57 protein-coding genes and 1 pseudogene (1 of these 58 only partly in view) are annotated in these 56,221 nt (G+C 66.9%); 29 read left to right on the forward strand and 29 right to left on the reverse strand.

Annotated elements, in window-relative coordinates; all coding sequences use genetic code 11:
* Positions 1–246: pseudogene (locus EH231_RS34065) on the reverse strand (hypothetical protein); the annotation flags it as partial.
* A gap of 100 nt (positions 247–346) precedes the next feature.
* On the opposite strand from EH231_RS34065, the gene EH231_RS33295 reads away from it, so the two are divergent.
* From EH231_RS33295 to EH231_RS33310, 4 genes are read left to right on the forward strand one after another with little or no spacing between them, the layout of a single operon-like run.
* A complete protein-coding gene (locus tag EH231_RS33295; RefSeq protein WP_090429733.1) occupies positions 347–1,483 on the forward strand; it encodes an ABC transporter substrate-binding protein in 1,137 nt (378 codons plus the stop codon).
* A gap of 8 nt (positions 1,484–1,491) precedes the next feature.
* Positions 1,492–2,376: an ABC transporter permease gene (locus EH231_RS33300; RefSeq protein WP_090429735.1), complete on the forward strand. Its 885-nt coding sequence runs from the start codon at positions 1,492–1,494 to the stop codon at positions 2,374–2,376.
* Positions 2,373–3,146, forward strand: coding sequence for an ABC transporter permease (locus EH231_RS33305; protein WP_090429737.1), 774 nt, complete (start codon positions 2,373–2,375; stop codon positions 3,144–3,146). The genes EH231_RS33300 and EH231_RS33305 overlap by 4 nt, the downstream gene beginning before the upstream one ends.
* Positions 3,143–4,183, forward strand: a complete 1,041-nt coding sequence (locus EH231_RS33310) for an ABC transporter ATP-binding protein (RefSeq protein ID WP_090429739.1) — start codon at positions 3,143–3,145, stop codon at positions 4,181–4,183. The genes EH231_RS33305 and EH231_RS33310 overlap by 4 nt, the downstream gene beginning before the upstream one ends.
* Positions 4,184–4,197: 14 nt before the next feature.
* Here the strand turns inward: EH231_RS33310 and pyrE are convergent, their stop codons facing one another.
* The 3 genes from pyrE to EH231_RS33325 are packed head-to-tail and all read right to left on the reverse strand — an operon-like array spanning position 4,198 to position 6,019.
* A complete protein-coding gene (gene pyrE, locus EH231_RS33315; protein WP_055118848.1) occupies positions 4,198–4,767 on the reverse strand; it encodes an orotate phosphoribosyltransferase in 570 nt (189 codons plus the stop codon).
* A gap of 33 nt (positions 4,768–4,800) precedes the next feature.
* Positions 4,801–5,598: a HugZ family pyridoxamine 5'-phosphate oxidase gene (locus EH231_RS33320; protein ID WP_124714108.1), complete on the reverse strand. Its 798-nt coding sequence runs from the start codon at positions 5,596–5,598 to the stop codon at positions 4,801–4,803.
* A gap of 31 nt (positions 5,599–5,629) precedes the next feature.
* Complete coding sequence (locus EH231_RS33325; RefSeq protein ID WP_090430734.1) at positions 5,630–6,019, reverse strand: hypothetical protein; 390 nt, start codon at positions 6,017–6,019, stop codon at positions 5,630–5,632.
* 284 nt (positions 6,020–6,303) lie between these two features.
* Between EH231_RS33325 and treS the strand changes: the two genes are divergently transcribed.
* From treS to EH231_RS33340, 3 genes are read left to right on the forward strand one after another with little or no spacing between them, the layout of a single operon-like run.
* Entirely contained in the window at positions 6,304–8,052 is a 1,749-nt protein-coding gene (gene treS / locus EH231_RS33330; protein ID WP_090429743.1) for a maltose alpha-D-glucosyltransferase, read from the forward strand.
* Positions 8,049–9,371: a maltokinase N-terminal cap-like domain-containing protein gene (locus EH231_RS33335; protein WP_124714109.1), complete on the forward strand. Its 1,323-nt coding sequence runs from the start codon at positions 8,049–8,051 to the stop codon at positions 9,369–9,371. Before treS ends, EH231_RS33335 begins: the two co-directional genes overlap by 4 nt.
* A gap of 18 nt (positions 9,372–9,389) precedes the next feature.
* The gene (locus EH231_RS33340) at positions 9,390–10,853 is read left to right on the forward strand and encodes an MFS transporter (protein WP_090429748.1); all 1,464 of its coding nucleotides are present in this window, start codon (positions 9,390–9,392) and stop codon (positions 10,851–10,853) included.
* On the opposite strand, the gene EH231_RS33345 is transcribed toward EH231_RS33340, so the two are convergent.
* The 6 genes from EH231_RS33345 to glgX all read right to left on the reverse strand — a co-directional run bounded on the left by EH231_RS33345 (position 10,832) and on the right by glgX (position 17,713).
* A complete protein-coding gene (locus tag EH231_RS33345) occupies positions 10,832–11,944 on the reverse strand; it encodes an acyl-CoA dehydrogenase family protein (RefSeq protein ID WP_124714110.1) in 1,113 nt (370 codons plus the stop codon). The two genes, EH231_RS33340 and EH231_RS33345, sit on opposite strands and share 22 nt — an antisense overlap.
* Positions 11,945–11,952: 8 nt before the next feature.
* On the reverse strand, positions 11,953–13,110 hold the full coding sequence (locus tag EH231_RS33350; protein ID WP_090429752.1) for an acyl-CoA dehydrogenase family protein: 1,158 nt from the start codon (positions 13,108–13,110) through the stop codon (positions 11,953–11,955).
* Between the two features lie 71 nt (positions 13,111–13,181).
* Positions 13,182–13,967: an ABC transporter permease gene (locus tag EH231_RS33355; protein ID WP_170856375.1), complete on the reverse strand. Its 786-nt coding sequence runs from the start codon at positions 13,965–13,967 to the stop codon at positions 13,182–13,184.
* A gap of 10 nt (positions 13,968–13,977) precedes the next feature.
* On the reverse strand, positions 13,978–14,805 hold the full coding sequence (locus EH231_RS33360; RefSeq protein WP_090429756.1) for an ATP-binding cassette domain-containing protein: 828 nt from the start codon (positions 14,803–14,805) through the stop codon (positions 13,978–13,980).
* Entirely contained in the window at positions 14,802–15,263 is a 462-nt protein-coding gene (locus EH231_RS33365; protein WP_090429757.1) for a MarR family winged helix-turn-helix transcriptional regulator, read from the reverse strand. The genes EH231_RS33360 and EH231_RS33365 overlap by 4 nt, the downstream gene beginning before the upstream one ends.
* 299 nt (positions 15,264–15,562) lie before the next feature.
* Complete coding sequence (gene glgX / locus EH231_RS33370; protein ID WP_420891947.1) at positions 15,563–17,713, reverse strand: glycogen debranching protein GlgX; 2,151 nt, start codon at positions 17,711–17,713, stop codon at positions 15,563–15,565.
* Between the two features lie 94 nt (positions 17,714–17,807).
* Here glgX and EH231_RS33375 point away from each other — a divergent pair, with 94 nt between their 5' ends.
* Entirely contained in the window at positions 17,808–18,623 is an 816-nt protein-coding gene (locus EH231_RS33375) for an enoyl-CoA hydratase/isomerase family protein (protein WP_124714111.1), read from the forward strand.
* Here the strand turns inward: EH231_RS33375 and EH231_RS33380 are convergent.
* From EH231_RS33380 to EH231_RS33410, 7 genes are all read right to left on the reverse strand, one after another.
* Positions 18,616–19,185, reverse strand: coding sequence for an isochorismatase family protein (locus EH231_RS33380; RefSeq protein ID WP_090429761.1), 570 nt, complete (start codon positions 19,183–19,185; stop codon positions 18,616–18,618). The genes EH231_RS33375 and EH231_RS33380 overlap by 8 nt on opposite strands.
* A gap of 10 nt (positions 19,186–19,195) precedes the next feature.
* On the reverse strand, positions 19,196–20,482 hold the full coding sequence (locus EH231_RS33385) for a hypothetical protein (protein ID WP_124714112.1): 1,287 nt from the start codon (positions 20,480–20,482) through the stop codon (positions 19,196–19,198).
* The gene (locus EH231_RS33390) at positions 20,479–20,919 is read right to left on the reverse strand and encodes a hypothetical protein (RefSeq protein WP_124714113.1); all 441 of its coding nucleotides are present in this window, start codon (positions 20,917–20,919) and stop codon (positions 20,479–20,481) included. The genes EH231_RS33385 and EH231_RS33390 overlap by 4 nt, the downstream gene beginning before the upstream one ends.
* Positions 20,916–21,113: a hypothetical protein gene (locus tag EH231_RS33395; protein WP_090429766.1), complete on the reverse strand. Its 198-nt coding sequence runs from the start codon at positions 21,111–21,113 to the stop codon at positions 20,916–20,918. The genes EH231_RS33390 and EH231_RS33395 overlap by 4 nt, the downstream gene beginning before the upstream one ends.
* Positions 21,110–22,939, reverse strand: a complete 1,830-nt coding sequence (locus EH231_RS33400; RefSeq protein ID WP_164481124.1) for a hypothetical protein — start codon at positions 22,937–22,939, stop codon at positions 21,110–21,112. The genes EH231_RS33395 and EH231_RS33400 overlap by 4 nt, the downstream gene beginning before the upstream one ends.
* Before the next feature lie 77 nt (positions 22,940–23,016).
* On the reverse strand, positions 23,017–23,811 hold the full coding sequence (locus tag EH231_RS33405) for a DUF427 domain-containing protein (RefSeq protein WP_090429770.1): 795 nt from the start codon (positions 23,809–23,811) through the stop codon (positions 23,017–23,019).
* A gap of 36 nt (positions 23,812–23,847) precedes the next feature.
* Positions 23,848–24,126 (reverse strand): hypothetical protein, encoded by a 279-nt coding sequence (locus EH231_RS33410; protein ID WP_090430738.1) that lies wholly within the window; start codon positions 24,124–24,126, stop codon positions 23,848–23,850.
* 136 nt (positions 24,127–24,262) lie between these two features.
* Between EH231_RS33410 and EH231_RS33415 the strand changes: the two genes are divergently transcribed.
* The 5 genes from EH231_RS33415 (at position 24,263) to EH231_RS33435 (ending at position 28,499) form a co-directional block, all read left to right on the forward strand.
* On the forward strand, positions 24,263–24,802 hold the full coding sequence (locus EH231_RS33415; RefSeq protein WP_090430740.1) for a cysteine peptidase family C39 domain-containing protein: 540 nt from the start codon (positions 24,263–24,265) through the stop codon (positions 24,800–24,802).
* Between the two features lie 43 nt (positions 24,803–24,845).
* Entirely contained in the window at positions 24,846–25,301 is a 456-nt protein-coding gene (locus EH231_RS33420; protein WP_090429772.1) for a PPOX class F420-dependent oxidoreductase, read from the forward strand.
* A 130-nt stretch (positions 25,302–25,431) separates the two neighbouring features.
* A complete protein-coding gene (locus tag EH231_RS33425) occupies positions 25,432–26,676 on the forward strand; it encodes an MMP alpha-(1->4)-mannosyltransferase (RefSeq protein ID WP_124714114.1) in 1,245 nt (414 codons plus the stop codon).
* Entirely contained in the window at positions 26,670–27,407 is a 738-nt protein-coding gene (locus EH231_RS33430; RefSeq protein ID WP_090429775.1) for a class I SAM-dependent methyltransferase, read from the forward strand. Before EH231_RS33425 ends, EH231_RS33430 begins: the two co-directional genes overlap by 7 nt.
* 9 nt (positions 27,408–27,416) lie before the next feature.
* Positions 27,417–28,499, forward strand: a complete 1,083-nt coding sequence (locus EH231_RS33435; protein WP_164481125.1) for an MMP endo-(1,4)-3-O-methyl-alpha-D-mannosidase — start codon at positions 27,417–27,419, stop codon at positions 28,497–28,499.
* Here EH231_RS33435 and EH231_RS33440 read toward each other — a convergent pair.
* Positions 28,496–29,167: a class I SAM-dependent methyltransferase gene (locus EH231_RS33440; RefSeq protein WP_090429777.1), complete on the reverse strand. Its 672-nt coding sequence runs from the start codon at positions 29,165–29,167 to the stop codon at positions 28,496–28,498. The two genes, EH231_RS33435 and EH231_RS33440, sit on opposite strands and share 4 nt — an antisense overlap.
* Positions 29,168–29,221: 54 nt before the next feature.
* Between EH231_RS33440 and EH231_RS33445 the strand changes: the two genes are divergently transcribed.
* The gene (locus EH231_RS33445; RefSeq protein WP_090429779.1) at positions 29,222–29,791 is read left to right on the forward strand and encodes a TetR/AcrR family transcriptional regulator; all 570 of its coding nucleotides are present in this window, start codon (positions 29,222–29,224) and stop codon (positions 29,789–29,791) included.
* Here the strand turns inward: EH231_RS33445 and EH231_RS33450 are convergent.
* The gene (locus EH231_RS33450; protein ID WP_090429781.1) at positions 29,768–30,385 is read right to left on the reverse strand and encodes a TetR/AcrR family transcriptional regulator; all 618 of its coding nucleotides are present in this window, start codon (positions 30,383–30,385) and stop codon (positions 29,768–29,770) included. The two genes, EH231_RS33445 and EH231_RS33450, sit on opposite strands and share 24 nt — an antisense overlap.
* Positions 30,386–30,477: 92 nt before the next feature.
* Between EH231_RS33450 and EH231_RS33455 the strand changes: the two genes are divergently transcribed.
* Positions 30,478–31,839, forward strand: coding sequence for a cytochrome P450 (locus tag EH231_RS33455; RefSeq protein ID WP_124714115.1), 1,362 nt, complete (start codon positions 30,478–30,480; stop codon positions 31,837–31,839).
* 6 nt (positions 31,840–31,845) lie between these two features.
* Here the strand turns inward: EH231_RS33455 and msrA are convergent, their stop codons facing one another.
* Positions 31,846–32,361 carry a peptide-methionine (S)-S-oxide reductase MsrA gene (msrA, locus tag EH231_RS33460; RefSeq protein ID WP_090429785.1) on the reverse strand — a complete coding sequence of 172 codons (516 nt, stop codon included), beginning with the start codon at positions 32,359–32,361 and terminating at the stop codon, positions 31,846–31,848.
* 35 nt (positions 32,362–32,396) lie between these two features.
* On the opposite strand from msrA, the gene EH231_RS33465 reads away from it, so the two are divergent.
* From EH231_RS33465 to EH231_RS33480, 4 genes are all read left to right on the forward strand, one after another.
* Entirely contained in the window at positions 32,397–32,801 is a 405-nt protein-coding gene (locus tag EH231_RS33465; protein ID WP_241177849.1) for a hypothetical protein, read from the forward strand.
* Positions 32,802–32,843: 42 nt separating this feature from the next.
* Positions 32,844–33,350 carry a nuclear transport factor 2 family protein gene (locus EH231_RS33470; protein ID WP_090429787.1) on the forward strand — a complete coding sequence of 169 codons (507 nt, stop codon included), beginning with the start codon at positions 32,844–32,846 and terminating at the stop codon, positions 33,348–33,350.
* Entirely contained in the window at positions 33,347–34,363 is a 1,017-nt protein-coding gene (locus EH231_RS33475; protein ID WP_090429789.1) for an NAD-dependent epimerase/dehydratase family protein, read from the forward strand. The genes EH231_RS33470 and EH231_RS33475 overlap by 4 nt, the downstream gene beginning before the upstream one ends.
* Before the next feature lie 62 nt (positions 34,364–34,425).
* A complete protein-coding gene (locus EH231_RS33480; protein ID WP_124714116.1) occupies positions 34,426–35,244 on the forward strand; it encodes a class I SAM-dependent methyltransferase in 819 nt (272 codons plus the stop codon).
* 63 nt (positions 35,245–35,307) lie between these two features.
* Here the strand turns inward: EH231_RS33480 and EH231_RS33485 are convergent, their stop codons facing one another.
* Together EH231_RS33485 and EH231_RS33490 are read right to left on the reverse strand one after the other, a co-directional pair.
* Positions 35,308–35,526 carry a hypothetical protein gene (locus EH231_RS33485; protein WP_090429793.1) on the reverse strand — a complete coding sequence of 73 codons (219 nt, stop codon included), beginning with the start codon at positions 35,524–35,526 and terminating at the stop codon, positions 35,308–35,310.
* A 136-nt stretch (positions 35,527–35,662) separates the two neighbouring features.
* On the reverse strand, positions 35,663–36,169 hold the full coding sequence (locus EH231_RS33490) for a DUF4262 domain-containing protein (protein ID WP_234927333.1): 507 nt from the start codon (positions 36,167–36,169) through the stop codon (positions 35,663–35,665).
* Between the two features lie 70 nt (positions 36,170–36,239).
* On the opposite strand from EH231_RS33490, the gene EH231_RS33495 reads away from it, so the two are divergent.
* Both EH231_RS33495 and EH231_RS34755 read left to right on the forward strand, forming a co-directional pair.
* On the forward strand, positions 36,240–37,520 hold the full coding sequence (locus tag EH231_RS33495) for an HNH endonuclease signature motif containing protein (protein WP_338134349.1): 1,281 nt from the start codon (positions 36,240–36,242) through the stop codon (positions 37,518–37,520).
* Positions 37,517–37,669, forward strand: coding sequence for a hypothetical protein (locus tag EH231_RS34755; RefSeq protein WP_338134350.1), 153 nt, complete (start codon positions 37,517–37,519; stop codon positions 37,667–37,669). Before EH231_RS33495 ends, EH231_RS34755 begins: the two co-directional genes overlap by 4 nt.
* 22 nt (positions 37,670–37,691) lie before the next feature.
* On the opposite strand, the gene EH231_RS33500 is transcribed toward EH231_RS34755, so the two are convergent.
* Both EH231_RS33500 and EH231_RS33505 read right to left on the reverse strand, forming a co-directional pair.
* The gene (locus tag EH231_RS33500) at positions 37,692–38,147 is read right to left on the reverse strand and encodes an SRPBCC family protein (RefSeq protein WP_124714117.1); all 456 of its coding nucleotides are present in this window, start codon (positions 38,145–38,147) and stop codon (positions 37,692–37,694) included.
* 20 nt (positions 38,148–38,167) lie between these two features.
* Positions 38,168–39,148, reverse strand: a complete 981-nt coding sequence (locus tag EH231_RS33505) for an aldo/keto reductase (protein WP_420891948.1) — start codon at positions 39,146–39,148, stop codon at positions 38,168–38,170.
* A 51-nt stretch (positions 39,149–39,199) separates the two neighbouring features.
* On the opposite strand from EH231_RS33505, the gene EH231_RS33510 reads away from it, so the two are divergent.
* The 4 genes from EH231_RS33510 to EH231_RS33525 all read left to right on the forward strand — a co-directional run bounded on the left by EH231_RS33510 (position 39,200) and on the right by EH231_RS33525 (position 41,949).
* Positions 39,200–39,559, forward strand: a complete 360-nt coding sequence (locus tag EH231_RS33510; RefSeq protein ID WP_090429797.1) for a DUF427 domain-containing protein — start codon at positions 39,200–39,202, stop codon at positions 39,557–39,559.
* Positions 39,560–39,568: 9 nt separating this feature from the next.
* Positions 39,569–40,468, forward strand: a complete 900-nt coding sequence (locus tag EH231_RS33515; RefSeq protein ID WP_124714118.1) for a DNA-3-methyladenine glycosylase family protein — start codon at positions 39,569–39,571, stop codon at positions 40,466–40,468.
* 70 nt (positions 40,469–40,538) lie between these two features.
* The gene (locus tag EH231_RS33520; protein ID WP_090429801.1) at positions 40,539–41,090 is read left to right on the forward strand and encodes a Dps family protein; all 552 of its coding nucleotides are present in this window, start codon (positions 40,539–40,541) and stop codon (positions 41,088–41,090) included.
* Between the two features lie 34 nt (positions 41,091–41,124).
* Positions 41,125–41,949, forward strand: coding sequence for an MBL fold metallo-hydrolase (locus tag EH231_RS33525; RefSeq protein ID WP_241177850.1), 825 nt, complete (start codon positions 41,125–41,127; stop codon positions 41,947–41,949).
* Positions 41,950–41,958: 9 nt separating this feature from the next.
* Here EH231_RS33525 and aqpZ read toward each other — a convergent pair whose 3' ends face one another.
* The gene (gene aqpZ, locus EH231_RS33530) at positions 41,959–42,720 is read right to left on the reverse strand and encodes an aquaporin Z (RefSeq protein ID WP_090429803.1); all 762 of its coding nucleotides are present in this window, start codon (positions 42,718–42,720) and stop codon (positions 41,959–41,961) included.
* Positions 42,721–42,834: 114 nt separating this feature from the next.
* Complete coding sequence (locus tag EH231_RS33535) at positions 42,835–43,635, reverse strand: PaaI family thioesterase (protein WP_124714119.1); 801 nt, start codon at positions 43,633–43,635, stop codon at positions 42,835–42,837.
* Between the two features lie 62 nt (positions 43,636–43,697).
* On the opposite strand from EH231_RS33535, the gene EH231_RS33540 reads away from it, so the two are divergent.
* The 3 genes from EH231_RS33540 to EH231_RS33550 all read left to right on the forward strand — a co-directional run bounded on the left by EH231_RS33540 (position 43,698) and on the right by EH231_RS33550 (position 52,199).
* The gene (locus tag EH231_RS33540) at positions 43,698–45,755 is read left to right on the forward strand and encodes a heavy metal translocating P-type ATPase (RefSeq protein WP_124714120.1); all 2,058 of its coding nucleotides are present in this window, start codon (positions 43,698–43,700) and stop codon (positions 45,753–45,755) included.
* A 395-nt stretch (positions 45,756–46,150) separates the two neighbouring features.
* Positions 46,151–50,740 carry a glutamate synthase large subunit gene (gene gltB, locus EH231_RS33545; protein WP_124714121.1) on the forward strand — a complete coding sequence of 1,530 codons (4,590 nt, stop codon included), beginning with the start codon at positions 46,151–46,153 and terminating at the stop codon, positions 50,738–50,740.
* The gene (locus tag EH231_RS33550; protein WP_090429811.1) at positions 50,733–52,199 is read left to right on the forward strand and encodes a glutamate synthase subunit beta; all 1,467 of its coding nucleotides are present in this window, start codon (positions 50,733–50,735) and stop codon (positions 52,197–52,199) included. The genes gltB and EH231_RS33550 overlap by 8 nt, the downstream gene beginning before the upstream one ends.
* Here the strand turns inward: EH231_RS33550 and EH231_RS33555 are convergent.
* Positions 52,196–52,756 carry a helix-turn-helix transcriptional regulator gene (locus EH231_RS33555; protein ID WP_090429813.1) on the reverse strand — a complete coding sequence of 187 codons (561 nt, stop codon included), beginning with the start codon at positions 52,754–52,756 and terminating at the stop codon, positions 52,196–52,198. The two genes, EH231_RS33550 and EH231_RS33555, sit on opposite strands and share 4 nt — an antisense overlap.
* 570 nt (positions 52,757–53,326) lie before the next feature.
* Positions 53,327–54,178, reverse strand: coding sequence for an LLM class F420-dependent oxidoreductase (locus tag EH231_RS33565; protein WP_124714122.1), 852 nt, complete (start codon positions 54,176–54,178; stop codon positions 53,327–53,329).
* Between the two features lie 187 nt (positions 54,179–54,365).
* On the opposite strand from EH231_RS33565, the gene EH231_RS33570 reads away from it, so the two are divergent.
* Positions 54,366–55,712 carry an NAD-dependent succinate-semialdehyde dehydrogenase gene (locus tag EH231_RS33570; protein WP_090429817.1) on the forward strand — a complete coding sequence of 449 codons (1,347 nt, stop codon included), beginning with the start codon at positions 54,366–54,368 and terminating at the stop codon, positions 55,710–55,712.
* Here the strand turns inward: EH231_RS33570 and EH231_RS33575 are convergent.
* A protein-coding gene (locus EH231_RS33575; RefSeq protein WP_124714123.1) for a SulP family inorganic anion transporter crosses the window boundary here: on the reverse strand, positions 55,705–56,221 show its 3' portion. 1,118 nt of this gene lie beyond the right edge of the window; only the last 517 of its 1,635 coding nucleotides appear in the window; the start codon falls outside the window, past its right edge; it ends in the stop codon at positions 55,705–55,707. The genes EH231_RS33570 and EH231_RS33575 overlap by 8 nt on opposite strands.

The following is a 56,221-nucleotide window of genomic DNA, read 5'->3' on the forward strand; positions in this document are numbered from 1 at the left end:
CCGCAGCGACGGCGAGGGTGCGGGAGCCGTGGCCGATGGCGAGGGTGGCGGTGTCGTCGCCGGCTCGTGGGCGGCCGGTGAATCCCGCAGCAGCAAAAGCACACCCGAGACCACGATGGCACCCGCGGCCACGGCGGCGGCGAGCATCGCGATCATCGCCCGGCGGGTGCGGTACCAGGGCACCGCTGCCGGCTTGAAGCTCCAGCCGTCGAGGTCGAAGCCGCCTCCGAGACCGGGTACTGACATCACGTGATGCTAACGCCCGGGCCCCGGCGATGCGTCTCACGTTCGGCGAGGTCGCGATAGGGTGCCGGTGCGCGCTTGGAGACCATCGGAGGAATTGGCAATGATCGCATCCCGGATCGCGACGGTATCCGCCCTCGCCGCGTCGGCACTCGTCGTGGTGGGCCTGGCGGCGTGCGCGCCGCCGGAGAAGGGCGCCGCCGGCGGCAACACCGACACCGGGGTCAAGGTCGCCGAAGCCAAGTCGGCAGCCGATTTCGGCGGGATGGACAAGCTCGTCGAGGCGGCCAAGGCCGAAGGTGAACTCAATGTGATTGCGTTGCCCCCGGATTGGGCGAACTACGGCGAGATCATCAAGGCCTTCTCGGACAAGTACGGCATCAAGGTCAACTCGGCGCAGCCCGATGGTTCCAGCCAGGAGGAGATCAACGCCGCCAACCAGCAGAAGGGCAAGAGCACCGCGCCCGACGTGTTCGATCTGGGACAGTCGGTCGCGCTCGCGAACACGTCGATGTTCGCTCCCTACAAGGTGGCCACGTTCGACGACATCCCGGAGAAGCTGAAGGACCCCGATGGCACCTGGGTCAACGACTACGGCGGCTTCATGTCCATCGGGTTCGACTCGACCAAGGTTCCGCCGATCACCTCCGTCGAGGACCTGCTCAAGCCCGAGTACCACGGCAAGGTCGCTCTCAACGGCGACCCGACCCAGGCCGGCGCCGCGTTCGCCGGGGTTCTGATGGCAGCGGTGGCCCAGGGTGGGTCGGCCGATGACATCGCGCCAGGCGTCGAGTTCTTCGCGAAGCTCAACGAGGCGGGCAACTTCCTGCCGCTTGACCCGACCCCGGCCACCATCGCATCGGGACAGACTCCGGTGGTGATCGACTGGAACTACCTCAACGGCACGGAAAGTCAGAAGGTCCCCGGCTGGCAGGTGATCGTTCCCCATGAGGCGCTGGTCGCCGGCTACTACTACCAGGCGATCAACAAGGATGCGCCGCATCCGGCGGCAGCCCGGTTGTGGCAGGAGTTCCTGTTCAGCGACGAGGGGCAGAACCTGTACGCGCAGGGCGGCGTTCGCCCGGTCCGCGCCGACAAGATGATCCTGGCAGGCACCGCCGACCGCGCGGCGTTCGGCCAGTTGCCCCCGATCGACGGCCCGGTGACCGTCGCGAGCCAGGCCCAAACCGACACCGCCAACAAGTATCTGGCCGACAACTGGGCCAAGGCGATCGGCTGAGTTCCTCTATGCCGGGTAGTACTTCTCGACGGGATCTGCGGACGGACATCCGCGGGAGTGTCCGGGATGCCGTGCCGCTGCTGCCGTTCGTGGCGGTGGTGACGGTGTTCCTGATCGTGCCCACGGTGACGGTCATCGTCATGGCGTTCTTCGCCGACGGATCCTTCTCTTTTGCCCGGATCGCTGCGCTGTTCTCCGGAACCGCCTTGGCGGCACTGGCCAAGAGCATCGTGCTGTCTGCCAGTACGGCACTGATCGGGGCGGTGCTGGGTGCGGTGCTGGCCTGGTTGATCGTCAGCAGCCCGCCGGCGTCGATGCTTCGGCGCGCGGTGCTGGCCCTGTGCAGTGTGCTGGCCCAGTTCGGCGGCGTGGCACTGGCATTCGCGTTCCTGGCCACCATCGGGCTCAACGGCGTGCTGACACTGTGGGTCAAGGAGAACCTCGGCTGGGACCTGGCCGGCTCCGGCTGGTTGTACGGACTGCCCGGGCTGATCCTGGTCTACACCTACTTTCAGATCCCGCTGATGGTGATCGTGTTCCTGCCCGCCCTCGAGGGATTGCGCGACCAGTGGCACGAGGCCGCGGTGAGTCTCGGCGCGTCGCAGTGGCAATACCTGCGGGAGGTCGCCGTGCCCTTGCTGAGCCCGGCCTTCCTCGGTTCGGCACTGTTGTTGTTCGCCAATGCCTTTGCCGCCTATGCCACCGCGGCCGCGCTGGTCAGCCAGGGCAGTCCGATCGTGCCGCTGCTGATCCGCGCCGCACTCACCAGCGAGGTCGTGCTGGGTCAGTCCGGCTTCGCCTACGCACTGGCGTGCGAGATGATCGTGGTGGTGGCCGCGGTGATGATCGCCTACAACGCGCTGGTGCGCCGGACGGCGAGGTGGCTCAAATGAACCGGGCGTACCGGCCGGTCCTATGGGTGCTCTTCGGGCTGTTCTTCCTGTTTCCCCTGTACGCCATGGCAGATTTCTCCACCCGCAACCTCATCGCCGGTGGGCGCACCGCCGCGGCCTGGCGCAACCTGGTTGCCGATGAGGCGCTCTATCACGCCATCCTGATCTCGCTGCTGCTCGCGGTGTTCACCGTCATCGCGATGCTGGTGCTGCTGGTGCCGACGATGATCTGGGTACGCCTGCGGGCTCGCTGGGCCAGCCGGTTCGTGGAGTTTCTCTGCCTGCTGCCGTTGACCATCCCGGCCCTGGTGATCGTGGTGGGCCTGCGCAACGTGTACCTCTGGGTCACTTACCTTCTCGGCGAGTCGGCGCTCACCCTGACGTTCGTGTACGTGGTGCTGGTGCTGCCGTTCGCCTACCGGTCCATCGATTCCGCGCTGGCCGCCATCGACCTGCAGACGTTGTCGGAGGCCGCCCGGTCGCTGGGCGCCGGGTGGTGGTCGACGATCGGTCGGGTGATCGTGCCCAACATCTGGTCCGGGATCCTGTCCGCGGCCTTCATCTCCACCGCGGTGGTGCTCGGCGAGTACACCGTCGCGTCGCTGATCGGGTTCGAGACGCTGCCGGTTCAGATCGTCGCGATCGGTAAGAGCGACGGCCCGACTTCGGTGGCGGCCTCGCTGGCCACCCTGCTGCTCGGATTCGCGTTGTTGTTGGTTCTGGCGGCCCTCACCCGGGGCCGTCGAAGAAGGTCAGGAGTCCAGGCGTGAGTGGCAGTGTCGGTGTGCGGGTTGAACTTCGTGACCTCACCCGAACTTATGGCAACGTCAACGCGCTCGACGGGCTGAGCCTGTCCATCGAGCCGGGGGAGCTGGTGGCGCTGCTCGGGCCATCGGGCTGCGGCAAGACCACGGCGCTGCGAATCCTGGCCGGACTGGAGGAGGCCAGCTCCGGCGCCGTGCTGGTCGACGGGCGCGACATCAGCTCCGTGCCGGCCAACAGACGAGATATGGGGATGGTGTTCCAGGCCTACAGCCTGTTCCCGCACCTGACCGTGTTGGACAACGTCGCCTTCGGTTTGAAGATGCGCGGAAAATCCAAGCGGGACAGGCTGTCCCGGGCCGCGGACATGCTCGACCTGGTCGGCCTGGCGGCGCACAAGGGCAAGTTCGCCAGCGAGTTGTCCGGGGGTGAGCAGCAGCGCGTGGCGCTGGCCCGGGCCTTGGCGATCGAGCCGAGGGTGCTGCTGCTCGACGAGCCGCTGTCGGCTCTGGATGCGAAGGTGCGCTCCCAATTGCGCGACGAGATCCGCCGGGTGCAACTGGAGGTCGGCACCACGACCTTGTTCGTCACGCACGACCAGGAGGAGGCGATGGCCGTTGCGGACCGGGTCGGCGTGATGAGCCACGGCAAACTCGAGCAACTCGCGGCCCCCGCCGTGCTCTATGCCCGCCCGTCGACCCGCTTCGTCGCCGAGTTCATCGGGTTGCACAACAAGGTGCGCGCGCGGGTTTCGGGCGACCGCGCCCGGTTGTTGGGGACGGTGGTGCCGACCCTGCCCGGGTCGGTGACCGCAGGGGCGGGGACGGCGATGGTGCGTCCGGAATCGTTCCGGGTGCGCGCAGATCCGGACGGACACGCGGTGGTGGAATCGGTGGCGTTCCTGGGCCCGATATCCCACGTCTACCTGTCACTGCCGGACGGGTCGGTGATCCACGCGCAGCTGCCGAGTTCACGGGCACGGGCCTTCAGGCCAGGTCTGGTGGTCAGCCTCGCGCTGGAGCGTTCGCCGGTGCTGGTGGTCTAGCTCAGACGTCGGCCCTAAACATCTTTGACCGGTTCGATGCCCAGATCGCGGTAGGTGACCAGCGCCGCGAACGGCACGCCGCGCTTGGCGAACCGGCCGGTGGCGACGTCGCCACGGTCGACCATCGGGATGACGCCGGTGACGACGGCCCCGACGGCGGTCACGCGTTCGTAGGCGATCTCGGTGGAGCCGCCGGTGCTGATCACGTCGTCGACCAGCAGCACGCGGGTGCCGGGCTCGAGGCGGGTCCCTTCGATCCACTGCTCGCGGCCGCGTGACTTCTGTTCCTTGCGCACCGAGAACCAGGCCTTGCCGGTCACCATCGCGACACCGTGGGCCAGCGGGTCGGCGCCCATGGTCAGCCCGCCGACGGCGTCGAACTCGATGCCGCTCGCGGCCGCCAGATCGGCGACCGCCCGGCTGACGATGGCCATCCGTTCGCCGGTGTCGATGGCGAACTTGCCGTCGATGTAGTCGTGGCTCAGCTGCCCGCTGGCCAGCCGGAACGGTTCCTCGCGGTGTTCGTAACCGCGGGTGCGGATCAGGTCGAAGGCGGCTTGCCAGGTCTCCGGGCGCTCAGGCATACCCGCGATCGTATTGCACGGGTCGACGAGGTCTCAGCCCTGCCTGGCGCGCTGGGCCAACTCGACTGTGGCCGCCCGCAACTCGCGGTACGAGCTGATGGGCGCGGCGTAGCCGACGCGGGTGTAGGCCATCCCGCGCTCGGTGGTGACCCGGAGATCCAGGCCGTAGCGGTCAGCGCCGGTGCACACCGCACCGCTTGCGTCGGGATAGCCGCCGAGGGTGCGGGCCATGTCGGCCAGCGAATCGGCGTGGTCGGCGTTGAGATGGTCGATCGCGCCCGCGGCGTGGGGTGCGACCGGATCGGGTTCGGCTCGGGAGTAGGCCTCGCCGGTGGTGGAGTCCATCCGGCCGTATCCGCCGACCCAGCGCACCCGGTGCACGCGCAGCACCCAGAGCGAGAAGTCGCTGAAGTCGATGTAGTAGCGGGCCGCGGCCACCGCATCCAGGTGGGCCTGGCGGGCCGCGGCGAGTTCGTCGCCGGTAGGTCGTTCGGCGACCCCGGCCAGCGTGATCCGGCTGCTGGCCAACGGATCCGACCCGGCGCTCGGGGCCACGACGGAGATGCTGGCGCGAGGGTCACCGGCGAGATTGCGGCCGTGCTCGGCCATGTTCGACACGCACAGCACCGGTGCGCCGGCCAACAGCCCGTAGGTGATGAAGGACGCCCACGGGTCGCCGTCGGCGGTGAGGGAGGCCAGGGTGCCCTCGTTGGTCGACGCGGCGACCGTGCGGGCTTCCTCGGCCGCAGACGGACGAGCCCCCTCGACCACCTCCGTCAACGGGGGAGGAACCGAGGGGGCATCACCTGGGTCGCCATGATCTCTTGTCACGCGGCGACCCTACCGCTCGTGCGTTGCGCGGCTAGCCGCCGAGGGCGGCGATCAGATCCTTGATCTGAGCGGTTTCGGCCTCGGTCGCGGGCTCTTCGGCCTCGACGGCCTCGATGAGGTCCTTGCGCAGGCCGACGCCGTTGGCGGCTTCCTGGGTGGACAGCTTCGCGCGGCCGCGTGCGACATAGAGACGCTGACCGAGTGTGGCGGCGGGGCCCTCGGCCGCCGTCGTCATCAGCTCGTCATAGCGGTGCCGCACACCGCTGAGCGCGACGATGACGGACGGGGTGACGCGGCTGCGTCCCGCCGCCTCCGACAGCGACGTCTGCAGCTTGCGCAGACCGCTGAGGACAACCGCAGCGCGGTCGGCGTACTCCGGGTCGCCGACCGGCGGTAGCGCGTCGATCGCTGCGATGTACATGTGCATCGCCGCATCAGACAGTCCAACGATTACTGGTGCTTCACCGTCATTTGGTGCGGACTCACCCACAGGCCATCCCTCGTCGAATGTTCGTGATCGCCGGCCCATAGCCGACGAGGAGATCAAATGCGGGAAAAACGTAACCCGTCGCCGTCTCTTATTCAACCGTTAGTTTTTCCGCAAACACGCCCGTGCCGGCGAAAAACGTTGCTGCAGGATCATTTCGGGATGCCACCGTCCGTCCGGGTGTCGAGTGCGGACGAAGTGGGTACGTTGGGAAGCTGATGGACAACGTTCAGGACGATCAGCCACTGGTCGAGCATCCGACCGCTGAGGACTTCAGCCATGCCAGAACGCTGCCGACCGACCGGGACTGGTTCAAGCGGGCGGTGTTCTACGAGGTTCTGGTCCGCGCGTTCTACGACTCCAACGCCGACGGTGTGGGCGATCTGCGGGGCCTGACCCAGCAGCTCGACTACCTGAAGTGGCTGGGCGTGGACTGTCTCTGGCTGCCGCCGTTCTACGATTCGCCGCTGCGCGACGGTGGCTACGACATCCGCGACTTCTACAAGGTGCTGCCGGAGTTCGGCACCGTGGAGGACTTCGTCACGCTGCTCGACGGCGCGCACCGCAGGGGCATTCGCGTGATCACCGATCTGGTGATGAACCACACCTCCGATTCCCATGCCTGGTTCCAGGAGTCGCGGCACAACCCCGACGGTCCGTACGGCGACTTCTATGTGTGGAGCGACAGCAGCGACAAGTACGCCGACGCGCGCATCATCTTCGTCGACACCGAGGAGTCGAACTGGACGTTCGACCCGGTGCGCCGGCAGTTCTACTGGCACCGGTTCTTCTCGCACCAGCCCGATCTGAACTACGAGAACCCGGCCGTGCAGGAAGCGATGATCGACGTCCTGCGGTTCTGGCTGGATCTGGGTATCGACGGGTTCCGGTTGGACGCGGTGCCCTATCTGTTCGAGCGCGAGGGCACCAATTGCGAGAACCTGCCCGAGACCCACGCGTTCCTCAAGCGCTGCCGCAAGGTGGTCGACGACGAGTTTCCCGGCCGGGTGCTGCTCGCCGAGGCCAACCAGTGGCCGGCCGACGTCGTGGAGTACTTCGGCGATCCGAACACCGGCGGCGACGAGTGCCACATGGCTTTCCACTTCCCGCTGATGCCGCGCATCTTCATGGCGGTGCGGCGCGAGTCGCGGTTCCCGATCTCGGAGATCCTGGCCCAGACGCCGGCGATCCCGGACATGGCGCAGTGGGGGATCTTCCTGCGCAACCACGACGAGCTGACCCTGGAGATGGTCACCGACGACGAGCGCGACTACATGTACGCCGAGTACGCCAAGGATCCGCGCATGAAGGCCAACGTCGGTATCCGCCGCAGGCTGGCCCCGCTGCTGGAGAACGACCGCAACCAGATCGAGCTGTTCACCGCGCTGCTGTTGTCGCTGCCCGGGTCTCCGGTGCTGTACTACGGCGACGAGATCGGCATGGGCGACATCATCTGGCTGGGCGACCGCGACAGCGTGCGCACCCCGATGCAATGGACGCCGGACCGCAACACCGGGTTCTCCACCGCCAACCCGGGGCGGCTGTACCTGCCGCCGAACCAGGACGCGGTCTACGGGTACCAGTCGGTCAATGTCGAAGCCCAGCGGGACAGCTCGACGTCGCTGCTGAACTGGACCCGAAGCATGCTGGCCATGCGGGGGCGCCACGATGCATTCGCGATCGGGGAGTTCCGCGAGCTCGGCGGTTCCAATCCGTCGGTGCTGGCGTATGTGCGTCAGATCGAGAGCGACGGGGATGCGGTGTTGTGCGTCAACAACCTGTCCCGGTTCCCGCAGCCCATCGAACTGAATCTGCAGGAGTGGAACGGGTATACCCCCATCGAGATGTCCGGCTACGTGGAGTTCCCCAGCATCGGCCAGCTGCCGTACCTGCTGACCCTGCCAGGGCACGGGTTCTACTGGTTCCAGCTCCGCGAGCCCGAGCAAGACCCTGGAGTGCAGCAATGAGCCTCGAATTCGGTGACTGGCTCGGCCAGCAACGATGGTATGCCGGCCGCGGTCGCGAGTTGGTCTCCGCGACAACGGGTTTGGTGGTCGAGCTCGGACCCGGCCTCGACCTCACGTTGCTGAAGGTGTCCTACGCCGACGGCGGCACCGAGCGGTACCAGGTGCTGGTGAAGTGGGATGCCGAACCGATGGACGAGTACAGCTCCGTGGCCACGATCGGCAGTGCCGACGGGCGGACCGCCTATGACGCCCTCTATGACCAGGACGCGGCACGGTATCTGCTGCAGTTGATCGACCGTTCTGCCACGGTGGCCGGGCTGAGATGCGGCAAGGAGCCCGGGGCCGTCCTGCCCCTGGACGCCCCGCCCCGGGTGTCTGCGGCCGAACAGAGCAACACCAGCGTGGTGTTCGGGCAGGATGCCGTGCTCAAGGTGTTCCGCCGGATCACCCCGGGCGTCAACCCCGACATCGAACTCAACCGGGCGCTGGCCAGGGCCGGCAACCCGCACGTGGCGACGCTGCTCGGATCGATGGATATCGACTGGGACGGTGAGCCTTTCGCGTTGGGGATGGTGACGGAATTCGCCGCCAACTCCGCTGAGGGCTGGGATATGGCCACCGCGAGCACCCGGGATCTGTTCGCCGAGGGGGACCTCTACGCGGACGAGGTGGGTGGTGACTTCGCCGCCGAGTCCTACCGCCTGGGCGAGGCGGTCGCCTCGGTGCACGCCTGTCTGGCCGAGCAACTCGGCACCGCGTCGCTGCCGTTCCCCGCGGACCTCATGTCCGCCCGCCTGGCCACCGCCGCAGATGCGGTACCCGAACTGCACCAACATGTTTCATTGATCGAGGACCGCTACCGCAAACTGGCCGACGAGCAGGTGAGCGTGCAGCGGATCCACGGGGATCTGCATCTGGGCCAGGTGCTGCGGACCCCGGAGCGGTGGCTGCTGATCGACTTCGAAGGGGAACCCGGCCAGCCGCTGGAGCTGCGCCGCGGCCCGGATTCCCCGCTGCGTGACGTCGCGGGCATGGTGAGGTCGTTCGAGTACGCGGCGTACGCACGGCTGGTGGAGCTGGCAGGAGACGATGACCAGGCCCGGCAGGTGGCTGCCAGGGCGCGGGAATGGGCCGACCGCAACAGTGCGGCGTTCTGTGACGGGTATGCCGCGGTGGCCGGCGCCGATCCGCGCGAGCATGCCGCCCTGCTGGCGGCCTATGAACTGGACAAGGCGGTGTACGAGGCGGCCTATGAGGCCCGGTACCGGCCGAGTTGGTTGCCCATCCCGCTGGGGTCGGTGGCGCGCCTGCTCAGCTAGTCACCTATCTTCATTAGTATGCCTAATCAGCCCACGCGCCGATCGGCGTCCGGTGGGCTGCTGATCGCGGTGCTCGCGGCCGCGGGCATCAGCGTCTCGCTCATGCAGACCCTGATGATCCCGCTCATCCCGCAACTGCCCGCGCTGCTCGACACCAGCCCGGCCAACGCGTCGTGGGCGATCACCGCGACCCTGCTGACCGGTGCCGTCGCCACGCCCGTGCTGGGTCGGCTCGGAGACATGTACGGCCCCAAGCGGATCCTGGTGCTCTGCGCCGTGATGCTGTTCGCCGGATCGCTCATCGCGGCCACCACCACGTCGCTCATCCCGCTGGTCATCGGGCGCGGCCTGCAGGGATTCGGCGCTCCGGTGATCCCGCTGGGCATCAGCGTGCTGCGCTCCGCCCTGCCGGCCGAGCGGGTGGCCTCGGCGATGGGTCTGATGAGTGCGTCGCTGGGCGTCGGTGGTGCGATGGGTCTGCCGCTGTCGGCGGTGATCGCCGAACACTTCAACTGGCATGCCCTGTTCTGGTGTTCGGCCTTCCTCGGCCTGGCTTCGGGCATCCTGTTCGTCCTGCTGGTGCCCGACCTGGAACCGGTGTCGTCGGATCACCGCTTCGATCCGATCGGTGCGCTGGCGCTGGGGGCCGGTCTGGTGATGCTGTTGCTGCCGATCTCCAAGGGCGGGATGTGGGGCTGGGGCAGTGTCACCACGCTGGGCCTGTTCGCTGCGGCGGCGGTGACATTCGGGGTGTTCACCTGGTGGCAGTACCGCGCGCCCTCGCCGATCGTGGACATGCGGACCACGCTGAAACGTCCGGTGCTGCTGACGAATCTGTCGTCCATCGCGGTGGGCTTCGGCATGTTCGCGCTGTCGCTCGTGGGGCCTCAGCTGCTGGAGATGCCCCGAGAAACGGGATTCGGGTTGGGGCAGAGCATGATCGCCACCGGCTTGTGGATGGCGCCCGGCGGGCTGGCGATGATGGCGGCCGCACCGGTGGCCGCCCGGGTCGTGGCCGCGCGCGGACCGAAGATCGTATTGGTGATCGGCAGCGTCATCATCGCCGCGGGTTACCTGGCCGGCATCGTCCTGCTCGGCACCCCGGTCGGGGTGATGGTGCTCGGTCTGATCGTCAGCTTCGGCGTCGGCTTCGCCTTCGCGGCCCTGCCCGCCCTGATCAATGCCGCGGTTCCGGTGTCGGAAACCGCATCGGCCAACAGCATCAACTCACTGGCCCGCTCGCTGGGCACCTCGACGTCGAGTGCGGTCATGACCGCTGTGCTGGCCCAGATGACCATCACGGTCGCCGGGCATGCGCTGCCGTCGTTGGGTGGGTTCCGCGTCGCCCTGTTGATCGCCGCGGTCGCGGCGGCCGGTGCCGCCCTCATCGCCATGGCGATTCCGAAAGCGCCCGACCGGCCGGATTCAGAAGAACCAGTCGGGGCGCCTTTCGGGAGGCCTCAGAGGGTGGCGATCTCGTAGCTGTCGAGCTGGCCCACCAGCGTCCGTAGCTGATCGGCCGACGAGCCCAGGGTGTGCTCGATCGCGGTCAGCCGGGCGGCGTAGTGACCCACGGGGTACTCGGCGGTGACACCGATGCCGCCGTGCAGCTGGATCGATTCCTGCGAGATGTGCCGGCCCGACCGTCCGATCTGCAGTTTGGCGCGTGCCGCGATCACCGCGTCGAGCTCACCGTCGGCGATGGACATCGCGGCGTAGGTGCCCATGCTGCGCGCCAGCTCCAGCGACATGTACATGTCGGCGGCGCGCTGGGTCAGGGTCTGGAACTTGCTCAGCGTGACCCCGAACTGCTTGCGCTGCTTGAGGTAGTCGGTGGTCAGGCGCAGCGATTCGTCCATCACGCCGACGGCCTCGGCGCACAGCCCCGCCGAGATCCGCACCAGTGCGTTGGTGATCGCGCCGCCGGCATCGGCGGCCTCGCCGAGCGGCTCGGCGGGTGTGGCGTCGAGGGTGACCTGGGCGCCTCGCTGGCCGTCGAAGGTGCGGTAGCCCTGACGCGTGACATCGGCGGCGTCGACCAGGAACAGTCCGGTGCCGGCCTCAGCACTTTGGCCGGGCAGGGCCGCACTGACGATCAGCGTGTCAGCGACGTCGCCGGCCAGCACCGGATTCTTGATGCCGCTCAGGGTCCACCCGTCGCCGCTGCGCGTCGCGGTGGTCGTCACGCCGGCCGTTCCGCGCACACCCGGCTCGGCGTGGGCGAACGCCAGAATCCGTTCGCCGGAAGCGACTTCGTCGAGAAGTGCGCGCTGGGCATCGGTGCCGGCCTCGGCGATGATCGCGCCGGGGCCGATCGCGCCGTGCAGCACCGGCTCGGGTGCCAGCCGGCGCCCGAGCTCGTTGAGCACCACCATGATCTCGATCTGGCCACCGGAGTCCTCGTCGAAACCCAGGCCCAGAACGCCGACCTCGGCGAGTTGTCCCCAGATCTGGCGGTCGAACCCGGGCTCGGACTCCACCACCTTGTTCCGCTTTTCGGTGTCGTAACCCGACAGCAGGTCACGGGTGGTGTCGGCCAGCAGGGTCTGTTCGTCAGTCAGCTGAAAGTCCATGGCTCAACTCACAATCCGAGAATGGTGGACGAGATGATGGTGCGCTGCACCTCGTTGCTACCGCCGTAGATCGAGGTCTTGCGGTAGTTGAGGTAGTGCGGGGCGGCGTGCTGGGCCCATTCGGGTGAGGCGATATCGCCGGCCTCGTAGGGCAGCGCGTCGGCGCCGGCGACCTCGACCAGCAGTTCGGTGGCGGTCTGCTGCAGCTGGCTGCCGCGCAGCTTCAGCACCGACGAGGCCGGGCTCGGCTTGCCGTCGGCAGAATCGGAGGTCACCCGCATCTGGGTGAGTTCCAGTGCCAGCACGTCGTTTTCGGCCTCGGCCAGACGTGCGGCGAACAGCGGATCGCTCAGCAGGCCGTTGGCCGCGGCGCGTTCCTTGACCTCGGCGAGACGCACCTTGGTCCGGGCCACCTGGGCGATGCCGGTGCGCTCGTTGCCGAGCAGGAACTTCGCGTAGGTCCAGCCCTGGTTCTCCTCGCCGACGAGCTGGTCGGCGGGCACCCGGACGTCCTCGAAGAACACCTCGTTGACCTCGTAGCTGCCGTCGATCAGCTTGATCGGGCGCAGCGTGACACCGGGGGTGTCCATTTCGAACAGCAGGAACGAGATGCCTGCCTGCTTCTTGGGGGCCTGCGGATCGGTTCGGACCAGGCAGAAGATCCAGTCGGCGTGCTGGCCCAGCGTGGTCCAGGTCTTCTGGCCGTTGACCACGTAGCTGTCGCCGTCACGCACCGCGGTGGTGCGCAGCGAAGCCAGGTCGGAGCCGGCCTCGGGCTCGGAGAAGCCCTGGCACCACCAGATGTCCAGCGCCGCGGTCGGCGGCAGGAAGCGCTCCTTGACCTCCTGCGAGCCGAACTCGGCGATCACCGGTCCGACCATCCGGGCGTTGAAGGTCAACGGCTCGGGGACGCTGGCCAGCTGCATCTCGTCGAGCCAGATCTGGTGCTGGTTGGGGGTCCAGTCCTTGCCACCCCACTCGACGGGCCAGTTGGGCACCGCAAGTCCGTGTTCATGGAGGATTTTGTGCGCCGTGACGATGCCCTCTTTGCCGAGTGGCAACCCGAGCCGATTTCGTTCGCGAATCTCGGCGGGAATCTTCGTCGTGTAGAAGGTGCGCAGCTCATCGCGGAAAGCTGCTTCCTCCGGTGTGAGCGCCAGTTGCATGACCGTCTCCCTGTCGGTGGATCTGTCTGCACACTAAACCACCCGGTTGGTCGGGCGTATCGGGGTTGCTCCTAGCGAACCAGCCGGCGCAACAACAACGAGGCGACGGCCACGCCCAGCACTGCCGACGCGACCAGCACACCGATGTCCAGCACCCAATTGGTCGGTGTTCCGATCAGCAGCCCCCGCAGCGCGTTGACCTCATAACTGAGCGGGTTGACTGTGGACAGCCAGCGCAGCCAGGTCGGCATGATGTCGACGGGATACAGCGCGTTGGACGCGAAGAACAACGGCATGGTGATCGCCTGGCCGATTCCCATCAGCCGGTCCCGCTTGCGCACCAGCCCGGCCAGCGTCATCGACAGGCAGGCGAAGAAGGCCGCGCCCAGTGCCACCACGGCCATCGCCGCCAGGATGCGCAGCGGATTGACCGTCATCGCGATCCCCATCAGATATGCCAGGAGCGCGACGCCGAGGACCTGCACCACCGAGCGCACCCCGGCCGCGAACGCCTTGCCCGCCACCAGTGCCGAGGCCGGCGCCGGGGTGACCATCAGCTTGGCCAGGATGCCGGCGTCGCGGTCCCAGATGATCTGGATGCCGTAGAAGATCGAGATGAACAGGGCCGACTGGGCGATGATGCCGGGCGCCAGAAAGGCCAGGTAGGGCACGCCGCCGGTGTCGACGAGGTGCAACCGGCTGAAGGTCTGGCCGAAGATCAGCAGCCACAGCGCAGGCTGCACCATGCGGGTGAACAGCTCGGTGCGGTCGTGGCGCAGCTTCTGTAGTTCGACGAGGGCGAAGGCCGACATCCGCCGGGCCATCGCGCGGACCCGGGCAATTCCGCGCGGGGCCATGACCAGAACATCAGCTGACACGGCGGGCCGTCCTCCGGGTCGCGCGCACCTCGCGCATGGCGCCGGGCTGTTGCCCGTCGTCGGTCAGGTCGGAACCGGCGTAATGGCGGAAGACGTCCTCCAGCGTGGCGTCCTCGGATGCGGTTGCCTTCAACACCCTGGCCTTCAGCTCGGCGGGAGTTCCCAGCGCCTGCAACCGGCCGTGGTGCATCAGGGCCACCCGATCGCACAGCGCGTCGGCCTCACCCATGTAGTGCGTGGTGAGCAGAACCGTCATCCCGAACTCGTCCTGCATCCGGCCGACCTGGGTCCAGACGCTGTCGCGGGCGATGGGATCCAGCCCGACCGTGGGCTCGTCGAGGATCAGCAGCAGCGGACGGTTGACCAGTGCCTGGGCCAGCTCGAGGCGTCGGACCATGCCGCCGGAGTAGGTGCCGGCCGCGGCGTCGGCGACATCGAGCAGTTGCATCGATTCCAGCGCCTGGTCCACCCGCTCTCTGCGTTCGGCGCGGGGCACGTCGTACAGGCGCGCGAACAACTCGACGTTCTGTCGGCCGGTCAGTGCTGCCTCGATCGAGAGTTGTTGCGGCACATAGCCGATGTTGTGCCGGATATCCATGGTGTGCCGGTCGGTGTCGAGGCCGAAGATCCGCACCTCGCCCTGCTGCACCGGAGTCAGGGTGGTCAGCACCCGCACGGCGGTGGTCTTGCCGGCCCCGTTCGGGCCGAGCAGGCCCAGGGTCTCACCGCGATGGACCTGAAGGGTCAGATCGTCGACGGCGGTGAACGTCCCGTAGCGGTGGGTCAGGTGCCTGCAGTCGATGGCCGGGGTGGTCACTCTTCCCCCTTTTCGCCGTCATGCAGTAGCCGGGTGAGTTCGGTCATTACGTCCAATCCGTTTGCCAGGTCCGTGATCTGGCTGTCGTCGAGCCGGGTCAGCGCGGCCGCCAGTGCTGCCCGGCGGGCGGCCCGGGACTCGTCGGCGATCGCCTGTGCGGGCGGGGTGAGTCGCAGGCGGACCACCCGGCGATCCGCGTCGTCGGTGGTTCTGGTCAGCAGTCCGTCGGCGACCAGCCGTGACACCAGCGTGGACGCGGTGTTGGGTACCAGGCTGAGCTCGGCGGCCGATTCCCGCACCGAGATGTCCGGTCTGCGCCCGACCAGGCGTAACAGTTCGCCCTGGGACTGGGTCAATCCGGTGGCGTCGAAACCGCCCCCGGTGGACCGGCGCAGCTGTCTGCGGAACCGGCCGACGACCGAGAACAGCTCGCTGACGAGATCACGCTGTTCCTGCATGTATCCCACGATACCTCTGTAGCAGAGGTATTTGAAGCGAGAGACTGCCCGGTGAACATCGGATGAACCGATCGGGCTGAGAATTGGGTGTCGCGGCAAAGCCGCTCAGAGGCCGCAGCCGTGGCCGCAGGGTAGTTGCCGCCGCTCTTCGGCTCGTACCCCCCAGCCCGCCCGGCCGGTGACATCGAACAAGCGCTCAATGTCTACTTAGGCGGCCACGGCTGCTACATGCTCAAGGTACCAGATTTCCTGGTTAGGACAGGGACATCCGTCCGATGAGCAACTCTTTGAATTGACGTTCAATCTGATTCTGACTGCAGTACGAGGACGGCTCGGGCATCCACTTTCACCGCGTTCCCGGCGGTGGCCGCATCGCGTGTGGAGTTTGCCGAAGTGCTGATCGCCGGAATCCAGCGGGCGGCGAATTGTGCCGGGGGTAAAACGAACTCGATCGGTTCGTAGTGCGCGTTGAAGCACAGCAGGAACGAGTCGTCCACCACGCGTTGTCCCCGGACATCCGGGTCGGCGATGCCCTGTCCGTTCAGGTACATCGCCACCGACTTGGCGTACCCGGTCTCCCAGTCCTCAGCGGTCATGTCGGAGCCGTCGGGTGCGAACCAGGCGATGTCGGGCAATCCGGCGCTGCCGGCCTCGCGTACCGGACGGCCGTCGAAGAACCTGCGGCGCCGGAACACCGGGTGTGCCGCGCGCAGCGCCGACACCGAGCGGGTGAACTCGATGAGATCGGAATCGGCAGTGGCCCAGTCGATCCAGGAGATGTCGTTGTCCTGGCAGTAGACGTTGTTGTTCCCGCGCTGGGTACGCCCCAGCTCATCGCCGTGCGAAAGCATCGGAACGCCTTGCGAAAGAAGCAGAGTGGCAAGGAAGTTGCGCTGCTGGCGGGCGCGCAGTGCAGTGACGGCCGGATCGTCCGACGGACCTTCGGCGCCACAGTTCCACGACTTGTTGTTGCCCTCCCCGTCGCGGTTGTCCTCGCCGTTGGCCTGATTGTGTTTCTCGTTGTAGGACACCAGGTCACGCAGGGTGAATCCGTCATGCGCGGTGACGAAGTTGATGGAGGCGAACGGGCGCCGGCCGGTCTGCTCATACAGATCGGCCGAACCGGTCAGACGGTAGGCGAACTCGTCGAGCGTGGCCGGTTCGCCGCGCCAGTAGTCGCGCACGGTGTCGCGGAACTTGCCGTTCCACTCGGTCCACTGCGGCGGGAAGTTGCCCACCTGGTAGCCGCCGGGGCCGACGTCCCACGGCTCGGCGATCAACTTCACCTGGCTGACGATCGGATCCTGTTGCACCAGTTCGAAAAACGCGCTCAGCCGGTCCACGTCGTAGAACTCGCGGGCCAGCGTGGCGGCCAGGTCGAAGCGGAACCCGTCGACGTGCATCTCGGTGACCCAGTACCGCAACGAGTCCATGATCAGTTGCAGTGAATGGGGATGGCCGACGTTGAGACTGTTGCCGGTGCCGGTGTAGTCCATGTAGTACTGCTTGTCGTCGTCGACCAACCGGTAGTAGGCCGCGTTGTCGATACCGCGCATCGACAGCGTCGGCCCGAGGTGGTTGCCCTCGGCCGTGTGGTTGTAGACGACGTCGAGGATCACCTCGATGTCGTTGGCGTGCAGTTCGCGCACCATGGCCTTGAATTCCTGGACGTGACCGCCGGGGGTGCCTGCCGAACTGTAGCGGGGGTCGGGTGCGAGGAACCCGATCGTGTTGTAGCCCCAGTAGTTCGACAAGCCCTTCTCGACGAGCGTGGAGTCGTCGACGAAATGGTGCACCGGCATCAGCTCGATGGCGTTGACCCTCAACGCTTTCAGATGCTCGATGATCACCGGGTGGGCGACGGCGGCATAGGTTCCGCGCAACTGTTCGGGGATGTCCGGGTGGGTCTGGGTGAGCCCCTTGACGTGAGCCTCGTAGATGACGGTGTCGGCGTACTCGTGACTGGGCGGGTGGTCGACGCCCCAGTCGAAATACGGGTTGATCACTACTGCTTTCGGCATGCTGGCCGCCGAATCGTCGTCGTTGCGGCTGCCCGGGTCGTCGAAGTTGTACGAGAACAGCGGCTGACCCCACTCGAAGGCGCCTTCGATGGCCTTGGCGTACGGGTCCAGCACGAGCTTGTTCGGATTGCAGCGCTGACCGGACGCCGGGTCGTACGGGCCGTGCACCCGGTAGCCGTAGCGCTGGCCGGGTTCGATCCCGGGAACGAAACCGTGCCAGACGAATCCATCCACCTCGGGAAGCGTCACCCTGGTCTCGCGCAGCGTCCCGGATTCGTCGGGATCGAACAGGCACAACTCGACCCGGTCGGCGACCTCACTGAACAACGCGAAGTTGGTGCCCGAACCGTCGTAGGTGGCACCGAGTGGGTAGGCCTTGCCCCGCCACGTTTCCAGCCCGCTTTGGTCAGCTTGATCCGTGGAAGTCACAAATCGACCATACGGCGCTCGGGCGACTGCGGCCGGTCGAACGGACGGCGGTACGTTACGCACACCGGGTTCACGCACTGGATGGGAGTCAGCCGTGACCACACGTTCTGAGCTGCCGGAGTACAAGACCCTGCGGATCACAGTCGACGAGTCCGTGGCGATCATCACGTTGGACCGCCCGCAGCAACGCAATGCCTTCGGTGGCGGGATGCGCGAGGAACTGGCCGACGCCTACCTGCGTTGCGACGGCGACGACGCCATCCGGGTGATCGTGCTGACCGGCGCCCCGCCCGCGTTCTGCGCGGGCGCGGACCTCGGTGCCGGGGAGCAGACCTTCACCGAGCCGGGTCAGGAATTCAGCGCCGCGGGCCTGGCCGTGCCGGCCTGGACTCTCGGCAAGCCGGTGATCGCCGCGGTAAACGGACATGCCATCGGCATCGGCCTGACTCTCGCATTGCAGTGCGACATCCGGTTTTTCGCCGCGGATGCGCGTTATGGCGTGGTGCAGGCCCGTCGCGGTATGGTCGGCGACGCGTACTCGCACTGGATCCTGCCTCGGCTGGTGGGGCTTGCCAACGCCGCGGAGATCTTGCTGACCGGAGCCACTTTCGACGGGCACCGCGCCGTCGAACTCGGCCTCGGCAGCCGGGTACTGCCGGCCGATCAGGTGCTGCCCGCCGCAGTGGAACTCGCACACGACATCGCGGTCAACACCGCACCTATGTCGGTCGCCGCCAGCAAGCGGCTGCTGTGGGACTCGTATGACCTCGACCGTGCCGGCGTCGGTGCCCGGGAGACAGAGATCCACCTGCGCTTGATGGAGCACGACGACGCGCGCGAAGGGGTGCGTGCCTACGTCGATCGTCGGGACCCGCGCTGGACAGGGCGGCCCGTGGACCCGACTAGCTGATTTCCACTCCGGCGCTGCGAAGTTCATCGATTGCCGTCCTGGAGGTCTCGGGCGCGACACCGGCGGTCAGGCCGGTCAGCACCCGTGTGCGCAGTCCGGCCCTGACCGCGTCGGCCGCGGTGGCCGCCACGCAGTAGTCGGTGGCGATGCCCACCACGTCCACCGCCTCGACGCCCCGCCGGCCAAGCCAGTCCGCCAGCGTCGTCCCCGAGTCGTCGACGCCCTCGAATCCGCTGTAGGCCGCCGAATGGTGGCCCTTCTCGAACACCGCCTCGACCGCGGCCGGATCGAACTCGGGATGAAAAGCGGCACCAGGAGTATCGGCCACGCAGTGCCGCGGCCATGAGGTCTTGTAGTCGGGGGTGTCGGAGAAATGCTCACCGGGGTCGATGTGAAAATCCTTGGTGGCCACGACATGGTCGTAGCCGTGGTCGGTGGCCAGGAGTGCGGTGATGTCCCGCGCCACCGCAGCGCCGCCGGCGACCGCCAGCGAGCCGCCTTCGCAGAAATCGTTCTGCACATCGACGACGATGAGTGCCCGAGTCTGCTTGGACCTCCGCATGATCCCGACGCTACCCGCCGAACAGCAGGTACAGCCCGGTAAAGGTGTAGCCGACCATCACCAGCATCGTCGCGAGCTGGCCGGTGAGCTGGTGTTGCTTCGGCAGCAGGCGCAGTGCCCGGTCGTGTGCCGCGATCACGCCGGCGACGTGACCGGCCAGCACGAATCCGACCTTCAGGCTGGCCAGAAGCGTTGGGTGAACGGACAAGAAGTAGCTGACCTGCACATCGTGGAGCCCGAACAGCAGGATCACCGTCTGCTGGCCCCGCTCCACCAGGTAGGACAGGTAGTGGGCGAACACGTAGCCGATGACGATGGGGATCAGGGAATGCGCCATCAGCCCCGGCAATTCGCGGCGCAGCCGGCGATCGACCCCGCCGGTGGTGCGGGTGGCGGCCCAGAACGTGACCGCCACCGTGGTGGCGAACACCAGTAGACCCGTGGTGCGGATCAGGCTGGAGGCCAGCGGGGATCCGGCGTGCGCGTCGACGAAGTTGCGCCACTGGGGCATGGCCGAGAAGCTGTCGAACGCCGTGGATCCCAACAGGACTGCCAGCACGGCGACGAGCCCCGGTCGCACGGGCATCGAGGGCAGGTGATCGAAAGGGTTGCCGAGCACGATCTGACCGTCGTGGCGGCGCAACGGCGACACCCGCGAAGCAACCGTGCTGTACACCTCGAACGGGTCGGCGCTCTCCAGCCAGCGCTGCCCGCAGCACAGTGCACCGGCCAGCGTCACCGCAAGATAGATCAACAGCCAGGTGCGAATGGCCGCAACCGATCCCGGGTCCGGGCCGGCCAGCTCCAGCCACACGAAGGCGAACAGCCCCGCGGCAGCCGGCCAGTAGCCGAGCCGTTCCGGGTAGCGCCGGCGGTCAGGACCGGGCAGGAACTGGTACAGCGCGCGGACGGGAGAGATCAGCCGCCAGACCGGGCCGAACAACACCGAGGCCGCGACCAGTCCCACCCACAGCAGGACATAGAAGACACCCGGCAGCGGATTGGCGCCCGCCGGCCGGGTGACTGCGGTGTACGCCACCCACCCGGTGAGGGCGAGTGAGAGCAGGCCCACCACCCAGCGCGTCACGGCGGAGTCCACGGTCGTCGTCACCCAGGACGGCAGTGGCAGGCCCGGCTTCTCCGGATCGAACCTCGGCCGTCGCCAGGCCAGTGCCACCACCGCAAAGGTGAACGTCAGCGTCCATGCCGCGCCGATCAGCGCGTAGGTGTAGGGGATCGGGAGATCGGTCGAACCGCCCAGACCATGGGCCAGGACCGCGGTCGACCGGGGCGTCACTGCTGCACTTGCACGCTGGCGATCGTGCGGTTCAGCTGATGCAGCTCGATGTCGACGGTGCCGGGCACGTCGACGGTGAACTGGAACTGCTGACCGTTACGCGGCTCGATCTTGAAGCTGTGCTCGGGATTGGAGTGCACGTGCAGCTCGTCGGCGGCGTCGCTGTTTACGCGCACCACGATCGGCTCGCCGACCTTGCCCTTCAGCGGCTGGTTGGTCGGGGTGACCTCGCCGCCCTTGATGGTGACGTCGATCAGCAGCCTGGTCGGCGCCTGCTGCTGGTTGGTCATGTCCGACGGATTGACCGTGGTGGCCGAAGGAGTGGCGGAACCGGCTGAGCCGTCGGTCTTCTGAGTCTCGCCGGAGCCGCCACAACCGGCCGTCACCAGGGCGAGAACGGACGCCAGGACGATGACACTGCATTTGAGGTTGATCACGGTGAACCATCTTCGCCTGAGAGGTCGACACCTTCATCTTGAGTATTGTCATCCGGCTCGCGGCTGTCGTCATTACGCGGCTCGCCGCGGCGGTCCCGCATGGCGATGTACACCACGACACCCACCACGACGAGGGCCGGAGCGAAGGCGGGCAACGCCAGCAGCAACGTGTGGTCGGCCTGGTACTGGATCATGCGAGCTCGGCGGGTTCACGCCCCGCGGCCAGCTCCCTGGCATTGATCCGGCCGGCACCCCAGGTCAGCCCCGCGATCAGGATCAGCGTGCACACCAGGACCACCAGCGAAGCCACGTTGTACAGCCAGGTCGGGTGATCGAGGTTGCGTTCGCGCTGCAGGATCGTGATCTCCTGCACGAACTCCCGGGTGTTCGACGACAGCGCAGGCGTCTCGGCGGCACCGATACCCGGGTCGGCGGGCAGGAAGATCGGCACACCGGCCATGGTGGTTCCGTCCTGCACGCGCAGCAGGGTCTTCCAACTGCCCGAAACCGGGATGGGCTGCGTCGAGCGGTAGTGCCCCGGGCCCACCTTCTCCAACCGGTCGATGACCAGGCCGCGATGGTTGGCCAGGCCACCCTGCCACGCCAGGATCGACACCCACTCCGGGTCGTCGCCGACCAGGCCGGGCGGGGTGATCTGGACGTCGGCCGAGGCCATGCGGTGCCCGTTGTCAGCCGGGAGGTCCGTCAAAGTGATGGTGGCACTGGCATTTTGCGGAACCTCGGTGCGCAGCCCGTTGGCCACCGCGCCCCCGATGACCAGCACGGTGGCCACCACGATGGAGATCCCCACCGCGGGCCGGGGGAGCGGCTGACCGGTGAGCACCAGCGCCAGCAGCGCGCCGCACAGACCCATCGCGACGGCCACCGGGATGGCCATGGCCAGCGCCTCACCCCACATGCTGGTCGGCCACGGGTAGTGATAGACCGCGCCGATCCACAACGACTCCAGCCACAGTCCGACGGTCGCCACGCCGAGACCGGCCACCGCGCCGAAAAGGATGGGCCGCTTGACAAGCGGGGTCAGCGCGATGAGTTCGACCACCAGTGCGGGGCCGAGGTAGAGCGCGAACCAACTCGTCGGTGCACCGAGTACCGGGCCGACGATGAAGGCCACGGCCCCGCGCAGGGCTATCGCGAACCCGGCGGCGATCAAGGCCGCGCCCGGGCCCAGTACCAGTCGCGCAGCGACCGCGGCCAGCGCCGCGGCGCCCGCGATCATCATCGGCTGCAGTACCAGGCGGAACTGCTCGACGCCGAAGTCGTATTCGATCTGGAACACCGAGAGTCCGATGAACAGGCCGCCGAAGGACAGGAAGTAGAGGAACTTGTTGAACTTGCTGTCCTCACCCACGCTTTCCGGGCCCATCGCGACCCTGCCCTCGTGCTCCAGCAGGAGCACGGCGATCAACGACAATCCCGCACCGCCGATCAGCATCAAATGCGTTGGCCCCCAGAGGGTGACGTCCTGGCCGAAGATGCGGTGCCAGATGTCGTCCAGCGGGAACCCGATGAGGGCGTAGAGCCCGCACAGCGCCATCAGGACACCGCCGACCGGGGCGTACCAGGTGCGGGTGATCCTGATGGCGGCCGGGCCGGGCTTGTCGTAGGGCAGCACGATGGCCATCGAACCGGCGATGAACAGCAGGAACAGCCCGATCAGGATGAAGTAGTGCGCGGGGTTGGCCAGCGGTCCGGCGTCACGTCCCTTGCCGATGTGCAGGCTGACGTCCCAGATGAAGCCGAACAGCGCGCAGATGATGGTCGCGGTGAACAGGAACACCTGCAACGCGACCCACGGCGGCCGGTGGAACTTGCGGCCCAGCCATTCGGCGAAGTTGTTCAGCCAGGTGATGCGCCGGTTGCGGTGCAGGTAGCCGATCCACAGGAGTGCGACCGTGACGATCAGGGCGACCACCGACATGCCGATCACCTGATCGAGTGCGGCACCACCGCCTTCCGTGCCGGCGGCTGCGGTGAGCGTGACATCCGATGTGCCCATCATGACCTCCGGTCAACCGACTGTGGTGTCGGTGACTGATGTTGCCAGAACAGACCCGGTCGAAACAGGCGTTCCCGTCAGCTCCATGGCGTGACGGGACGCTCCTTGCGTTCGCCGTCGACGAAGACGTCGACCCGTTCGTCGAAGAAGCAGATGTGGTCGCGGACCTGCACCGCGTCGATCAAGGGCTCGTGATAGGACCAGGCCAGATCGGCGGGTCCACCGGGCAGTGAATAGTAGGTGGCCCGTCCTTTGTACGCGCAGTACGTGACGGTGTCGCTCACGTCGAGAACGGCGGTCACGTCTTCGCGGGGGAGATAGTGACGGGTGGGTAGTCCGGTCTCGAATAGCAACATGGGACTGCAGGATTCGGCCAGCACCTTCCCGTCTATCTCGATGCGGATGCGCCGTCGGCTGCGCCGGATGTCGATCCGGTGGAACGGATCGTGCGGGTGCGCGACGATCGGCTCGTCCTCCTCGCGCCATTCGAAGGTCGCGAAGTCCAGGATCACGTAGTCGGCCAGTTCCGGATCGTCCGGCCGAAACGCCGCCGCGGCGCCGGTTTCGTCACCGGCGATGACGTCGAACGCCGTTCCGGGACACGTGTGCGCGGTGAACGGCACCGAAGGGTCGAGGAACCCGGGGATCTCGTCGTCGCCCACATCCCCGCCTGCCGGGACGAGCTGTGCCGCAAATGCCGAACGCGGCACGGCGTACGTCGGCACCACCCGCCGCGGCTCCCAGATCAGGACCGCCTCACCGGTATCGGCGACCGGCTCGCCGCCCAGGCAGATCCGAATTCGTTTGGCAGTGGGCTGGTATCGCAGAGCGCCCAGGTTGCGGCCCAGCAGATCATCCATTTTCACTGCCATCTGGTCATTATCGACTCAGATGGCGGTGGCTGTCTGCTACTTGACGTCGACGTACACCGTGCGCGTGGTGACGGCGCTCAGTGTGTCGGTGCGGCTGAAGTTCGGCCCGGGTCGTACGGCGACGACGGAAGCCTGATCCAGCGGTGAGGATCCCAGGCGGTTGACGATCACGGTGTAGCCCTGGGATTGAAGTTGTCTGATCGTCTGTTGGGCATTGCTGGGGCCATTGGGTGCAGCCGTGGCAAGGCCGGCCGATCCGATGACGGCGGCAGCAATTCCACCGACGGCGGCGGCGAGGATTCGCGACTTTCCGATTGAGTTTCGCACTGGGGTGTCCTTCTTGTCTTGGTTCACCGGAACTTCGGTACGCTGCGGTATGTCGGGTAAAACCGGCAGCTCAGAAGCTTTAGTTCCGATGGCAGAAATTGATCGACTCGATGACCGGATCTGTGTGAAGCCAGCGAGATTGGCGGCCCTACGGCTACGTCAGCGTGACGGGATCACCTGTGGTCCGACGGTCGCGGTGGTGGCCGGCGCCATGCTGGATCACACCTACAGCGCGGAGTTGCTGAACCCTGACGGTGAGGCCTGGTTCGCTGCCGAGCAGGGCCGAATTCACGCCGCCGTCAACCGAATCTGGCCACGGCAACTGGGGACCACGCCCGCGGGGATGGCCCGCGCGCTGACCGACCACAGTGCGAAACGCGGAGTGACATACCGATGGCGGCGCTTCCGCGGTGCCCGCGATGCGTTGTCGGATGTGCGGAGTGCCGTCGACGAGGGCTGGCCGGTGGCGATGCTGATCGGCGAGCGGGGAATTCCGCGGCACTGGGTGTTGATCGTCGGCGCAGGCCAGGATGTTCTGGAGTGCTACGAACCGTCCTCGGGCAAGGTGCTGCCGATCGATCCCGCCGCAGTGCGGGGCGCTCGGCTGACCGGGCTGGGTTTTCCGCGGCCGTTCGCTTTTGTCGTGCCGGATCAGGTTGGCTGACAGGCTGTTTGATGAACTCCGCGGAACGACTACCGTCGGAGGGATGGCCCGGAAATACGCGACCGCCGACACCGTGGGTATCGAGGAACTCCTGGACTTCGTGCGCCCGAGACACCACATGGTGCTCACCACGTTCCGCGCCGACGGCTCGTTGCAGACCTCACCGGTGACGGGCGGCGTGGACGATCAGGGCCGGATCGTGATCGCCAGCTATCCGCAGCGGGCGAAGGCCGCCAACCTCCGGCGCACGCCCCGGGCCAGCGTGACGGTGCTGTCCGAGGAGTTCAACGGACCGTATGTGCAGGTCGACGGTGACGCCGAGGTGATCGGACTGCCGGATGCGGTGGAGCCGCTGGTCGACTACTTCCGGGCCGTCGCCGGTGAACACCCGGATTGGGATGAGTACCGGCAGGCGATGGTGGATCAGGGCAAGTGCCTGATCCGGATCACCCCGGTCCGGTGGGGTCCCGTTGCCACAGGTGGCTTTCCTCCGGCGTAGACGCCGGCCGACGCGTTGCGTTGGATAGCAGGTCAAACTATAGTCTGGACACATGTCCAGAGGGTTCGGAGTCAACGCGTGAGCGTGTATTCCCAGCTCAGCACGATTCCGGCCGTCGGGTGATCTGATTATGCGTATCGCGTTGCTGTCCTATCGGAGCAAGACTCATTGCGGTGGCCAGGGCGTGTACGTGCGCCATCTGAGCCGCGGGCTGGCCGAACTCGGCCACGAGGTCGAGGTGTTCTCCGGCCAGCCCTACCCCGAGGGCCTGGACCCGCGGGTCAAGCTGACCAAGGTCCCCAGCCTGGACCTGTACCGCGAGCCGGACCCGTTCCGCGTGCCCCGGCCCAGCGAGATCCGCGACGGTATCGATGCCCTGGAGCTGGCCACCATGTGGAGCGCCGGGTTCCCTGAGCCGCGGACTTTCATGATGCGTGTCGCCCGGATCCTGGCCGACCGCCGCGACGAGTTCGACGTGGTCCACGACAACCAGAGCCTGGGCTCGGCACTGCTGAAGATCGCCGATAGCGGCCTGCCGGTCGTGGCCACGGTGCACCACCCGATCACCCGCGACCGGGTGGTCGAGATCGCCGCCGCCAAGTGGTGGCGCAAGCCGCTGGTGCGGCGCTGGTACGGGTTCGCCGAGATGCAGAAGAAGGTGGCCCGCAAGATCCCCGAGTTGCTCACGGTCTCGTCGTCCTCGGCCGCCGACATCGCCGAGGACTTCGGGGTGGCGCCGAGCCAGCTGCACATCGTGCCGCTGGGGGTGGACACCGAACTGTTCAAGCCGGCCGAGCACCGCGTGAACGGACGCATCATCGCGATCGCCAGCGCCGACGTGCCGCTCAAGGGTGTGAGCAACCTGCTGCATGCGGTGGCCCGGCTGCGGGTGGAGCGCGACCTCGACGTGCAGTTGGTGTCCAAGCTCGAGCCGAACGGGCCGACCGAGAAACTCATCGCCGAACTCGGCATTTCCGACATCGTGCACAGCTCCAGCGGGCTGACCGATGAGGAGCTCGCCGCGCTGCTGGCCTCGGCCGAGGTGGCCTGCATCCCGTCGCTCTACGAGGGCTTCTCGCTGCCCGCCGTGGAGGCCATGGCCAGCGGCACCCCGATCGTGGCGAGCCGCACGGGTGCTCTGCCAGAGGTGGTCGGGGACGACGGGTCCTGCGCCCGCCTGGTACGCCCGGCCGACGTCGACGAGCTGACCGCCGTCCTCGGCGAACTGCTCGACTCGCCGCTGGAGCGCCGCAAGCTCGGCGCGGCCGGCCGGCAGCGGGCGCTCGATGTCTTCAGTTGGGAATCGGTTGCCGCACAGACGGTATCGGTGTACGAGATGGCCCGTGAGAGGACCAGGAAGGTGGCGCAATGCTGACCGTCGATTTCGACCGTCTCGGTGTCGGACCGGGCACCACGGTGATCGACGTCGGCTGCGGCGCGGGCCGGCACACCTTCGAGGCCTACCGGCGGGGAGCGAACGTCATCGGTTTCGACCAGAGTGCGTCCGACCTCAACGACGTCGACACGATGCTGCAGGCCATGCGGGAAGAGGGCGAGGTCCCGCTGTCCGCGAGGGGCGAGGCCGTCAAAGGTGACGCGCTCGACCTCCCGTATCCCGACGCCAGCTTCGACTGCGTCATCGCCTCGGAGATCCTGGAGCACGTCCCGGAGGACGACCGGGCCATTTCCGAGCTGGTGCGTGTTCTCAAACCCGGTGGCTCGCTGGCCATCACGGTGCCGCGCTGGCTTCCGGAGAAGCTCTGTTGGCTGCTGTCGGACGAGTACCACGCCAACGAGGGCGGACACATCCGCATCTACAAAGCCGACGAGCTGCGCGACAAGGTCCTGGCGCACGGGCTCACCCTCACCCATACGCACCACGAGCATGCGCTGCACTCGCCGTACTGGTGGCTCAAATGTCTTGTCGGCACCGAGAAGAACGACCACCCCGCGGTCAAGGCCTACCACCAGCTGCTGGTGTGGGACATGATGGGTCGGCCGTGGCTCACCCGTACGGCCGAGTCGCTGCTGAACCCGGTGATCGGCAAGAGCGTGGCGCTGTACTTCCGCAAGCCCGCATTCCGCGTACCGGAATCCAACGGGTAGGCATCCGCAGTGCTAGTTCCCGAGATTCCCGGCGTACCCGGAGTTTTGACGCCAGACGACTGCCTGCAGACGGCGCGTTCGATTGCCGCTACCCAGGAATCGTCGGGAGCCCTGCCGTGGTTCGACGGCGGCCATACCGACCCGTGGGATCACGTGGAGAACGCCATGGCGCTGACCGTGGCGGGGTTGATCGAACCGGCCCGCGCGGCGTTCGACTGGTGCCGCACGGTGCAGCGCGCCGACGGCTCCTTGCCGATCCAGCTGCGTAACGGCGTCATCGAAGATGCCAACAGCGACAGTAACTTCTGTGCCTACGTGGCCACCGGGGTCTGGCACCACGTGCTGATCACCGGGGACCGGGCCTTCGCCGAGCTGATGTGGCCGGTGGTGACCCGGGCGCTCGACTTCGTGCTGGGCCTGCAGGCCTCCGGCGGCGAGATCTACTGGGCGGCAAGCCCGTCCGGACCGGTTGAGGAGGCGCTGCTGACCGGCTGCGCCAGTGTGTACCACAGCATCCGGTGCGGGCTGGCGCTCGCCGACTACCTCGACGATCCTCAGCCGGAATGGGAAGTCGCCGTCGGCCGTCTCGGCCACGCCATCGCAGCCCATCCAGAGGCGTTCTCCGCCAAGGACACCCATGCGATGGAGTGGTACTACCCGGTGCTCGGCGGCGCCCTGCGCGGGGCGGCGGCCCAAGCGCGGATCGACGACCGGTGGGACGACTTCGTGGTGCCCGGACTTGGCATCCGGTGTGTCGACCACAGGCCCTGGGTCACCGGCGCGGAGACCTGCGAGCTGGTGATGGCCCTGGATGCGATCGGTGACACCCGACGGGCCCACGATCAGTTCGCTGCCATGCAGCACCTGCGCGAGGACGACGGTTCCTATTGGACCGGACTGGTTTTCGCAGACGGCAAACGCTGGCCTGAGGAACGCACCACCTGGACTGGCGCCGCCATGGTCCTGGCCGCCGACGCGCTGTCGCAGACCACCGCGGCCAGCGGCATCTTCCGCGGTGTTGGATTACCGCGCGGCCTGGAGGGCGAGTACGACTGCGAGTGTGTGGCGGGCAGGAAAGCCGGCGACCGCTAGTCGAGCTGTCCCGGCTCGCCGGAGGTCCGCTCCAGCACCCGCATCGAACCCATCACGGCCACCTCGTTGAAGGCGCCCGTCGCCAGGGCGCGCTGGTAGATGTGGAACGGCGCCTGGCCGCCGTCATTGGGATCGGGGAACACGTCGTGGATGATCAGCGCACCGCCCACCTCGACCCAGCGGGCCCAGCCGCCGAAGTCCCGCTGCGCGGCCTCCTCCGTGTGGCCACCGTCGATGAACAACAGCCGCAACGGGGTTCGCCATCCGCGGGCCACCACGGGTGAACGGCCGACCACGGCCACCACGTGCTCGTCCAGGCCCGCGGCGTCCAGGGTATGGCGCATCGTGGGCAACGTGTCGAACAGTCCGGTCACCGGATCGACCATGGTGGTGTCGTGGTACTCCCAGCCGGCCTGATGCTCCTCCGAGCCGTGGTGGTGGTCGACGGTGTACAGCACTGAATCCGTCTCCTGCGCGGCCGCGCCCAGCATCACCGTCGACTTACCGCAGTAGGTGCCGATCTCGACCCCTACCCCGCCGCTCAGGTAGCGCACGCCGGCGTCGTAGAGCGCGCGGCCCTCATCGGCGGGCATGAAGCCGGTGACCTGCTCGGCGAGGGTGAACAGGCGCTCGGCGCGGGGCGGCAGGGCGGTGTCAGCGGTGCTCATGGATGCACAACCTACCGTTGCTGGCCGATGGTTGTTGTAGTAGCGTCCGGACACGTGTCTGATGCGGCCCTGGAGTCGACGCGCCGCCGTCTGAGTGCCCGGCAGGCCGACACCGTGGAACGTCTGGGTAGGGCCGCGGTGGAGCTGATCATCAGGGACGGCTTCGCCGGGCTGACCGTGCGCCGCGTGGCCGCCGAGGCCGGGGTCGGGGCAGCGACCGCCTACACCTACTTCTCATCGAAGGAACACCTTGTCGCCGAGGTGTTCTGGCGCAGACTCTCTGCCGCTCCGCTGGCCGCACACGAGTCGGCCGACCCGGCCACCCGGGTGGTCGAGGTGCTGCAGCACATCGCGTCGCTGGTGGCCGACGAACCCGAGTTCGCCGGTGCGGTGACCAACGCCCTGCTGGGCAAGGATCCCGATGTGGACGCGCTGCGGCAGCGCATCGGCGCCGACATCCGGGGCAGGCTGGTCGCCGCGCTCGGACCGGATGTGGACATGGACGTGATCGAAGCGCTGGAGTTGCTCTATACCGGCACCCTGGTGTGGGCCGGGATGGGCTATGAGACCTACGCCGGCATCTCGCGCCGGCTGGAGAAATCAGCGCGGTTGTTGCTCAGCTGAATTCGCTGTCATGATCGCCGTCGACGCGGCAACCGCGGGTCCGTAGATGTCGTGGATGTCGCCACCGTCCTCGACGATCAGCGCGGTCAATTCCCGTAGCCCGCCCAGCAGGATGATGGCCATCGGTTCGGTGAGCCGGGGCAGGCCGGCCCGCCCGAAGCCGGCGCTGCCGCTGAGTTCGATCAGCAGATCGGTCAGTTCCCGCAGGGCCGCACGCTGCAGCGGACGGGCCCTGCTGCCCAGCGCGGGAAGTTCGCGGATCCAGCTCAGCGTGATCGCCGGGGCGGACGCGATGTGATCGACGTAGGCGCCGACCGCCTGCCCGATCTGATCCGTCCAGGCGGCCTCGGGATCGACGGCGGCCTGGATGCCGTCGACCAGTGCCGAGTTGTTGGCGCGCAACAGTTCGAGGAAACCGTCCTCTTTGGTGCCGAACTGGTCGTAGAACGTGCGCTTGGAGGTGCGGGCGTGGCGGACGATGTCGGCCACCGTGGTGTCGCGGTAGCCCTTGTCGTTGATCGCCGCCGCGAGTCCGTCGAGCAACCGCAGCCGGTAGGTGTCAGCGGGAGATTCGGCATGGCTGAGTGCGGTCATAGTGGCTGACCCCCTTGCGCTGCCTGGTACCTGGGAGTACCGTACCTCATAACGATTGGTACTGGGCGGTACCAGGACTGGCGGGAGATGGTATGACCGAGCTTGCAGCTGCTGAGAAGACCACCGAGAACCCCACCGAGAGCGCCGCGCCGGGCCGGACTCCGCCGCCCGCGCGGGTTCCGAAGCCGCTGCAGGCCATCGGCTTCGCCCTCGCCAGGCGCTGGGTGGTCAAGCAGATCGCCAGCCGTCAGGGCGACGTGTTCAGCCTCAAGCTCCCGATCTTCGGCCCCACCGTGATGATTGCCGATGCCCAGCTGGCCAAGCAGCTCTTCACGGCCAACACCGAAGACGTCGGCAACATCCAGCCCAACCTGAGCCGCATCCTCGGATCCGGATCGGTGTTCGCCCTCGACGGCACCGATCACCGTCGCCGTCGCAAGCTGCTCACCCCGCCGTTCCACGGCAAGAGCATCAAGAACTACGAGCAGATCTTCGAAGAGGAGACCCTGCGGGAAACGGCGAACTGGCCGCAGGGGCAGGAGTTCGAGACGCTCGAGCCGATGATGCGGATCACCCTCAACGCGATCCTGCGTGCGGTGTTCGGCGCCGACGGTGAACAGCTCGACGAGTTGCGCCGCATCATCCCGCCCTGGGTCACCCTGGGCTCCAGGCTCGTGGTGGTCCCGACCCCTAGCCGGACGTTCGGCCGGTTCAGCCCGTGGGGCCGGCTCGCCTCGTACCGTCGACGCTACGACACCGTCATCGACCGGCTGATCGACCGGGTCGAAGCCGACCCCGACTTCGACAAGCGCGACGACATCCTGGCGCTGCTGTTGCGCAGCACGTACGAGGACGGATCGGCCATGTCCCGCAAGGACATCGGCGACGAGCTGTTGACCCTGCTGGCCGCCGGGCACGAGACCACCGCCTCGACCCTGGGCTGGGCCTTCGAGCGGATCAGCCGTCATCCGCAGGTGCTGTCCGGACTGGTGGCCGAGGCCGCCACCGATGGCAACGAATACCGTCAGGCCACCATCCTGGAGGTGCAGCGCAACCGCACCGTCATCGACTTTGCCGGCCGTCACGTCTACGCACCGTCAATCCGGCTGGGCGAGTGGGAGATTCCGCGTGGGCACTCGATCATCGTGGCCATCTCCCAGATCCAGGAAGCCGAAAAGGAGTTCGCCGATCCGGACCGGTTCGACCCGCAGCGATTCGTCGGCAGCCGGCCCGGGCTGGGCTGGCTCCCGTACGGCGGCGGCACCCGGCGCTGTGTCGGGGCGGTGTTCGCCAACGTAGAGATGGATGTGGTGCTGCGAACGGTGCTGCGCCACTTCGTCATCGAGACCACCACCGCACCGGGAGAAAAGGTGCACTCCCGCGGCGTGGCCTACACCCCCGCGGCGGGCGGGCGCATCGTCGTACGTCGCCGCGCCACGCCGCTGGGGGCCTGACCCGCTCTACTGGCTCGCGGTCTGCCGCTTGGGCAGCTTCCATCCCGCGCGCGGGAAGTGGCAGGTGTACCCGTTCGGGTAATGCACCAGGTAGTCCTGGTGCTCGGGCTCGGCCTCCCAGAAGTCGCTGGCCGGGGTCACCTCGGTGACCACCTTGCCCGGCCACAGTCCCGACGCGTCCACATCGGCGATGGTGTCCAGCGCGACGCGCTTCTGCTCGTCATCGAGGTAGAAGATCGCCGACCGGTAGCTGCTGCCGACGTCATTGCCCTGCCGGTCCTTGGTGGAGGGATCGTGGATCTGGAAGAAGAACTCCAATAGCGCCCGGTAACTGGTGCGAATCGGATCGAATTCGATCTCGACGGCCTCGGCGTGGCCCGGATGATTGCGGTACGTCGGATGGTCGTTGCGGCCGCCCGTGTAGCCGACCCGGGTGGAGACCACGCCGGGCTGCTTGCGGATGAGGTCCTGCATGCCCCAGAAGCAGCCGCCCGCGAGGATCGCTGTCGAATAGTTGCCCATGTGCCCCATTGTGCTCCGTGATTACCGTGGTGGTCATGCGTGTAGTTGCAACCTCGGCGGCTGCCGGTTTACTCCTGCTGGCCGGATGCCCCACCGCGGCGGCCGAGCCGAACCCGGTCGCGGTGCCCGAGGTGCCGCCTGATCCCGGCCGGACGCTGTTCACCGACAACCCCGCGATCGTCGACCCTCACATGACCACGATCGAATCCTTCAGCCGCGACGGGGACGGCCTGCTGGTCAACTTCACCGCGGGTACCCCGGATTGCTTCGGAGTGCACCTGGTCACGCAGGAGACCGCCGACGCGGTGACGATCGAGCTTCGCGGAGGAACGCCACCGGAGTCCGTCGGCCGCATGTGTATCGCGCTCGCGGTGCACGGCAGTGCCGAGGCGGCCCTGCAGGCCCCGCTGGGTTCCCGGCAGGTGCTGGCGGTGCCGTGACGGGCCTCGACAAAGGCTGGTAGAACGTGTTCTAGTTTTGGGGTGACGAGCAGCCCCTTCAGCCGCGAGGAACTCGCCGCTGCCTTCGAAACGTTCGAGCAGACCGTCGACCGGGCCGCGCAGACCAAGAACTGGGATGTGTGGGCCGACCACTACACCGTCGACGTCGACTACATCGAGCACGCCGTGGGCACCATGAAGGGACGCGAGCAGGTGCGGCCGTGGATCTGGAAGACCATGACCACCTTCCCCGGCAGCTACATGACGTCGTTCCCGTCGCTGTGGTCGGTGATCGACGAGCCGACCGGCCGCATCATCTGCGAGCTGGACAACCCCATGCGCGACCCGGGTGACGGCACCATCATCAGCGCCACCAACATCTCGATCCTGACCTACGCCGGTGACGGCCTGTGGTCACGTCAGGAAGACGTCTACAACCCCCTCAGATTTGTTTCCGCGGCCCGTAAATGGTGCCGCAAGGCCGCTGAACTCGGGACGCTGACCGAGGAGGCCGACCAATGGTGGAAGCAGTTCGGGGGCGGCAAGTGAGCGCCAAGCTGGTCATCGGGGCCAACGGATTTCTCGGCTCTCATGTGTTGCGGCAGCTGGTCGCTGCAGACGACGGGTCGGAGATCCGGGCCATGGTGCGGCCGAATGCCAACACCATCGGGATCGACGATCTCGACGTCAAACGGGTACTCGGGGATGTCTTCGACACCGATGCCCTGCGCGAGGCGATGACCGGCTGCGACGTCGTCTACCACTGCGTCGTCGATGCCCGTGGCTGGTTGCGCGACCCGGCGCCGCTGTTCCGTACCAACGTCGAGGGCACCCGCAACGTGCTCGACGTGGCCGCCGGGTTCCCCGAATTGCGAAAGTTCGTCTACACCAGCAGTTACGTCACCGTCGGCCGCAAGCGCGGAAAGCGCTCGACCGAAGCCGACGTCGTCGACGTGCAGGGGGTGACGCCCTACGTGCGGTCGCGGGTGCAGGCTGAAGATCTGGTGTTGCGGTACGCGCGGGAGCGTGGTGTGCCCGCCGTCGCGATGTGCGTGTCGACCACCTACGGCAGCGGCGACTGGGGCCGGACCCCGCACGGTGCGATCATCGCCGGTGCCGCGTTCGGCAAGCTGCCGTTCGTCATGAGCGGGATCGACCTGGAAGCCGTCGGAATCGACGATGCGGCCAAGGCCATGATCCTGGCCGCCGACCGGGGCACCCCGGGCGAACGCTATCTGATCTCGGAGAAGATGATCAGCAACGCCGAGGTGGCACGCCTGGCCGCCGAGGCCGCCGGCGTCGCGCCTCCGCAGCGGTCGATTCCGCTGCCGGTGTCCTATGTGCTGGCCGCGGCGGGCACCATCAAGGGCAAGCTGCGTGGCACCGATGAGCGTCTGTCACTGGAGTCCCTGCGACTCATGCGGGCTGAAGCCGAGCTCGATCACTCCAAGGCTGTGCGTGAACTCGGTTGGCAGCCAAGGCCTGTCGAGGAATCGATCGCCGAAGCGGCGAAGTTCTGGGTGGGCCTGCGCGCCGCCAAACGCGCGCAGAAGAGCGGCTGAACACCACGCCGACGGGTGTTAAGCCACTGGGCGGCAAGCGTATTGCGGCCTAACCTGGCGATATGACCGACAAGCTGAAAGTCGACCTGTCCGGGGCTCCGCAGACCATGTTGGCGACGTTCTACGCCAAGGCGCTCGACGCCGGGATGCCCAACCCGATCCTCGGTGACCAGATGGCGAAAGAGATCGCCGACCGCATCGACTATGACTGGAGCCGTACTTCGATCACCGAGGCGACGTCACCATCGGTGACCACCCGCAGCGCGCACTTCGACCGGTGGACCCGCCAGTTCCTCGCCGTGCACCCCGAGGCCGTCGTGCTGCATCTGGGCTGCGGATTGGATGGTCGCTTCTTTCGGCTGCAGCCGGGCCCCGGTGTCGAGTGGTACGACATCGACTACCCTGACGTCGCGCACCTGCGCGAACAGCTCTACCCGTCGGCCGAGCACTATCACGTGGTGGCCGCCTCGGTGACCGACCCGGCCTGGCTGCGTGACGTCCCCGCCGACCGGCCGACCCTGATGATCGGTGAAGGACTCACCATGTACCTCACCGAACACGACGGTGTCGCGCTGCTGCGCCGCATCGTCGACGGATTTCCTTCCGGGGAACTGCAATTCGATGCGTTCAACACCCTCGGTATCAAATCGCAGTGGAGTAACACCGTGGTGCGCCGGTCCGGCGCCAAACTTCACTGGGCCATCAACAAGCCCGAGGACATCCTGCGTGCGGTACCGGGCACCAGGCTGTTGGCCTGGGTATCGCCCTTCGCTGACAACGTGTTCAATACGCTGCCCTGGTACTACCGGATGATGCTGGCCATCATGAAGCCTGTGCCCGTGCTGCGGTACATGGCGCAATATCACCGCTACGCGTTCTGAGCGTCGCCGAAAAGCGAAGAGGAGCAACCCATCTCTGGGCTGCCCCTCTGTCGTCTGCGGGTGTCAGCGGCCGCTGTGGCGAACGGTGTTGTCCACCTTGGGAACCATCGGCTTCGGGTGCAGCTGGTCAAGCCAGTCCAAGTGGTCCACACCTGCCGAGATGGTGACGCTGCTGGGGGCTGCGACGTGAGCGGGCTCGGCGGCCAGGGCCGGTGCGGCCAGCCCCAGAACGGCTGCACCCAGTCCGCTGGCGGCGACGATGGCGAATCCGAACTTCTTCATTTTCCTGCTTCTCTCTGTTTCTTCCGGCTGTTGTTTCTGGTGCTGTCCGTGCCGGTTATGCCTGTGTAAACCGAGGGCTCGGAGCATCAATTTCCGATGGCAGAAATTGATCGCCTCATGGCAGAAAGAAGCATGTTCAAGCGGTTTCGTGCGGCACCCGTATGCCGAGAACGGGTTGGCGGGGACCGCCCCGATTGAACTCGGAACACCAGGGTGAGTGGCCGTGCCGGTCATGCCACACGACCTGCAGCGCGCGGATGTCGTAACCGCACAACTCCACTGCGAAGCTGAGATGGGCGGTGGGCTCGCTGACTTCGACGAACTCGGCGAACCAGTCATCGGGCAGCGTGATGGTGTCGCCGGGGGCGGGTTCGGTCTCGTTCACCATGTATTCCGCCACTGTGTTGAGCAGCTTCAACGTCATCAGCGGCTCCAGCCCGGTGATCAGCAACTCGGGTAGCCCGGCCTCGCTGAGCCCGATGGTGTAGCCGAACGGCCTGCGGTCGTGCTCGACGTATTGCACGGCCCAGCCCCGCTTGAAGGTCTTCTCCCGCAGGCACTCGAGATAGTCCTGTCTGGTTGCCTCGGGGTGATCGCAGATCCAGCACATCAGGCGCCCCTTTCGTTGGTGCTTGGCCGTCACATTCCTCCCGGGGTACGACATGTCCGGCAGGGCCCAGCGGTTGTCGGTGGGCTTGATTAAGCTAGAACGTATGTTCGACAGTGATTCCGATGCGGCATTGATCGACAGGATCAGTGCCGCGGCGCGGGTGGAGTCGGTGGCGATCGCGGCCCGGTTGGCCGCGATCGGGGCGTTGGACACCCTGCGCGACATCGAGTTGGCCGAGTCCATTTTCTGGCGGACCGATCCGTTCGAGGAGGTCGCCGCCGAAGTGTCAGCGGCGTTGCGGATCAGCCGGGGCCGTGCCGGCACGCAGGTTCACCGTGCCCGGGTGTTGCGCGACAAGCTGCCGTTGGTGGCGGCACGGTTGGCGGCCGGGGAGATCGATTATCGGGTGGTATGCATGATCATCGCGCGCACCGGCATCGTCGACCCGGACGTGCGGGCCGCTGTGGATGAGGCGCTGGCGCGGCGCGCCCATGCGTGGATGCGGCTGTCGGAGCCGAAACTGCGGGATCGGGTGGATCAGTGGATCGCCAAACTGGATCCGAATGGGGTGCGGGTCCCGCCGAATATCGATGATGAGCGGTTCGTCGAGATCGACCCGAGCAGCCCCGGCATGACCTCGGTGTGGGCCAACATCCATGCCACCGACGGCGCGGCATTGAATCAACGTTTGGATGCCCTGGCGGCGACGGTGTGCCCCAACGATCCGCGCACCCGGCAGCAGCGCCGCGCCGATGCTGTCGGTCCGTTGGCGCGGCTGGAGTCGCAGTTGGCTTGCCTGTGTGGGCTGCCGGATTGCCCCGCGGCCCAGAAACGAGCCGCCGCTAATGCCGCGGTGATTCATGTGCTGGCCGACCAAACCACCCTGGAGGGCGCCACGGATGATCCGGGGTATCTACCCGGGCATGGGATCCTGCCCGCCCAGTCGGTGCGAGACCTGGCCGCCGCGGCCAAACTCAAGCCGTTGCACGTGCCCACCGAGCCGAGCGAACCGGCTGAGCCGGGGTATCGCCCCTCGGTGGCGCTCTCAGAGTTTATCCGCTGGCGTGACCTCACGTGCCGGTTCCCCGGTTGTGACGCGCCTGCGACGGCAACCGACATCGACCACACCGTGCCCTATCCGTGGGGCCCGACCCATCCGTCCAGCACCAAGCTCTACTGCCGGACCCATCATTTGGTGAAGACTTTCTGCGCCGGGTGGTCGGATCGCCAACTACCCGACGGCACAGTGGAAATCACATCCCCCACCGGGCACACCTACACCACCGAACCGCACGGCGCCGGTATGTTCCCGGCCCTGGGAACCCCGACCGGGGAACTGAACCTCCCCGAACCCCGGCCGCGAGCCCGCACCGCGGCGCGATGATGCCCACCCGCCGCCGAACCCGCGAACAAGACCGCAAAGACCGCATCACCGCCGAACGACGCTTACGCGCCGAACTCAACAACGACCTCGAATTCGAACGCCAATACCAAGCCTGGCTGAACACCAGCGCAGAACCACCACCGTTCTGAGCCACCAGATGTAGCCCTCGGCTCAAGCCTCGGCGCGCTCCTTGAGCCGCTGCAGGGTGAGCTGAATGTGCTCGGCGTTGGCGGTGTCGCGGTCGGATACCCCGGTGGCCAGACCCGCGACCTTCTTGAACCAGCCCGCGCGGCGATCCCAGGTGGACTCGGTGACCGTGCAGCCGCCGTCAGAGGCGGCGATGTCGTAGCGCCAGTGCGCGACGGGGAACACGAGGGACTTCACGTCGAAGGCGAAGGTCTTGCCCGGCTCGGCGTCGGTGATCGTGCAGACGGTGCTCCAGGCCTTGGAGCCATTGCGGTTGTGCCCCTTGAAAACCGAACCGGGGCTGGCGGAGGTGCCCTTCTGCCACTCCATCGCGTGGGCCTCCTCGGCGAGCGAGGCCAGCGTGGACAGATCGGTGATGAGTGCGTACACCGCCGCGGGATCGGCAGCGATGGACACGGTGGCTTTCACAGGCTCGGTCATGCGGCGATCGTAGCCCCGGGCTACCGGTCGATCATTCGCATCTGAGCCGCGGTGTGATGGTCGCCTGCGGCAGGCGCGAGGTTGTCGAGCGTGGACAGCTGATCGGCGGTGAGCGTCACGGCGTCGGCGGCGACGTTCTCCTCCAACCGCTCGGCACGTTTGGTTCCGGGGATCGGCACGATGTCGGGGCCGCGCGACAACAGCCAGGCGAGCGCGACCTGCCCCGGCGTCGCGCCCGATGCGTCGGCGATCGCCCGCACCTCGTCGGCGAGGCGCAGATTCGCGGCGAAGTTCTCCCCGGTGAACCGGGGGTTGTCCCGGCGAGTGTCGTCGGCGGCCAGATCGTCGACCGACCGGATCTGCCCGGTGAGGAAACCGCGGCCCAGCGGCGAGTACGCCACGAATCCGATCCCGTTCTCGCGCAACGTGTCCAGAATCCCGTCCTCGGGATCTCGGGTGAACAACGAGTACTCCGATTGCAGTGCGGTGATCGGATGGACCGCGTGGGCGCGCCGGATGGTCTCTACTCCCACCTCGGACAAGCCGATATGGCGCACCTTGCCCTCGCCGATGAGTTCGGCCAGCACCCCGATGGTCTCCTCGATCGGCGTGGACCGGTCCAACCGGTGTTGGTAGTAGAGATCGACGTGATCGGTGCCCAGTCGGCGCAGTGACCCCTCGACCGCGGTACGGATGTTGGCGGGGCTGCTGTCCGCTCCGTCGCGGCCGGTGTGGGAGATCATCCCGAACTTGGTGGCGAGCACGACCTCGTCGCGCCGGCCCTGTAGCGCCCGGCCGACCAGCTCCTCGTTCACGTACGGCCCGTACACCTCGGCGGTGTCGATGAGGGTGACACCCAGGTCAATCGCCCGATGAATGGTGCGGATGGACTCTGCGTCGTCGCGGCCCGCGCTGCCGTACGCGAACGACATGCCCATCGTGCCCAGCCCGATCCGCGCCACCTCAAGATCACCCAGCCGCGCCTTCTGCAAAGTTCCCATCGCCCCAGTCTGCCCGGGAATCGGTGGCCACGCCCCGACGTTGTGCGGCATATGACCGAGCGCCAGGTGCTGCTGCCCAGCGCAGCCCACCCCATCACCATCACCCCGACCGGACGTCGGGTCACCGTCACGATCGGCGGCGCGATCGTCGCGCAGACCGATGGCGCCTTGACCCTGCAAGAGTCGACCTATCCAGCGGTGCAGTACATCCCGCGTGCCGACGTGGTGTTCGAGACGCTGACCCGCAGTGCCAACACCACCTACTGTCCGTACAAGGGTGAGGCGAACTACTACGACGTCGGCGGGGTCGCCGACGTGATCTGGACCTATGAGGACCCATATCCGGCCGTCGCCGAAATCGCCGGTCACCTGGCGTTCTACCCGGAGAAGGCTCAGATCGTCCTGGCCTAATCTGGTGCAGTGCCCTCAACCAGCGTCGTATTCGAGGGTCCGGCCAGCCCGGGCCTGACGTTGGCCCCGTGGCGACGCGGCGGTGGTGATCCCTGCAACCGGGTCGGTGCCGACGGCGCGATCTGGCGCGTCAGCGCGATGAATACCGGTCCGGTCACCGTGCGGATCACCAAATCGGCCCCCGAAACCGTGGACTGCGAGGCGTGGGGCGCCGGCAGCGCGGAGTTCCTCGACGGATTCGCGGCGCTGGTGGGTGCCGATGACGACGCGACCGGCTTCGACCCTGTCGAACCGACGATCGCCGAGGCCCACCGGCGGGTGCCGCATCTGCGTCTCGGTCGCAGCGGCCGGGTCCTGGAGGCCCTGGTGCCCGCGATCATCGAGCAACGGGTCTCGGGCATGGATGCCTGGCGGGCCTGGCGGCGGTTGGTGACGACGTACGGCGCCCCCGCTCCGGGGCCGGCGCCCGCGGGGATGCGGGTGCCGCCCACCGCCGAGGCGTGGCGACGCATCCCATCATGGGAATTCCACCGGGCCAACGTGGATCCGGGTCGGGCCCGCACCATCGTGGGGTGCGCCCAGCGCGCCGACGCCCTCGAACGGCTCACCGCTGAGCGGGCCGTGACGGCGCTGCGGTCGCTGCCCGGCGTCGGCGAATGGACGGCAGCCGAAACCGTGCAACGTGCCTTCGGCGACGCCGACGCACTGTCGGTGGGGGACTACCACCTGGCGACGATGGTGGGACGCACCCTGATCGGCCGGCCGATCGATGACGCGGCCATGGTGGAACTGCTCGAACCGCTGCGCCCACACCGGCAGCGGGCCGTTCGATTGCTGGAAGCCAGCGGGCTGGCCCGTAATCCGCGATTCGGAGCGCGTCAGCCCATTCCGAACCTGCGGGCGCTGTAGCCGGGCTGATTGCGCGCCGCGATTGTCGGGTACCCGGGGACGGAACCCATCGTGAATCAAAGGAGCCGCAATGACCTCGTTCACCATTCCCGGACTGACCGACAAGCAGGGGAGCGACGTGGCCGAGCTGTTGCAGAAGCAGCTCAGCACATACAACGACCTACATCTCACGCTCAAGCACGTCCACTGGAACGTCGTCGGTCCGAACTTCATCGGAGTGCACGAGATGATCGACCCGCAGGTGGAGCTGGTGCGGGCCTACGCCGACGAGGTCGCTGAACGGATTGCCGCACTGGGCAAATCGCCTAAGGGCACCCCGGGCGCCATCGTCGCTGACCGCACCTGGGACGACTACTCCGTCGGACGTGACAAGGTGCAAGCCCACCTCGCGGCGCTCGACCTCGTCTACAACGGGGTGATCGAGGACATCCGCAAGGCGATCGGCCGCCTGGAGAAACTCGACCTGGTCTCCCAGGACATCCTCATCGATCACGCTGCCGAACTCGAGAAGTTCCAATGGTTCGTCCGGGCCCATCTGGAGAGTGCCGGAGGCACGCTGGCCCATGAGGGCGCACCCACCGAGCGCGGTGCGGCCGGGAAGGCGCGACGCAAGAGCGCTTGACCTGAACCATTGTTGAGGTGCCAAGCTCGGCGGTATGCCTACTTGGATTTGCACGGGATGTGGTGTGGAACACCCGGATTCCGATACCGAACCGGCGACCAGCTGCGTGCTGACCTCCGAGGCGGTGTCGATCGAGGAACGTGGCGACCTGCCACCGCACGGCACCTGGACCACGCTGGATGAACTGGCGGCCCAGCCGCACCACACGGAACACGTCGACCACGGCCGCGGGGTGCACAGCCTGCGCAGAGCGCCCAAGTTCGCCATCGGGCACCGGTCGTTCCTGGTGCAGACCGCGAACGGAAACCTGTTGTGGGATTCGCCGGGTTACCTGGACGACGAGATCGTCGGCCTCGTTCACGGCCTCGGGGGTGTGGCTGCTGTTGCCGCCAGCCATCCGCACATGTTCGGAGCGCAACTCAGTTGGAGCAGGGCGTTCGGGGGAGTGCCGGTATATGTGAACTCCCTTGATGCCGAGTGGCTTCCGGGTCCGGATCCGCTGATCGAGCTGTGGGACGGGCAGTCCGAACCACTGCCCGGACTACGGCTGATACATGTCGGCGGCCACATGCGGGGCAGTTCGGTGGCACTGACGACCGACGGCACCCTGCTGGTCGGGGACACCATCTCCGGTGGGCTGGCCCGGAACTGGGTGTCGTTCCAACGGAACTTCCCCAAGCACGTCCCGCTGTCGGCCGCGGTGGTGCGGCGGATCGTGGACCGGCTCGATGAATACGACTACGACCGGCTCTACACCCTTGGCGGCGATGAGATAGACAGCGCCGCCAAGGATGTAGTGCACCGGTCAGCCGAGACTCATATTCGTTGGGTCAGTGGTGAATTCGACCACCTGACCTGATCCGCCGGGCTACCGGTCGAGCGCGTCCTCGCGTACCGGGCGGTCGGCCAGTTCGTCGGCGACTCCGAACAGGAACGAGTAGGCCAGCCCGGCGATGGCCGCACCGACCAGCGGGGCCAGCCAGAATGCCCAGAGCTGCGCGGGTGCGCCGTTGCCGTTGAAGAACGCGACCGCCGTGGAGCGGGCCGGGTTGACCGACGTGTTGGAGATCGGGATCGAGATCAGGTGGATCAGCGTCAGGGTGAGGCCGATCGCCAGTCCGGCAAAGCCCTTCGGTGCGCGGTCGTCGGTGGAGCCGAGGATTACCAGCAGGAACACCGCGGTGAGGATCACCTCGGCGAGAAGGACCGCAACCAGCGAATAGCCGCCGGGGGAGTGCTCGCCGAACCCGTTGGCGGCCATGTTCCCGGTGGCCGACCAGCCGTCCTTGCCGCTGGCGATCACGTAGATCACCACGCCGGCGACCAGACCGCCGATCACCTGTGAAATCCAGTACGGCACAACGGCTGCCCACTCGACGCGACGGGCCAGCGCGGCGCCCAGCGTGACCGCCGGATTGAAGTGCCCGCCCGAGACGGTGCCGAAGGCGTACACGCCGGTCAGCACCGTCAGGCCGAACGCCAGGGCGACCCCGAGGAAACCGATTCCCACGGAGAAGCCGTCTGAGAGAAACTTCGCGGCGAACACCGCGCTACCGCAACCGCCCAGGACCAGCCAGAACGTCCCGATGAATTCGGCTGCCAATCGATGTGACATAGTCGGCGTACTCATGGCGAACTCCTCCGTAGATGTGGTTCATTCCGGAGGGTTTCACGCCAGTGCGCAATGGCAGCATCGTTGTTGTGAAATCGATTGCACAGTGAAATTTACGTTGCCGTGGCGAAATCAGCGGTACGCGGTCAGCCGGGCGATCAGGGCGACCGCACCGTCGTCGCCGATGGCCTGCGCATCGGCTACACCGGAGCTTCGTCCGGTGCGTAATGCCCTTGCCTCATAACGGGATTCGTTGCCACCGCGGAACTGGCGCAGATAGTTGACCCGCAATGAGGCCGTCTGCCATGGCGCACCGGTGCCGTCGCTGAGGGCGGCCGAGCCCACGAGTTCGAGCGCCGCCGCGGACACCCCGCCGTGCACGATGCCGATGCTGTTGTTGATGACGGGATCCGGCAGCTGCCGCAACACCGCAGCCTGGCCGCCGGTCTCGGCGACCTCGACCGACATGCGGTCTTCCAGGGCAGCGGGTGGGATTCCCTCGGTCGAGCTCGAGGGCCAGGCGACGATGTGTCCCGGAACGTGGATGTGAAAGGACCGCACCGTCGCGGTCCCCACCAACTGGCCGCTGTGCGTCAGCTCGGACAGGCTCAGCGAACCCGTGCCCTTCGGGCCGAACGGCCGTGCACTCGCGACCACGGGCTCCTCCGGCGCGGCCGCGACGAGCTCGAGCGCGTGCGGGGTCAGCTCGATGGCCAGCTCGCTGGACACCGTCCACTCGTCTTCATCGCGGCGATAGTGGTTGACCAGGCCGCCGATGTGGTCGACCAGCATCGCCAGCGGGGCGGCGGTCGGGACGTGCGTCAGCGGATTGAGCAGACCGCCCACGGGTATGGAGGCCACGCAGCGGTCCGGGCCCTCCTCAAGGGTTTGGACGCCCATGCGGCCCAGCGGGGTGTTCAGCGGATAGTGCATCGCCGTCAACAGTTACGCCCATCACGGTGGCCAGATACCCCCTAGGGGTATACAGTGGCGACATGACCACGACCGAACACGCGATGCACGAGCACGAACACACCGGTCACGAGGGGCATGGCGGCCACGGCGACCATGTCGCGCAGTTCCGGAGGTTGTTCTGGGTCATGGCCGCGCTGGCCGTGCCGACCGTCGCACTCTCACCGATGTTCGCGATGCTCCTCGGCTACGACCTACCGAGTTTCCCCGGGGCACGCTGGATCTCGCCGGTGCTCGGCACGGTCATGTACGTATGGGGCGGCCGGCCGTTCCTGACCGGCGCGATCAGCGAGATACGTTCGCGCGCACCGGGAATGATGCTGTTGATCGGACTGGCGATCACGGTCGCGTTCATCTCGTCGTGGGGGGCCAGCCTCGGGGTGCTGCACCACGAGCTGGACTTCTGGTGGGAGCTCGCGCTGCTGATCGTGATCATGCTGCTGGGCCACTGGATCGAGATGCGGTCGCTGGCCCAGACCACTTCGGCACTCGACTCGCTGGCCGCGCTGCTGCCCGACGAGGCCGAGCGCGTCGAGAACGACGGCGATGCCGAGCAGGTGGTGACCGTGGCCCCGGCGGATCTACAGGTCGGCGACCTGGTGATCGTTCGGCCGGGCGGCAGCGTGCCCGTCGACGGCCGCATCGTCGACGGTGCCGCCGACATGGATGAGTCGATGGTGACGGGCGAGTCGCGGACGGTGCGCCGAAGTGCTGGTGACGACGTCGTCGCGGGAACCGTCGCCACCGACTCCGGACTGCGGATCCGGGTGACGGCCGTCGGCGACGACACCGCGCTGGCCGGCATCCAACGGTTGGTCGGCGAGGCGATGAACTCCTCGTCCCGGGCGCAGCGCCTGGCCGACCGGGCCGCGGGCTGGCTGTTCTGGTTCGCGCTGGGTTCGGCGGTGCTGACGGCGCTGGCGTGGACCCTGTTGGGCGAACCCGACCAGGCCGTCGTCCGCACGATCACGGTGCTGGTCATCGCGTGCCCGCACGCCCTGGGCCTGGCCATCCCGCTGGTGGTGTCCATCGCGACCGAGCGGGCCGCCCGGGGCGGGGTGCTGATCAAGGACCGCCTGGCGCTGGAGACCATGCGCACTGTCGGCGCGGTGCTGTTCGACAAGACCGGAACCCTCACCAAGGGGGAGCCGGCCGTCACCGCGGTGGTGGCCACGGACCGGCCGGAGAACGAGGTGCTGGCATTGGCGGCGGCCGCGGAGGCGGATTCCGAACACCCGCTGGCCCGCGCCATCGTCGCGGCGGCACAGCACCGCGGCCTCGACATCCCGGCGGCGAGCGATTTCAGTTCCTCTCCCGCGGTCGGGGTCAGCGCCCTGGTCGGTGGGCAGCGCGTGCAGGTCGGCGGGCCCGCGCTACTCGAACAGGCCGGGCAGACCCCGCTGCCGGACACCGTCCGGTGGGATGGCGCCACCGTGCTGCACGTCCTGGTCGACGGGAGCGTGGCCGGCGCGTTGGCCCTGGCCGACGAGATCCGGCCGGAATCCCGTCAGGCCGTCGACGCACTGCACGCGCTGGGCATCGAAGTGGTGATGATCACTGGCGACGCCGCTCCGGTGGCCTCCGCGGTGGCCTCAAAGCTGGGTATCGACCGCGTATTCGCAGGTGTACGGCCTGAAGACAAGGCCGCCAAGGTCGCCGAACTCCAGCGCGAAGGCCTGAAGGTGGCCATGGTGGGCGACGGCGTCAACGATGCGCCCGCACTGGCCGCCGCGGACGTCGGCATCGCCATCGGCGCGGGTACCGACGTCGCCATCGCGTCGGCGGGCGTCATTCTGGCGAGCTCGGACCCACGATCGGTGCTCTCGGTCATCGAGCTTTCCCGGCAGTCCTACCGGAAGATGAAGCAGAACCTTTGGTGGGCAGCGGGTTACAACCTGATCTCGGTCCCGTTGGCCGCCGGTGTGGCCGCGCCGCTGGGTTTTGTAATGCCCATGTCCGTCGGAGCGATATTGATGTCAGCGTCGACGGTTGTCGTGGCACTCAATGCGCAGTCGCTACGTCGCCTCGACTTGCGGCCCGAGGCCGGCGTGCGCAGCGTTACGCAGGTCTCGGGGCGCTGACTGTGCAAATCTAAGAATCTGACTAAGCTTTCCTGCAAATATCAATAGTGGGTATAACAGCACTATAACGACATATTTATATGCACCCAGCAAATAAATATGATGATTGGAGCAGTGGTTGACCCGGAAGGGGGGTGGGGGTCCCCCTGTTGGGAATGCGTGAAATATCAAGGGCCGCAATGTGATTGACCATCTCTGCGACTGGTCTGTCCGCAGGGCTGAAAGCCGCCGACGGAGTATCGTTAGGCTTAGCTAAGTTGGCATCTGCCACGGTAGTTGCCTTATCGTTTTCTCCACTTATGGCGTGTGGGACATAGCCGTCGTCCAGTGCTGCACGGAGGCCACCCACGCCGAGCCGGCTTCTTCGTAGAAGCGTGTTGAAGGGCAAGGTGGGAATGGCGCCCAGCAAGGTCGGGCTGTACAACCCCGCATACGAACATGATGCGTGCGGTGTGGCAATGGTGGCAGACATTCATGGTCGCCGCAGCCGGGACATCGTGGACAAGGCCATCACGGCACTGGTGAACCTAGAGCACCGCGGTGCCCAGGGCGCCGAGCCGAACACCGGCGATGGCGCCGGCATTCTGCTGCAGGTCCCGGACTCGTTCCTGCGTGAGGTCGTCGACTTCCAGCTCCCGGAGCCCGGTAGCTACGCCACCGGTATGGCCTTCCTCCCGCAGTCGTCGCGCGACGCGGCCGCGGCAGCCGAAGCCGTCGAGAAGATCGTCGAAGCCGAGGGCCTGCAGGTGCTGGGCTGGCGCGAGGTGCCCACCGACGACTCGTCACTGGGCGCACTGGCCCGTGACGCCATGCCGACGTTCCGGCAGCTGTTCATCGGCGGTGCCTCCGGCATGGACCTGGAGCGCAAGGCGTACGTCGTGCGCAAGCGGGCCGAACACGAGCTGGGCACCAAGGGCCCGGGCCAGGACGGCCCCGGTCGCGAGACGGTGTACTTCCCGAGCCTGTCCGGCCAGACCTTCGTCTACAAGGGCATGCTGACCACCCCGCAGCTCAAGGCCTTCTACCTGGACCTGCAGGACGACCGGATGACCAGCGCGCTGGGCATCGTGCACTCCCGCTTCTCCACCAACACGTTCCCGTCCTGGCCGTTGGCCCACCCGTTCCGGCGGATCGCCCACAACGGCGAGATCAACACCGTCACGGGCAACGAGAACTGGATGCGCGCACGTGAGGCGCTGATCCGCACCGAGGTGTTCGGCACCGACGGACTCGACAAGATCGTCCCGGTCTGTACCCCCGGCGCGTCGGACACCGCGCGCTTCGACGAGGTGCTCGAGCTGCTGCACCTCGGCGGCCGCAGCCTGCCGCACGCCGTGCTGATGATGATCCCCGAGGCGTGGGAACGCCACGAGTCGATGGATCCCGCCCGCCGCGCCTTCTACGAATTCCACGACTCGCTGATGGAGCCCTGGGACGGCCCGGCCTCGGTGTGCTTCACCGACGGCACCGTCATCGGCGCCGTGCTGGACCGCAACGGCCTGCGCCCCTCCCGCATCTGGGTGACCGACGACGGCCTCGTCGTGATGGCATCCGAAGCCGGCGTGCTGCCGCTCGACCCGTCCACCGTCGTCCAGAAGCTGCGCCTGCAGCCCGGCCGGATGTTCCTGGTGGACACCGCCCAGGGCCGCATCGTCTCCGACGAGGAGATCAAGGCTCAGCTGGCCAGTGAGCAGCCCTACCAGGAATGGATCGAGGCGGGCCTGTTCCCCCTCGACGAGCTGCCGCCGGGTGACTATGTCCGGATGCCGCACCACCGCGTGGTGCTGCGCCAGCAGATCTTCGGCTACACCTACGAGGAACTGAACTTGCTGGTGGCGCCCATGGCGCGCACCGGGGCCGAGGCGCTGGGTTCGATGGGCACCGACACCCCGGTCGCCATCCTCTCGGCGCGGCCGCGGATGCTGTTCGACTACTTCCAGCAGCTGTTCGCCCAGGTCACCAACCCGCCGCTGGACGCCATCCGCGAAGAGGTGGTCACCAGCCTTCAGGGTGTCATCGGACCCGAAGGCGACCTGCTCAACCCCGGTCCGGAATCGTGCCGGCAGATCGTGCTCCCGCAGCCGATCCTGCGCAACGCCGACCTGTCCAAGCTGATCTGCGTCGACCCCGACCATGAGGTCCGGGGCCACAAGCACGGCATGCGCGCCGCGGTGATCCGTTGCCTGTACCCGGTCAACCGGGGCGGCCAGGGCCTCAAAGAGGCGCTGGACAACGTCCGCGCCAAGGTCTCGGAGGCGATCCGCGAGGGCGCCCGCATCATCGTGCTGTCCGACCGCGAATCCAACGAGACCATGGCGCCGATCCCGTCGCTGCTGTCCGTGGCCGCGGTGCATCACCACCTGGTCCGCGAGCGCACCCGCACCAAGGTCGGCCTGGTGGTCGAGGCCGGTGACGCCCGCGAGGTGCACCACATGGCCATGCTGTGCGGCTTCGGTGCCGCCGCGGTCAACCCGTACATGGCCTTCGAGTCGATCGAGGACATGGTCGACCGGGGTGTGATCTCCGGAATCAACAGCGACAAGGCCAAGGCCAACTACGTCAAGGCCGCGGGCAAGGGCGTGCTCAAGGTGATGTCCAAGATGGGCATCTCCACCCTGGCGTCCTACACCGGTGCGCAGCTGTTCCAGGCGATCGGCATCTCCCAGGAAGTGCTCGACCAGTACTTCACCGGGCTGAGCTGCCCGGTGGGCGGCATCGACCTCGACGACATCGCTGCCGACGTCGCAACCCGCCACTCACTGGCCTACCTGGACCGCCCCGACGAGCGCGCCCACCGCGAGCTCGAGGTCGGCGGCGAGTACCAGTGGCGCCGTGAGGGCGAGTACCACCTGTTCAACCCGGACACAGTGTTCAAGCTCCAGCACTCCACCCGCACCGGTCAGTACTCGATCTTCAAGGAGTACACCGCGCTGGTCGACGACCAGAGTGAGCGGATGGCCTCGCTGCGTGGCCTGCTGAAGTTCAAGGACGGTGTCCGCCAGCCGATCTCGATCGACGAGGTGGAACCCGCCTCCGAGATCGTCAAGCGCTTCTCCACCGGCGCCATGAGCTACGGCTCGATCTCGGCCGAAGCACACGAGACCCTGGCCATCGCGATGAACCGCCTCGGCGGCCGGTCGAACTCGGGTGAGGGCGGCGAAAGCGTCGACCGGTTCGACCCCGACGAGAACGGTGACTGGCGCCGCAGCGCCATCAAGCAGGTGGCCTCCGGCCGGTTCGGTGTGACCAGCCACTACCTGACCAACTGCTCCGACATCCAGATCAAGATGGCCCAGGGCGCGAAACCTGGTGAGGGTGGCCAGCTTCCGGGACACAAGGTGTACCCGTGGGTGGCCGAGGTGCGGCACTCGACCCCGGGTGTCGGTCTGATCTCGCCGCCGCCGCACCACGACATCTACTCGATCGAGGATCTGGCACAGCTGATCCACGACCTGAAGAACGCCAACCCGGCCGCTCGTGTGCACGTGAAGCTGGTTTCGGAGAACGGTGTCGGAACGGTCGCCGCGGGTGTCTCCAAGGCACACGCCGACGTCGTGCTGATCTCCGGCCACGACGGCGGTACCGGTGCCACCCCGCTCACCTCGATGAAGCACGCCGGTGCGCCGTGGGAGTTGGGCCTGGCCGAGACTCAGCAGACCCTGCTGCTCAACGGCCTGCGTGACCGCATCGTGGTGCAGGTCGACGGTCAGCTCAAGACCGGCCGCGACGTCGTGGTCGCCGCGCTGCTTGGCGCCGAGGAATTCGGTTTCGCCACTGCGCCGCTGGTGGTTTCGGGCTGCATCATGATGCGCGTCTGCCACCTCGACACCTGCCCGGTGGGTGTGGCCACCCAGAACCCGGTGCTGCGTGAGCGGTTCAACGGCAAGCCCGAGTTCGTCGAGAACTTCTTCATGTTCATCGCCGAAGAAGTCCGTGAACTCATGGCGCAGTTGGGCTTCCGCACCGTCAACGAGATGGTCGGTCAGGTCGGCGCGCTGGATACCACCCGGGCCGCCGAGCACTGGAAGGCGCACAAGCTGGACCTGACGCCGGTGCTGTACGAGCCCGAGTCGGCGTTCATGAACCAGGACCTGTACTGCAGCTCGCGTCAGGACCACGGCCTGGACAAGGCACTGGATCAGCAGCTGATCACCCAGAGCCGCGAGGCCCTGGACTCCGGCTCGTCGGTGCGCTTTTCGACGAAGATCACCAACGTCAACCGCACGGTGGGCACCATGCTCGGTCACGAGGTCACCAAGGCCTATGGCGGGCAGGGACTTCCGGACGGCACCATCGACATCACGTTCGACGGGTCGGCCGGCAACAGCTTCGGCGCGTTCGTGCCCAAGGGCATCACACTGCGGGTCTACGGCGACGCCAACGACTATGTCGGCAAGGGTCTGTCGGGTGGCCGCATCGTGGTCCGCCCGGCCGACGAAGCACCGGCCGGCTTTGCCGCCGAGGACAACATCATCGCCGGCAACGTGGTGCTCTTCGGCGCCACCAGCGGCGAGGCGTTCCTGCGCGGCCAGGTCGGCGAGCGGTTCGCGGTCCGTAACTCCGGCGCCCACGCGGTCGTCGAAGGTGTCGGCGACCACGGCTGCGAGTACATGACCGGCGGCAAGGTCGTCATCCTCGGACCCACCGGCCGCAACTTCGCGGCGGGTATGTCCGGCGGTGTCGCCTACGTCTACGACCCGGCAGGCGTGCTGGGCGAGAACCTGAACACCGAGATGGTGGAGCTGGAAGCCCTCGAGGCCGCTGATGTCGAGTGGCTGCACGGCATCCTCACAGCCCATGTCGACGCAACCGATTCGGCTGTGGGACAACGGGTCCTAGACTCCTGGGATGGATCGGATGGAGCGTTGAAGCATTTTGTGAAGGTCATGCCGCGCGACTACAAGCGCGTGCTGGCCGCGATCGCCGAAGCCGAACAGGCCGGCGTCAATGTGGACGAGGCGATCATGGCGGCGGCCAATGGCTGATCCGCGCGGTTTCCTCAAGCACACCTCCAAGGAGCTTCCGTCCCGCCGGCCGGTTCCGCTGCGGCTGAAGGACTGGAAAGAGGTCTACGAGGACTTCTCCCACGATTCCTTGCAGGACCAGGCATCGCGATGCATGGACTGCGGTATCCCGTTCTGCCACAACGGCTGCCCGCTGGGGAACCTGATCCCCGAGTGGAACGACCTGGTCTACAAGGACCGGTGGCGCGACGCGATCGAGCGGCTGCACGCCACAAACAACTTCCCGGAGTTCACCGGACGGCTCTGCCCCGCACCGTGTGAGGCATCGTGCGTCCTGGGCATCAACCAGGATCCGGTCACCATCAAGCAGGTCGAGGTCGAGATCATCGACAACGCCTTCGACCAGGGCTGGGTCGTTCCGAAAATGCCCGATGTGCAGACCGGTAAGAAGGTCGCCGTCGTCGGGTCCGGACCGGCCGGACTGGCCGCCGCCCAGCAGCTGACCCGGGCCGGCCACACCGTCACGGTGTTCGAGCGTGCCGACCGCATCGGCGGTCTGCTGCGCTACGGCATCCCCGAGTTCAAGATGGAAAAGCGCCACATCGACCGGCGTCTGGAGCAGATGGCTGCCGAGGGCACCCAGTTCCGGCCCGGCGTCAACGTCGGCGTCGACATCACAGTGGCCCAGCTGCGGCTGAACTACGACGCGGTCGTGCTGGCCGGCGGAGCGACCGCATGGCGCGATCTGCCGGTCCCGGGTCGCGAGCTCGACGGCATCCACCAGGCCATGGAGTTCCTGCCCTGGGCCAACCGCGTGCAGCTCGGCGATGACGTCCTCGACGAGAACGGCCAGCCGCCGATCACCGCCAAGGACAAGCACGTCATCATCATCGGCGGTGGCGACACCGGCGCGGACTGTCTCGGCACCTCGCACCGTCAGGGCGCGGCCAGCATCCACCAGTTCGAGATCATGCCGCGCCCGCCGGAGACCCGCGCCGACTCGACCCCGTGGCCGACCTACCCGCTGATGTTCCGGGTGTCCTCGGCCCACGAAGAGGGCGGCGATCGCGTGTTCTCGGTCAACACCGAGGAATTCACCGGCGCCGATGGTCACGTGACCGGCCTGCGTGCGCACGAGGTCAAGATGAACGCCGGCAAGTTCGAGAAGGTCGAAGGGACCGACTTCGAGCTCAAGGCCGACCTGGTGTTGCTCGCGATGGGCTTCGTCGGGCCGGAGAAGGAAGGTCTGCTGACCAAGCTCGGTGTCGAGCTGACCGACCGCGGAAACGTCTCGCGCGACAACAACTTCCAGACCTCGGTGCCCGGCGTCTTCGTCGCCGGTGACATGGGTCGCGGGCAGTCGCTGATCGTGTGGGCGATCGCCGAGGGCCGGGCCGCTGCCGCGGGCGTGGATCGTTACCTGATGGGCAACACCGCCCTGCCGGTGCCGATCAAGCCCACTGCCGCACCGCAGCGCTAGCCGTGTAACAGACGGGTGAGCAGTTCGGTCCGCGAATGCACGGCCGACTTTCGATAGACGTGCTGCAGATGGCTCTTCACCGTCGGAACACTGATGAACAGGGCGCGCGAGATATCGCCGTTACTCGCGCCCTGTGCGAGTAGTTCGACGACGTCGCGCTCGCGGGCGGACAGTTGCCAATGTTCGGGAACAGCAGAAGAATTCGGTGCGCTCGGCAGTTGACCGAGCATGCAGTACGACTGCTCGACAAATCCGTGGGACTTCTGCAGGAACTGGATCTCATCTTTTGTGAAGTCGCCGTCCTTGGCGCTCTTCAGCAGCGAGACCCCGGCCACGATGCGACCGGCATGGCGCAGGTACAGCTCCGCCTCGTACCGGTAGCCCATCGGGCGGAAGAACCCTGCGTAGTAGTCGGTTCTGTCCAATCGCTGTCCGAGATCGCTCGACGTCGCCAGCTCAGCTCCGGACCCCGCGAACCTGCGGGGATGAAACGGGTCCAACTCGTGGAAATAGCCGGTGTACGGGCCGTTGTCCTCGGGACGGATCCGGTCGAACACGTGCTCGCCGGCGCACCGGTTTCCCGGAGCAGGCTGACTGGGGACCTGAACTTCAGAGATTTCTTAATTAACTGATGTGTCCTGTATCACAGTTCCTCGGGGCGCTGACCGGCGGTGAAAAGTGATCCAAGTCTCTTATTTTGTCGCTCACGCCGCCACATTCGTCTCAGGAGTCCCATAAGAAACATCAGATTTTTCTTCGGCGTGGCTCACGCTGTTTGCCGGATGACGGGTATCTAATGACGTGGTGAGAGTGCTGCGGTAACGTAGAACTACGGGTACAGCAACCAGTAATTCGCAGGAGTGATCACCGTGTACATCAATCCGATCAGTCGGTCACGGATGGGTCGTATTGCCTGGTCATTGTTCCGTCATCCGATGAAGAGCCGTGAGTTTCCGGCCAAGAACGAACGCCTGGCCACGGCGGACGAGCTACTTCGCTTCGGTGTTTGACGGGTATCCGTCACGCCGGCCCGGGGTGGAGTGCGCCCCGTTGCTGTTTTTCGACTGAAATGGACAACGCCCTCGAACCGACGCGATAGCGCCGATCCGAGGGCGTAGCCGTATGCGTCAGCGCGTCAGCTGGCCGGAATCCCTGATCGCCTCGGCCAACGGCTCGAGTACGGCCGGGTCGTAGGGCGGCGGCAGGTAGATGATCGCGAGATCGAGTCCCTCGGCACCGAGCGCCGCGGCCTCGTCGACCACCTTCTTGTAGTCGCGGTCCTCGCCGAGGCGCACATGCGCCGACAAGGTGATCTCCTTGGGGTCCCGGCCGATGTCGGCGCAGTGCGCGGCCAGCACATCGCGCTTACGGGCAAACTCCTCCGGCGGCCCGCCGACGAAATTCCAGTGATCGGCGTACTGCGCGGTGATGCGCAGCGTGCGCTTCTCGCCACTGCCGCCGATGCAGAACGGCGGGTGCGGCTGCTGCGGGCCCTTCGGCTCGTTGCGGGCGTCCTTGAGTTGGTAGAACTTGCCGTCGAACGTCGTCGTCTCCTGCGACAGCAGGCCTTTGAGAACCTGGCAGGCCTCCTCGAACCGGTCGAAGCGCTCCTTGATCGAACCCAGTTCGATGCCGTAGGCCCCGGACTCCTCCTCGTTCCAGCCGGCGCCGATACCGAGCTCCAGGCGGCCGTTGGAGACGATGTCGAGTGCGGAGGCCATGTTCGCCAGCACGGCGGGATGGCGGTAGTGGATGCCGGTGACGAGCACGCCGACGCGGAGCCGCTCAGTGGCCTGCGCCAGGGCGGTCAGCGTCGTCCAGCCCTCGAGGCAGGGACCGGACGAGTCGGAGAAGATCGGATAGAAGTGGTCGAACGTCCAGCCGGATTCGAAGACGTCGATCGTGTCGGCAGCTTTCCAGATGGCGAGCATGTCGGCCCAGGTCGTGTTCTGCGGGGAGGTTTTGAAGGCGAAGCGCACGCCATCACAAACTAGTCGCGTCCGACGATTCATTCCTGGACTCGCGCAACTGCCAGGAGCCTTTCAGGTCCCGCCCCGGATCCGTTGTGCTGATTCCGTATCTTCAGTGCCATTCTGGCGTCGCAATCGGTAGTCTCGGGCAGGGAAATATACGAAATCCCCCGATCCGACCCGTCTGGGAGTAAACATGAGCGAGTACGCAGTCACCGATCCGGCGACCGCCGAGGTGGTCGCCACCTATCCGACCTCGACCGACGCCGAGATCCAGGCTGCGATCGAGGCTGCGGCCAAGACCGGCCGCAGCTGGGCCCGCACCACCACGGTGGCCGAGCGCGCCGCGCTCATCGGCAAGGTCGCCGCCCTGCACGAGCAGCGCCGCGAGCAGCTGGCCGACGTCATCGTCCGTGAGATGGGCAAGCCGCGCGACCAGGCCCTGGGTGAAGTCGACTTCAGCGCCGCCATCTATCAGTACTACGCCGACAACGCGGAGAAGTTCCTCGCCGACGAGGAGATCACCCTGCTCGACGGCGAAGGCACCGCGGTGGTCAAGCGAGGCCCCGTCGGCGTGCTGCTCGGCATCATGCCGTGGAACTACCCCTACTACCAGGTCGCCCGGTTCGCCGGTCCAAACCTGATCGTGGGCAACACAATTCTGCTCAAGCACGCTCCGCAATGCCCCGAATCCGCCGAGCTGCTGCAGCTGATCTTCCTCGAGGCCGGTCTGCCGCAGGGCGCCTACGTCGACATCCGTGCCACCAACGACCAGGTCGCCGAAATCATCGCCGACCCACGGGTGGCCGCGGTCTCGCTGACCGGTTCCGAGCGGGCCGGTGCCGCGGTGGCCGAGATCGCCGGCCGCAACCTCAAGAAGTGTGTGCTGGAACTCGGCGGCTCCGATCCGTTCATCGTGTTGTCCACCGATGACCTCGACGCGACCGTGCAGTCCGCGGTCGAAGGCCGGATGGAGAACACCGGACAGGCCTGCAATGCCGCGAAGCGGTTCATCGTCGCCGAGAACCTCTACGACGACTTCCTGGCCAAGTTCACCGAGAAACTGCTGGCCGCCGCCGACGGGATCGCCCCGCTGTCTTCGGAATTGGCCGCCGAGAGGCTCGAGCAACAGGTCAAGGCCGCTGTCGATCAGGGTGCCAAGCTGACCTCGGCGGGGGAGCGCCGCGGCGCCTTCTACCCGCCGGCCGTACTGACCGGTGTCACCGTAGACAACGACGCCTACCGGCAGGAGCTGTTCGGTCCGGTCGCCGTGGTGTACAAGGCCGGCTCGGAGGACGAGGCCGTCGAAATCGCCAACGACACCCCGTTCGGGCTGGGCTCCTATGTCTTCACCACCGATGCCGATCAGGCCGCGCGCGTGGCCGACCGCATCGATGCGGGCATGGTGTTCGTCAACGCCGTCGGCGCCGAAGGGGCCGAGTTGCCGTTCGGCGGCATCAAGCGATCCGGTTTCGGGCGTGAGCTCGGCAGGTTCGGCATGGACGAGTTCGTGAACAAGAAGCTGATCCGTACGGTCAGCTGACGTGTGAGCGGGCATGCTCGACCGCTTCGTCGAGCGAATCGAGCAGATGGTTTTCGTGTCGCAGTGACTCGAACACGCCGACGTTGGCCAGCAACTCGGCGTGTTCGGGGCGAACACCCTTGATGATCACCGTGATACCGCGCGACTCCAGCTCGCTGGCGATCTCGGCGAGCGTGTGTGCGCCGGTGGCGTCGAGCATGCCCAGTTGCGACATCCGGATGATGACGACGGATGTCCGCGGATGCTCGGCGTCCACGATCGCGCTCGAAATACGTTCGGCCGCACCGAAGAACATCGCGCCATCGAGGCGCAGCAGCGCGATCCGGTCATCCCCGGGATGCGACGGACCCGGGAGTTCCTCACGGACGACGCTGCTGCGCCGCGCCACCGAACGCAGCGCGAAGAACGCGGCGACCACGACGCCGATCTCGACGGCCTCGATCAGGTCGAAGCACACGGTGACCGCGGCGGTCAGCACAAACGTCAACGCATCGGATCGTGTGGAGCGC

This window comes from Mycolicibacterium nivoides, assembly GCF_003855255.1.
GTDB classification, from domain to species: domain Bacteria; phylum Actinomycetota; class Actinomycetes; order Mycobacteriales; family Mycobacteriaceae; genus Mycobacterium; species Mycobacterium nivoides.

Excerpts from the sequence above, each read along its gene's own strand:
- EH231_RS33425 (WP_124714114.1), top strand. The coding sequence starts at position 25,432 with ATGCGTATCGCGTTGCTGTCCTATCGGAGCAAGACTCATTGCGGTGGC.
- EH231_RS33420 (WP_090429772.1), top strand. The coding sequence starts at position 24,846 with ATGGCCCGGAAATACGCGACCGCCGACACCGTGGGTATCGAGGAACTC.
- EH231_RS33495 (WP_338134349.1), top strand. The coding sequence starts at position 36,240 with ATGTTCGACAGTGATTCCGATGCGGCATTGATCGACAGGATCAGTGCC.
- EH231_RS33465 (WP_241177849.1), top strand. The coding sequence starts at position 32,397 with ATGCGTGTAGTTGCAACCTCGGCGGCTGCCGGTTTACTCCTGCTGGCC.
- EH231_RS33485 (WP_090429793.1), bottom strand. The coding sequence starts at position 35,526 with ATGAAGAAGTTCGGATTCGCCATCGTCGCCGCCAGCGGACTGGGTGCA.
- EH231_RS33525 (WP_241177850.1), top strand. The coding sequence starts at position 41,125 with ATGCCTACTTGGATTTGCACGGGATGTGGTGTGGAACACCCGGATTCC.
- EH231_RS33345 (WP_124714110.1), bottom strand. The coding sequence starts at position 11,944 with ATGGACTTTCAGCTGACTGACGAACAGACCCTGCTGGCCGACACCACC.
- EH231_RS33350 (WP_090429752.1), bottom strand. The coding sequence starts at position 13,110 with ATGCAACTGGCGCTCACACCGGAGGAAGCAGCTTTCCGCGATGAGCTG.
- aqpZ (WP_090429803.1), bottom strand. The coding sequence starts at position 42,720 with ATGAGTACGCCGACTATGTCACATCGATTGGCAGCCGAATTCATCGGG.
- EH231_RS33325 (WP_090430734.1), bottom strand. The coding sequence starts at position 6,019 with ATGTACATCGCAGCGATCGACGCGCTACCGCCGGTCGGCGACCCGGAG.
- EH231_RS33305 (WP_090429737.1), top strand. The coding sequence starts at position 2,373 with ATGAACCGGGCGTACCGGCCGGTCCTATGGGTGCTCTTCGGGCTGTTC.
- EH231_RS33500 (WP_124714117.1), bottom strand. The coding sequence starts at position 38,147 with ATGACCGAGCCTGTGAAAGCCACCGTGTCCATCGCTGCCGATCCCGCG.
- pyrE (WP_055118848.1), bottom strand. The coding sequence starts at position 4,767 with ATGCCTGAGCGCCCGGAGACCTGGCAAGCCGCCTTCGACCTGATCCGC.
- gltB (WP_124714121.1), top strand. The coding sequence starts at position 46,151 with ATGGCGCCCAGCAAGGTCGGGCTGTACAACCCCGCATACGAACATGAT.
- EH231_RS33395 (WP_090429766.1), bottom strand. The coding sequence starts at position 21,113 with ATGATCCAGTACCAGGCCGACCACACGTTGCTGCTGGCGTTGCCCGCC.
- EH231_RS33505 (WP_420891948.1), bottom strand. The coding sequence starts at position 39,148 with ATGGGAACTTTGCAGAAGGCGCGGCTGGGTGATCTTGAGGTGGCGCGG.
- EH231_RS33480 (WP_124714116.1), top strand. The coding sequence starts at position 34,426 with ATGACCGACAAGCTGAAAGTCGACCTGTCCGGGGCTCCGCAGACCATG.
- msrA (WP_090429785.1), bottom strand. The coding sequence starts at position 32,361 with ATGGGCAACTATTCGACAGCGATCCTCGCGGGCGGCTGCTTCTGGGGC.
- EH231_RS33340 (WP_090429748.1), top strand. The coding sequence starts at position 9,390 with ATGCCTAATCAGCCCACGCGCCGATCGGCGTCCGGTGGGCTGCTGATC.
- EH231_RS33365 (WP_090429757.1), bottom strand. The coding sequence starts at position 15,263 with ATGCAGGAACAGCGTGATCTCGTCAGCGAGCTGTTCTCGGTCGTCGGC.
- EH231_RS33540 (WP_124714120.1), top strand. The coding sequence starts at position 43,698 with ATGACCACGACCGAACACGCGATGCACGAGCACGAACACACCGGTCAC.
- treS (WP_090429743.1), top strand. The coding sequence starts at position 6,304 with ATGGACAACGTTCAGGACGATCAGCCACTGGTCGAGCATCCGACCGCT.
- EH231_RS33355 (WP_170856375.1), bottom strand. The coding sequence starts at position 13,967 with ATGGCCCCGCGCGGAATTGCCCGGGTCCGCGCGATGGCCCGGCGGATG.
- EH231_RS33440 (WP_090429777.1), bottom strand. The coding sequence starts at position 29,167 with ATGAGCACCGCTGACACCGCCCTGCCGCCCCGCGCCGAGCGCCTGTTC.
- EH231_RS33405 (WP_090429770.1), bottom strand. The coding sequence starts at position 23,811 with ATGGCAGTGAAAATGGATGATCTGCTGGGCCGCAACCTGGGCGCTCTG.
- EH231_RS33535 (WP_124714119.1), bottom strand. The coding sequence starts at position 43,635 with ATGCACTATCCGCTGAACACCCCGCTGGGCCGCATGGGCGTCCAAACC.
- EH231_RS34755 (WP_338134350.1), top strand. The coding sequence starts at position 37,517 with ATGATGCCCACCCGCCGCCGAACCCGCGAACAAGACCGCAAAGACCGC.
- EH231_RS33455 (WP_124714115.1), top strand. The coding sequence starts at position 30,478 with ATGACCGAGCTTGCAGCTGCTGAGAAGACCACCGAGAACCCCACCGAG.
- EH231_RS33570 (WP_090429817.1), top strand. The coding sequence starts at position 54,366 with ATGAGCGAGTACGCAGTCACCGATCCGGCGACCGCCGAGGTGGTCGCC.
- EH231_RS33295 (WP_090429733.1), top strand. The coding sequence starts at position 347 with ATGATCGCATCCCGGATCGCGACGGTATCCGCCCTCGCCGCGTCGGCA.
- EH231_RS33335 (WP_124714109.1), top strand. The coding sequence starts at position 8,049 with ATGAGCCTCGAATTCGGTGACTGGCTCGGCCAGCAACGATGGTATGCC.
- EH231_RS33400 (WP_164481124.1), bottom strand. The coding sequence starts at position 22,939 with ATGGGCACATCGGATGTCACGCTCACCGCAGCCGCCGGCACGGAAGGC.
- EH231_RS33450 (WP_090429781.1), bottom strand. The coding sequence starts at position 30,385 with ATGACCGCACTCAGCCATGCCGAATCTCCCGCTGACACCTACCGGCTG.
- EH231_RS33550 (WP_090429811.1), top strand. The coding sequence starts at position 50,733 with ATGGCTGATCCGCGCGGTTTCCTCAAGCACACCTCCAAGGAGCTTCCG.
- EH231_RS33300 (WP_090429735.1), top strand. The coding sequence starts at position 1,492 with ATGCCGGGTAGTACTTCTCGACGGGATCTGCGGACGGACATCCGCGGG.
- EH231_RS33380 (WP_090429761.1), bottom strand. The coding sequence starts at position 19,185 with ATGCGGAGGTCCAAGCAGACTCGGGCACTCATCGTCGTCGATGTGCAG.
- EH231_RS33430 (WP_090429775.1), top strand. The coding sequence starts at position 26,670 with ATGCTGACCGTCGATTTCGACCGTCTCGGTGTCGGACCGGGCACCACG.
- EH231_RS33510 (WP_090429797.1), top strand. The coding sequence starts at position 39,200 with ATGACCGAGCGCCAGGTGCTGCTGCCCAGCGCAGCCCACCCCATCACC.
- EH231_RS33520 (WP_090429801.1), top strand. The coding sequence starts at position 40,539 with ATGACCTCGTTCACCATTCCCGGACTGACCGACAAGCAGGGGAGCGAC.